Below are 55,286 nucleotides of genomic sequence, written 5' to 3' on the forward strand. Positions count from 1 at the left end.
GCACGGGAGAGGTTGACTGGGTCATTGGGAACGGCGATGGTCGCACCATTTTTAATATCGGTCAATGATTTGTATTCCGTGGAGTAAATGCCCATCGGTGCCGTTGGAACAATAATAAGGTCAGAGAGCTCTAAGTCATGTTCCTTTGCGAAATTATCCATATACACTTTATGCTGAAAGAGGTTGGCATCGATCGAACCATTACCAAGTGATTTATTCGGCTGGATATAATCACTGAATTCGACGATGTCCACTTTGTAGCCAAGGTCTTCAAGTCCGGGTTGTATGGCTTCTATGACCATGTCGGCATAAGGGCCAGTCGTTGCCCCGATTTTTAATTCTTTCTTGTCCTCCGTTTTAGTTGTCGCATCGTCATTTCCGCAAGCTGACAACCCAAGGGCTAATGCACATATAGATAATAATGAAGTGATTTTTTTCATGAAAAATTCCTCCTTGTTTAATGTAGTGTCATCGTTAACATTCATGAATCTTATCGTTTGTTTACATAGTGAGAGGCCTTATCACCTATCATTTGGATGATTTGGACAAGACAGATCAGAACGACCACCGTTGTGATCATGATCGTGTTGTCATAACGGTAATAGCCGAAACGAATCGCGAGGTCACCGATTCCTCCTCCGCCGATTGTTCCTGCCATAGCCGAGAAGCCGATGAGTGATATCGTCGTTAATGTCACGCCTTGGATGATTCCAGGCCTTGCTTCAGGAAGAAGCACATCCTTGATGATCATCCATGGGGAAGCGCCCACTGCAATGGCGGCTTCGATCACTCCCTTATCTATTTCCCTCAATGTAGATTCTACGATCCTAGCGAAAAAAGGAATGGCGGAGACTGATAGGGAAACGGAAGCCGCTAGCGGTCCAATCGTTGACCCGGTAAGGAATTCGGTTAAAGGAAGCAAAGCGACTAAAAGAATGATAAACGGAATCGAGCGGACTAGATTAACCACGAAACCGAGGGATCGATTCAACGTGATATTTTCAAAGAACAAATTCCTGGTCGTCGTAAACAGCAATACTCCTAGAGGCAGTCCAATCAGGAGGGCAACCGCAAGGGAAATTCCGACCATATAAATCGTTTCCAGAAAGGCTTTATTAAGGTCAGGCAAAATATTGATGATGGAATCAAGCAGTGACATGCTTTAACACCTCCACAGATTGGGTCCGGCTTCTTATGTATTCAAGGGCTACTTGCACTTCTTCAGGCTCACCAATCAATTCGATGATCAAGATTCCTAGAGGGACATCCTGGATATATTCAATTTTCCCGTGCAGGATATTCCCTCTGACAGAATAGTTTTGTAGAGTATCCGAGAGAATCGATTCACCAGCAGTTTGCCCTTCAAATTGTATTTTGATAATCGTTCCTTTGTTTTCCCTTATAAGGTGGGGAGGAAGTTCAAAATCCAACACGCTGCTGATGAACTGCTTAGTCAGTTCTTGTTTGGGTTGGGAAAATATTTCATAAACAGGGCCATCTTCAATAATTCGTCCATCTTGCATGACGGAGACACGATGGCACAGTTCCTTGACCACTTCCATTTCATGGGTGATCAACACGATGGTGATGCCCAGTTCTTTATTGATCTTTTTCAACAACTGTAAGATCGACTTCGTAGTGGTTGGATCAAGGGCTGATGTCGCTTCATCACATAATAGGACGGTAGGGTCATTCGCTAAGGCCCGTGCAATGCCTACCCGCTGTTTTTGTCCGCCACTGAGTTGAGCCGGATAAACATCTTTTTTATCCCGAAGGCCAACGATATCCAAAAGTTCCAGAACGCGGTTAGTAATGACCTCCTTTGGTTGATGGGCGGCTTTCAAGGCGAAGGAGATATTGTCAAAAACCGTTTTGGAACTGACTAGGGAAAAATGCTGAAATATCATGCCGATTTTCTGGCGTTGTTTGCGAAGCTCCTGGATTGATAAGGTTGTTAAGTCGACGCCATCGATGATGATGCTACCATTGGTCGGACGCTCAAGAAGATTCAGACAGCGAATCAATGAACTCTTTCCCGCGCCGCTATACCCGACAATCCCATAAACCTCTCCCGTTTGAATGGTTAAAGATACATTATCCACTCCGATAACTCGGGTATTCTTCGAGATATATTCCTTTCGAACTGAACGAATTTCAATCATGATGCTATCCTCCTTATACATAAAAAAGCTACCTCTATCATTCAGAAAGAGGCAGCGAAATTATATCCCGTCTTATCTTTCAGAATGGTATTTCATTCTGCAGGAAGGGGCACCATTCCCGATGTGGGGCGGTTGCCGGACGTCATAGGGCCTGGTCCCTCAGTCACTCTTGATAAGTTAATTACTATTTTAGTATTTTATTATTTTTTTAATATAATCTATATTATTTGTTAAATACAGTAATGTCAATTATTTTTTGAATTTTATCAAGATTATGAATCAAACGATCTACTTGCCCAGATTATAGTGGCCATTTGCTAAGTTACACGGAACGTCCCGGATCTTACATGGCCTGTCTGCGTAAGAATATGGACTTTGATCACTCCCATCATTAGAAAAAATATTATACTTGTAAAAAGTATGGAGAGATAATACATTTATTGTAAGTAAATTAGAAAATAAAGGATGATGAGTTTTTCCAAAAAAATGATTGGGGTGGAAAGTCATGCTGGAAATGAAAACGATAAACGATGTGGTTTGCGTAAAAGGGACACCGGAAGGAAACAAATCAGGCATGAGCGTGAATGTGTTCTTAACCGATGGCATGTTAGTTGATACGGGGGCAAAAATCTTGTTGAAGGAACTTACTCCATTCTTTGAAACCGCTGATTACGATATGGTTGCGCTGACGCATTATCATGAGGACCATACGGGTGGGGCCGCATGGATACAGGAACATAGGAACGTTCCCATCTATATTCATCCGATGTCCCTCGATATTTGTGCAAAGGATGCAGAATATCCCGATTACCGTAGAGTTTTTTGGGGAGATAGGGATGCCTTCAAGGCAGAACCATTAGGAGGGGTCGTCCATTCACGCACTCAAACATGGGAGCCAATCTTTACGCCAGGGCATTCGAGGGACCATATGGTTTACCTGAACCATAGTAATGGCATGCTGTTTTCGGGTGACCTGTTTGTAACGCCGAAAACGAAGCTCGTTTTAAGGGAAGAATCTATCCCGGTCATCATGGAATCCATCAAGAAACTGCTTCAGTATGATTTTAAAGAGGTCTTTTGCTGCCATGCCGGATATGTCCCGAACGGAAAGGAAATGTTTGAAAGAAAGCTCAGTTACTTGGAAAATCTGCGCGGTGAAATTCTGCGTTTGCATGATCAAGGATTGGAAGTCCATGAAATTCAGCAAAACGTGTTGCCTAATCGGTATCCGCTTATCGAGATATCCGGTCATGAATGGGATTCGGAGCATATCATTACATCGATACTGAAAGAGAGTAGGGTGTATTCAGAGGACAGAGGATAGATAGGGCCCAAGAACAAGGCAGGAGCCTCATTGTAATCCTAGTGAAAATTTGATACAGTTAAACTGAAAAATAGTATTTCGTCTAGAAATGGGTGCAGATAAGAAAGTGTAGCTTATCTGCTTAAAAGGGAAGTCGGTTAGAATCCGACGCTGTCCCGCAACTGTAAATGAGAGCGATTCGAAGGAATGCCACTGTCTTTTTTGCAAGAAAAGATGGGAAGGTTCGAAAAGCGATGATCATGAGCCAGGAGACCTGCCCGTTTTTAGCACAACGCCAGAAACCTACGAGGATAGGGGGTGTTAAGTGCGAAAAATTAGCAAGAACATGCTTTCTTATTTTTGTAGAAAAATGGGGAATCATGGTCATTTTTGTTATGTTTCGTTTGCACTCTAACAACTTCTGAATGGGAAGTTGTTTTTTGTTTTTTACAAGTCCATATTGGACAATATTCAAAAAGAATCCTGTTAATTAGACAGGACAGCTATCATAGGGGGCCATATCATTGTTTGGTACAGTTGAGCATTTTACGGACTATTTAAAAGCGCAAATCATGCGTAACTTTTGTGTGGAAGAAATGATATCTTTAGATGATTGCCGAGCAAGCTTGATTGAGGAAATCCAGGTTCATGGCAAAAACGTAGAAGATAGGAAAGAATACGAAGCAAATCTTGAAAGAGCCTTTAGCCAAGTGAATATAGAAATATTCGGCTATCAAGAAATCAAATAAAGAGCCGCCCATAAGGGAAGCCCTTGTTTTCAATCTTTATTGATGTTCGGTTCCGTTTCATCATGAAAGTCATGGGCTTCCTCAATGTTCAAGGTGTCCGCGGCTTCATAGACGTTTCCGCCAGCAAGTCCTTCATTGATGATACGATCGATATCGAGGTATACAGAATCCTTACCGTCATACTCGGTATCCTTCAGAAATGTAATCTTTTCTTTATCCAAATGAAATCCCTCCTTGGCTTTTTAATAGTGTTAGCCAAAGAGGGATTCTTTATTCTGTTTATTCGTACACGTGATACACCATTAAATCATGGATCATGCCCTTAAGTTTTTCTTCCTCTGATTCTTCAGGCGGATTGGTTAACCACTCGATGGACCCATCTTTATGATAGAGGGCTTGGACGGCCAATTTATTGAAGTAAAAGGAAATCTTCCAGCCAGGTAAATTCTTGTGCAACGGCTTCCATTGAAAATGCGTAATCATATGTATAACCTCCATATCGCTGTTTCTCATTTCATTATAATGGAAAAAGCAGGATGGAGGTTATTTTCTTATGTGATTCGGAAAAGTTAATTCAATGAACAGGTTTTTTAAATGTAGTAGGCGGCTCGCTTCAATTTCCTCTTCATCAAATTGCATGGGTTTTGAATTGACTTCATAAATGAATAGAGCACCGGATGTATCTTCCCCGATATCAATGGAGAATTCCCCAAGAAAGCCAAACTTCCTGGAGAGGATGATTCCACATCTTTGCGCAATGTTCGCCAACTTCCTGTTTAACGGCCTCGTTTGTAGCTGCTGATAGGGAAAAAGCTTTCCCCCCCTTGGCGTATGGGTTGTGATTTCCTGGGTTTGCGACATCCTCACGCCCTTGCCGGTCACTTTATAAAACCCATTTTCATAATGAACAAGAATACGGTAATCGTATCGGTGTCCATTCAGTTTCTTTGGAATGACCGCTCGTTGGGCCAGATACCCCCTCTTTTTGAGCGACGCCTTATTGGCTTCCCAAAACGCGGAGAAATCAGGGTACAATTCCTGATGTTTCAGGCTATTGAATTGGAGGGTGCCATCAGGTTTTTCTAGCAGGGTGTAGATGCCCTTACCTTGGCTTCCTTTGCATGGTTTCAAATAAATATGTTTGTGGAAATGTAAGAAGTCCGCTAGTTGGGTAGGGTCGGATAGGTCTATGGTCGATGGAAGATGGCGGGCTAGAGATCCATCTTCCGTCAATGCTTCGTACATCAAGTACTTATCCAAAAAATGAGGGTTGAATAAAGTGATGCGATGTTCTTTAAAAAAGGAAAGGAGTTCTTGAAAACTTTCCGATGCTTCGAATCCCCTTTTGGGAATGCGATTATAAACGATATCGGGCAGTGGTAATTTTACCTCATTCCATGTGTTCGTTTGTGAAGAAAAGATGAAGCCTTTCATGTAGTTGGAAAGCAAGGATTCAACCGTGAATACATAGGCCAATATCCCATGATTCGATAAATATTGAGATAAATTCTGAAAAAGTGTCAAATTCCCCCCTATACCTGATTCCTTCTTTGGATCTAGAGAGGTCAAGATACCAACGACTAGCACCCGGTTTCCCGGAAATAAAGTAATCGGAAAAAGTGCCTGATCCTGGGTGTCCTGCTTAAAAGGGATTTCCTCATTCGCGGCTCCCGCATATAGCTGCATATCTTCCTCGTTATGGCTCCATCTCTCAGAGGGAACATCATAAAAAATGTTCATTTCTGTGTACCAATCGTTTGTGAAATCGTCTGTTCGGTAAGATAAATGGCATAATCAAGGCTGAGCTTCCTGGTTAAAAGTTCAAATTCCTTTAACTTTGGATGGGAAAAGATAGAACGGCCTGGTTTAGAATTAGCTTCGAACATCCATACTTGCCCTTTTTTATCCAATCCGAAATCGAAGCCGATTTCTCCTATGATGCCATCTAGGTGCTCCTCGATGCTTTCACTTAATATAAGAGCGGCTTCTGATAGCTTTTCCTCGATCCGTTTAGCTTCTTCGTCATCTCCGTATAGTTCGGCAACCGTCTTGATGACCCCGCCGCTTTTAATATGGGTCGTCACACTGCCAGCCCCGGAAACTTTTGCGGCGATGGCCGTCACTTGCCAAACCCCATTGCTGTCCTTGTTCGTATGGACCCTGAAATCCACTGGCCGCTTTGAAGAGCGGATTAACGGGATGCCTTGTTGAACGATCAGGTTCTCAAGCGGTCGATTATGAAATACATGTTTGAGGATGGATTCGAGTGTGGAGAACTTTTGTAATTTGTTTTCCTGTTCCTCATTTTTATACCGGCAATAGTAGACATTTTCATGCTTATCATACAGAATTTGATGAATGCCGAGGCCAAGGCTACCATGAATGGGTTTGATATAGACTTGGCGATAATGCGACAGGAGCGTCTCGACGACGGATAGAGATTGAAAAGGGTAGGTCTCCGGTAAAAATGGCAAAGCCCGATCATCCGCATTCAACCGTTCGTAAACATCCCATTTATTGAAGAAACCAGGATTGTACCAAGGAATCTTATATTCCTTTTGGAACTTTTGCTTCACTTCCTTTGGCCCCTCACGGTTTTCCGTCATTCGGTTGGGAAGCCGGTCATATACGACGTTGGGAAAAGGGAATTCGTTGATCTGCCAGTTTTCCTTCTCATATACATATCCTTTAATCGTTTCTTGATCCCAATTGATGACATTCTCACCGAAAACAAAGGGGATACAACCGGTTGTTTGACTGAGAGAAAGTAATTTCGAAAAAAAGCCGGAACGTTCCCCAAGCGGTTTATTGGAAATGCCTGTGAAGCCTGATGAGAAAATTCCAATGAGCGGGCCGATATGAAGGCTCTTCCCGTATATAAATAAATGAAGGGGAGTATCGATCTCGTTGAACATCAAAGAATCTGCAAGACTATTCGAGAGTACGATTGATTGCTTGATGGCTGGATTTGGCTTGACGGCTGCAGGGCAGGAATGCTGCCCAAAATAAATTAATTCGATATCCCCCAATTCCCCAAGGTCAGACGGATAAAAAAGGACGTGGCCGGGGATGTTGGCAATCTCTGCAGGGTATGTCTTTCGCATGGGTCATTCACCTGCTTTCAGAAGATGTTCGGATAAATATTGGCAATATTTGAACGGGGCTTGATAAATTTCTTTCATGGACTCTGGTTGGAGTGTTTGGATGATCTTTCTTCCGGGCTTGGAGTTAATGTCCAAGATCCAAATTTTCCCCGCCTTATCGATGCCTAAATCGATTCCAAGTTCGAATAGCCTTTGAAAAGCGCCTTCCGTCTCCACAGGGAGAGTCCGGAGGATATGCTGGATGGTTTGTTCGACGGTTACCGGGATGGAATCAGGATTCTTTTTCATGAAGGCTTCAAGCGATAAGGCTTCTCCGCCAGTCGTCAGATTGGAAGTGATATGATCTTGTTTCCCAAGACGAATGCCCCGCCCCCGTTCCAGCCACTGGTTTTTTTCGTTTTTCTGAAGCAAAATCCGTAAGTCGAATGGTTCGTTCTTCTGGTTGCTCAATTCTAAATAAGGTTGACATAGGTAACTATAGCGAGTTAATAAGTGCTGTAGCCATTTATTCAGTTGCGATTTTGATTCGAATTGGCGGTCATATTTCGTTCCTTTTTTGGTCATGGAGACGGTTGTGCCTTCCTTAGTTTTCGTCAGAAGGTAAATGCCAAGACCGCCTGATCCAAACTCGGGCTTAATGATGATTTTTTCCAGGCGTTCCATGTGGTCGATTATTTGCTCAGGTGTCGTGACCCGCTCCGTCTCTGGGAAAAAGGCTTGAAGCAGGGGATTGGTTTTCAATGTTTGGTAAACATCCCATTTGCCAGGGAGGCCAAGCCCAAGAAAATTCGAGTTTTCTTTTAACCAATTTATTTTCTCACGTATATCATTATGCTCACGGGAAATGCCATGAAAACAACGGTCATATACAAAATCAGGAAGGTCAAGTGAAGCAGGAAGCCAAACTTCTTTTTCCCCATCAAAGCGCTCGCCCTTGATTTTCTTCGAATCAACGTCCATATTTTCCGGTACGAACTTACAAACATTCATGCCAAGGGTTTTAGCCGTCTTGGCTAGCTCGGTGAAATAATGATTTTCTTGTGTATCTTTCGTGGACATTAGCCCTATTAACACGTGCCAGCAACTCCTTTTATGGATGGTCTTCACTCATTTATCGCATACATAAACTCAATAATCGACTTTACAGATGGCCGGAATGTTTCATAGGTACCTTGGAATTTTTTTGAGGGCTTCGAATTCACTTCTATGATCCAAGGATGCTTGTTACTATCAAGGGCTAAATCGATACCCAGCTCCCCAAATAATTCCGGATGGTTGTCATCAAGCGCAACTGCCGTCTTCTTAGCTAAACGGATGAGGCTTTGATATAAACGTTTGGCTTCTTGGTGATCCACGATCTCTTTTAAAAAGTCGAAACCGTTCTTCATGACACCACCTTGTGCGAGGTTGGAAACGATATTTCCCGAATCCCCGATTCGTGCAACCATGGAGGTGACCTTCCATTGATTCTGTCCGTTTTTATGAAGCAGGATGCGGAAATCCACTAATTTCTGATTGATCTCGAATAAGGAAATCCCCTTTTGAAGGATGTAAGCTTGATTCCGGCAAAACTTTTTCAAGGCCGAGAATAATTTCTCCTTCGTTTCGATAGTATGGATATTGTTTTCTGTTCCGGCATGCTCGATTACCCATCTGCCCGATGATTCGGTCAGCTTGCAGATATTCCGCCCCTGACTGCCTGTCGAGGGCTTTAGATAGCTTACTGGATACTTATCTAAAAATGTCATGAAGGGTTCCTGTTCATTAAACATCACCGTCTCGGGTAAATGTGGAAGCAGGCTATAATCTGAGAGCAGGAGCTCATGCACATCATGTTTGGAAAGGAACCGCCCGTTGAACATGGGAATGGCAAGGGATTTCAATTCCGATGAAAAGTTTTCGAATAGTGGTGTTCCTTCCACCTTCCGGGAGTGGATCCGATTGTAAAACACATCAGGAACGGGGAGCTCAAGGGTCTCCCACCCATTCGCCCCTGGCCAATATCCTGTAAGGATCCCGTCCGCAAGTGGCTGTGGTTTTGCCAAAAAGAAAGGAAAGCCTTTTTGATTACAATAGGCTATCATCTCCTGATAAAATGGTTCCATTTCACCGAATGTGCCGCTCTGCAAGGGCCCCTGGTTAATGAGGACGGCAAGGAAAGGCGCTATTTGCAACGTTCTCTCCTCTGCATGAAAGGAAACGGAGACCGGCCCCGAGAAGGGAGGCAGAGATAAGAATTGGTTCGTATCATGTGAGATCTTTATGGTGGATTCCGGTGAGGCGAATGTTTGGACAAGTACCGGGACAGAACGCCGTCCGGCAATGAGCGTAAGAGGTTCTCCATATTGAAGGTCCCATTCCTGAAATAGTTTTTCTTCGACAAACAACAGTGCCTTCTTTCTTGTAGCAGCTGAATTTACCGTAATAAAAACTTTTTGGTATTTCAAGGTCATAATAATTCCCCGTTTGCACTAAGTTTGATATCCTTTTATAATTAAATGATGGGCAAAAGTGGATATCACATTCTATGTTTTTCAAAGTAGAACGTGTCATATAGCCCCTATTTCAAGCAATAAAAGGAGAAAAACATCATGGATGAGTTGTGGGTAAAAATACTGTTTATGGTCGTTGTCGGTGCAGTCATAGGAGGGTTCACCAATTTATTGGCAATCCGCATGCTGTTCAGACCCTATAAGCCCATATTTATTTTTGGAAAGCAGGTGCCGTTGACACCGGGTTTAATTCCGAAGCGGCAGGATGAGTTAGCCAAGCAGTTAGGGAAATTGGTCGTCGAACATTTAATCACACCCGAGAGCATTCAAAGTAAGGTTATCAATGATGCCTCTATAAAGAATATGAAGATTTTCGTACAGTCAGAAGTGAAGAAGGCGTTGTCCACGGAAAAAAGTATGGCACAACTGTTGGACCAATTGGGGATGAAGAATTCTTCCCTGACAATGGAACAGCGTTTACAGACATTCGTCCTTGGTAAATACGAAACATGGGCAGCGGAAAACCGAGGAAAGAGTCTACAAGACATCATTCCTTTGAATATCCAGCAAAAAGCGGTGAAATCAATCCCGGACATTTCGAAATATATCGTAACGAAGGGGAAAGAATACTTCAACAGTGCCGATGGCAAGGGACGACTCGAAGAAATGCTTGATGATTTTTTCAAAGAGCGAGGAAAAATGATTAACTTGATTCAAATGTTTATCGGAAATGAAAAGTTAATCGATAAGATTCAGCCTGAGATCATTAAATTCTTTGATCAATCCTGGACGGTCGACTTATTATCGGTCATGATGGAAAAAGAGTTGAGAAACCTTGAAAAATGGGATATGGAGAAAGTGGAAGGATTAATTGGAAAAGACACGATCCGCACGCTGATTACAGAAAAAACGGGAGAATGGATTCCGGTCGCTTCCATCATGGAAAAACCGGTTCGTGAACTGACGGCTAGTTTTGCGGATACCATCGTCAACAAAGGCGTTCCGATTTTTGTTGAAAAAGCCGCGGACTATTTAATTGTCCATTTCCAGCCACTCTTCCAACGACTGCATTTGGATGATATCGTGGAGGAACAGGTATCTTCCTTTTCCGTTTCACGCTTGGAGCAAATGGTCGTCTCCATCACTAAGAAGGAATTATCGATGATCACATATCTAGGTGCCCTGCTTGGTGGGATCATCGGTCTATTCCAAGGATTTGTGACCGTTTTATTAGGATGACGTGTAATTAGTAAAGGGATTTGTTATAGTGGGAAAGGTGTAGGAATACAATGATTACCGGGAGGGGAAAATTTTATGAGTAACGTGTATGATGCAGCATATGAAATGGAAAAAGCGATTCGATCAAGCAATGAATATGCAGACTTGCAACGGTTATATGATTTAGTCAATTCAGACCCAGCTACGAAAGGGATGTTCGAAAACTTCCGTAACTTGCAGATGACATTGCAACAAAAGCAAATGATGGGGCAGGAAATTGATCCCGAAGAAGTGGCACAAGCTCAAAAAACTGTGCAACTTGTTCAACAGAACCCAACGATTTCTCAATTGATGGAAGCGGAACAACGGATGAGCATGGTCATTGCCGACCTTAACAAAATCATCATGAAGCCACTAGAAGATTTATACGGCCCAGCTGAACAGCAATAATACCAAAAAAAACTCCTTTGCCTTATGGCGAAGGAGTTTTTTTGAAAAAGAAAGACAAACTGATCCTGTTCTACTCTACAAATTTTAGTCATAAATTTGAAAGAGGATATTACAGATGGGGGAGATTTACATGGTATATCGTCTATTAGCGGTTAACATTGATGGAACATTGCTTCAGTCCAATGGCCGTTTAAATAAATCGACCAAAGAGGCCATTGAGTATGTTCACGATAAGGGTGTCCATGTTGCACTTGTAACGTCAAGAAACTACCATTCTGCAAAAAAAGTGGCCAAAGCCCTAAAAATAAATCCAATGATCGTTGCCCAACACGGAGCTTTTGTCGGTGCATCCATCGAGAAACCCATCATGGTAAAAAGAATGTCAGAAGAATTGACCGTGGAACTCGTGCAAATGCTGGAGAAGACCAATTCCCAAATAATGCTCCATCATGAAAAGTACTCCCTTGGCAATCGAGTTAATCTCCCGGAAAACTTACTCGGTAAAACGGTCATGTATACGAATGACCAAAACATTTATGCCCAAAACTATGTGGATGACATAAGCGAAGAGCTTATGGATCATCCTATGTCCCCGACAAAAGTTGATATCATATTTACTGAGCAGAAAGATCAAGTGGAAATGCACAAACTGATAAAAGACATGTTTCCGGAAGTTGAAGTGACTACAAATCCTGGGCACAGGCTGACAATCGTTCCGAGAGGTGTTTCAAAATGGAGTGGCGTTTTGTATTTAGCGGATCATTTAGGCGTGAAGCGGACCGAAATCGTATCGATTGGGGACGGACTGGATGATATAGAGATGATCGCGGGATCAGGTTTGGGTGTTGCCATGGGAAATGCGGACCCTGAAGTCAAAAAAGCTGCCAAATGGGTCACCCGCTCGAACGATGATGACGGGATTGCCTATATGTTGAAAGAGTTCTTCCGCAAGCAGCACCCGATTGGATTCTTACAGAAGATGAATATGCTCAAGTGAAAGATGCTGCTCCCTTCCATCATGGAGGGTTCTTTTTTTGTTGATCAGGTTTATCTTTCCAATAAATAATTTCGTTCATTATCCATAAACTAAGTAAATCCCTAAGGAAAGGAAGAATGTAATGGACGTTATTAATGCAAAAGAAGTACAAGTTGGCGATGAGGTGTTTGTCATTTATAATAATCCGCACGTTCCCTCAGTTTCAAACGTAAGGGCTGCAGAAATTGTGCAGCATCCGAAAGATCCTAATGCAGTCGCTTTATTCCTGAACGATACCTTTCATACGATTGAAGATGATGATGCATTATTTTCATCAGAAGCGGCTGCGGAACAAGCCTATAGTAATTTCATTAATGATCAATTGACATGAGAAAAGTAAGAAGCCCCCGCTTAGGATTGCGGGGGCTTCTGTTTATGTCATTTTGCAGCGTGAATCACACGTAGCATCGCATGAATTTGGCCCATATGGTAAGTTTCATGGAAGAGGGCAAGGTTCACCATTTCCCCATATGTTTCGAACCCTTTGAATGGTTCTTCGAGTTTTTCGGCCAAACGCTCTTCAGGAATGGCAAGAAGACGATCAAGCTGTTCTTTAAATTGCTCAATTAATACTTCAACAGAAGGGACTTCATCCGTCCAATCAGCAGGACTGGTTCCTTGAGCAAAGAATTCAGCGTAATTGGCGGGCAAGTTACCTGCTGCCGGATGGTCAAGCAAGAACTTTTCCGTTACAAATAATGTATGGCCAAGATGCCAGTGAATATTATTATTAAATCCTTCGGGTTGAATATCTGTCAGTTCAGGGGTAATCCGGTCGATGACCCTCTCGAAGAACTTACCTCTAATTAGGGAAAAACGTTTTTGTAATGGGTTCATGTTAGTAGCTCCTTCTAGTTGTCGCAATAAAAACGTCCACCGCCAACGACAATGGTACGCTTGTCAGCTTGTAATGAGATTTCAGTCTTTCTAATGATAATCTATTTATGAATTAAATCAAGTGATGCATAAGCGTGCTTTTCTTATTTCTGATAAAAGGTGGGGCGCCGCGTTTTGTTATCGTGCATCAATATAAATGAAAATATCCCTATCAAGGCTCGGACGAAGCCTTGATAGGGATAGGTTGAATAGCTATGAATGAATGATTAAGTAAGTACAACTTGTTTTTTGTTTTCTTGTTTCTCACCTAAATCGTTAAAATCATAAGCATATTCTATATAAATTTGATGCCAAATCATAAATACAATGATGGTCCATAACTTCCTGCTATTATCCTTTTTGCCAGCGACATGTTCCTGCATTAAGTCAAAAATCGCTTTTTTATTTAAAAGGTAATCTGTGGGGCTAGTACGAATCAAATTGTTGGCCCAATCATACATTTCATCCTTTAACCAATGGCGGATAGGCACAGGGAAGCCTAATTTCTTCCGATTTAATACATGGTCAGGTACGATTCCCTCGGCTGCTTTACGAAGTATATATTTAGTCGTATTGTTTTTGATCTTTTGCTCTGAATGAATCTTTGTCGCGACATTAAACACTTCTTTATCCAAGAAAGGAACGCGTAGTTCAAGAGAGTGAGCCATCGTCATTTTGTCGGCCTTCAACAGAATGTCTCCTTGCAGCCAAGTAAGAATATCTAAATGCTGCATTTTCGTAACGGCATCATATGATCTGGATTGATTGTAAATGGGATCAGTCACGGTCGTATAGCCCAAGTTTGGTTTATATTCCGAAAGCAATGATTTCTTTTCACGTTCTTCAAATATTTTTGCATTACCGATGTACCTCTCTTGCAAAGGGGTGACACCACGTTCAATGAAGTTTTTCCCCTTCACTCCATCCGGTAAAATCCTACTCATCACTTTTAACAGGTTTTTGATCGGATTCGGGATATGGTTGAACATTTTCAATGATTGAGGTTCCCTATAGATATTATAACCACCGAAAAGCTCGTCCGCCCCTTCACCGGATAATACCACTTTTACATGTTTTCTGGCTTCACGGGCCACGAAATATAAAGGGACGGCCGCTGGGTCTGCCAGTGGGTCATCCATGTGCCAAATGATTTTAGGGAGTTCAGCAAGATATTCCTCAGGCGAAATGATATAGCTGATATTCTCTAGATTAAGGGCGTGGGCTGTTTCTTTCGCCACGTCGACTTCACTGAATCCATCCCGTTCAAAACCGACAGAGAACGTTTTTAGTTTGGGGTTGACCTCCTTGGCAAGGGAAACGATGATCGAAGAATCAATGCCTCCGGATAGGAACGATCCCACCGGTACATCACTTCGCATATGCACATTCACCGAATCTATTAAAACATCACGAATTTCCTTGGAAAGTTGTGTTTCGGATAGGCCCATCGGTTTGAAAGTCGGTGCCCAATATCGGCTGATATTCATCTTGCCACCTGGCTTTTTCGTGAAGCAATGGCCTGGCGCTAGTTTTTTAATTTGGCTTGTCATCGTATCGGGTTCAGGTACATATTGAAAGCTAAGATAGTGCTGTAAGGAGTCGGAATCTATCTTTCCTTCCATCGCTAGAAGAATACTCTTCTTTTCTGAAGCAAAATAAGTTAGTTCCTCTTGTTCTGAGTAAAAGAAGGGCTTGATGCCAAACTGATCTCTGGCCCCGAATATCGATTGCTCCACTTTATCCCAGATGACAAAAGCAAACATGCCTCTTAATTTGCTCACCATACGTTCCTTTTGGTCACTGAACAGGGCAATGATGACTTCTGTGTCCGATTCGGTAGTAAATTCATAACCTTTTTGGATTAGTTCTTCGCGTAATTCTATATAGTTATAGATTTCACCATTGAAGATGATCCAATACCGATCATTTTCATAAGAAAGGGGCTGGTGTCCACTTTCGATTCCTATGATACTGAGTCGTCTGAAACCAAAATTGACATACGCATCATTATAATAACCTTCATCATCCGGACCTCTATGTGTAATAAGCGTATTCATTTTATTTATTTGATCTTTCATGTCTATATTCATTTGATTGGGTTTTTGATGCATACAACCAACAAATCCACACATTTTGGGGGTCACCTACCTACTTAATAGTATTAATCTCTGATTCTCGTTTTTTTAGGAATGATCCATGACTGACAGTAGTTCATCTACATTACATTCGAGGGAAGAGGAGATTGAAGAAAATTGAAAATCCATACATTTTTATCCTGATATTAAATATTATTACAAACAATCTCATCATTATAATGGAAGAAATTACATTTTTCAACCGTTTCACCATTTTTTATACATCACGTGCTGGATAAATTTCGTTTTGGTGTATACTTTTGGCTCTTTATGTCTGGAGTATGAAGGAAACGTAACGAGGAGTAAGTCTCCCTCATGACGCGTGCTTGTGGTTTCTATAATAGAAAGGGTTAAAATAGAACGGCTTCTTATCGTGAAGATCGACATGGGCTTGGGGAAAATAATTGTGAATGGGATGGTCGGAGGGAGTCGATCCATCGATTTGCTTTGATGACCATAACATAAAAAAGCCAGGCGCCCGGATTTTCTGGAAAATCGGTGTGCCTGGCTTTTGAGTTATCAGTTAGAAGCTTGAACGAGAAGCTTCATCGCATGAATTTGTCCGATATGATTCGTTTCGTGTAAGACGACAAAGCTAATGAAGTCCTCCACTGTTTCCATCCCCTTGAATGGATTTTCCACTTTATCAGCATATTTTTCTTCTGGAATCGCAAGAAGGCGATCGAGTTGCTCCTCTAACTGTAGCTTCAGTGTATCAGTGGATGGGACATCCTCTGGCCAGTCAGCTGGCTTTGAACCATATCCGAATAGTTGTCCATAGTTGTCAGGTAGGTTACTGCCATTTGGAGAGTCCAATAAGAATTTTTCCGCTGCACTCAATACATGACCAAGGTGCCAATGGATCGTATTGTTGAATCCTGAAGGCTGGACATCCATAAACTCTGGCGATAATCCCTTGATTTCACTTAGTAAACTGCTCCGGGTGACTTTTAACTGGTTTTTTATGTAATTCAATTTATATTCCTCCACATCTTGTTAGAAAATTTCTTCTAAATAAAAGTATAACAAGGTTATGGATATTCACCAAGTTTGAGTGAAAGGGTTTTTACGTTTTTCATTTTTCTTCTTGAAATTGTCAGAAAATTATTTATAATGAGAATATGTTATAAAATCTTACATTTCTGTGTTATATATGTGGGTTGACTCGTTTGTAAATCAGTTCTTTTAGAATGATAGAAGGAGAGAAGTCATGCGTTTAACGGCAAGGGAACAGGAGAAATTAATGGTCGTGGTTGCAGCGGATTTAGCTAGAAGAAGAAAAGAGAGAGGAGTGAAATTGAATTATCCGGAGTCCATTGCCTTGATCACGTATGAAATCATGGAAGGGGCACGGGATGGACGCTCTGTTGCGGAGCTTATGCAATTTGGCCGGATGATTCTATCCAGTGAGGATGTAATGGAGGGGATCCCGGAGATGATCCACGATATTCAAGTGGAAGCGACGTTTCCGGATGGAACAAAGCTTGTGACGGTCCATAATCCAATTCAGTAAGGAGGCTGGGGCATGATACCAGGTGAATATATCTTGAAAAGAGATTCGATTGTGTGCAATGAAGGGAAGCTTGCGACAGGCATTTCTGTCATCAATCGGGGAGATCGACCGATTCAGATTGGCTCCCATTTTCATTTTTATGAAGTGAACAACGGGTTGGAATTTACTCGTGAAGAAGCCTATGGGAAACGGTTGAACATTCCTGCGGGAACGGCGGTCCGCTTTGAACCAGGCGATGAAAAGGAAGTGGAGCTGATTCCTTTTGGCGGCAAAAGGGAAGTGTACGGATTAAGCAATCGAACGAACGGACCGCTTGATGTGGAGGGTGAAGGATGAGTCATGAAATGTCACGGAGGCAATATGCCGACATGTTCGGTCCGACGACCGGGGATTTAGTCAGACTGGCAGATACAGAGCTTTTCATAGAAATAGAAAAAGATTTCACTAGATATGGAGATGAAGTGAAGTTCGGCGGGGGAAAGGTCATACGTGATGGGATGGGACAGCATCCAACAGCTGAAAGGGAAGGGGTCATGGACCTTGTCTTCACGAATGCAATCATCGTCGATTATACGGGCATCTATAAAGCGGATATCGGGGTGAAGGATGGGCAGATTGCGGCAATCGGTAAAGCAGGAAATCCCCTATTGATGGATGGGGTGACCATGACGATTGGTGCGGCGACTGAAATCATCGCTGCCGAAGGAAAGATCGTGACCGCGGGAGGCATTGACGCACATATTCATTTCATTGCACCCCAGCAAATAGAGACGGCATTATCGAGTGGGATCACGACGATGATTGGCGGAGGAACAGGACCGGCAACCGGAACGAATGCCACGACGTGTACACCCGGAGCCTGGAATATCCATAAAATGCTTGAGGCGGCTGAACATTTCCCCATGAATTTCGGTTTTTTGGGAAAAGGCAATGCCTCGGCAAAAGAACCACTCATCGAGCAGGTCAAGGCAGGGGCCATCGGGCTGAAATTGCATGAAGATTGGGGGACCACGGCAGCGGCCATCGATACAAGCTTGTCCGTAGCGGATGAATATGATGTCCAGGTAGCCATCCATTCCGATACCCTTAATGAAGGCGGCTTTGTCGAGGATACGATTGAAGCCATCAAGGGCCGTGTGATTCATACCTATCATACCGAGGGAGCGGGTGGCGGACATGCACCGGACATTATTAAGGCCGCGAGTTATCCGAATATTTTGCCTTCTTCCACGAACCCGACGCGCCCGTATACCATCAATACGCTGGAAGAGCATTTAGACATGTTGATGGTATGCCATCATTTGGATCCCTCCGTACCGGAGGATATCGCCTTTGCCGATTCCCGGATAAGGAAGGAAACGATAGCTGCTGAAGACATTCTCCATGATTTAGGCGTCTTCAGTATGATCAGCTCGGATTCCCAGGCAATGGGCAGGGTGGGAGAAGTCATCCTGCGGACATGGCAGACGGCGGATAAAATGAAAAAACAACGGGGAAAGATGTTGGAAGAGAAAGGGGATGGCGATAATTTCCGTGTGAAGCGATATGTCGCCAAGTATACGATTAATCCTGCCATCACTCATGGAATCTCCGATGTTGTCGGATCATTGGAAGAAGGGAAATTTGCAGATTTGGTCGTGTGGGACCCGGCCTTTTTTGGAGTGAAACCGGATATGATCGTAAAAGGGGGAATGATTGCCCACAGCATCATGGGAGACCCCAATGCCTCCATTCCGACCCCACAACCGGTTTTGTATCGTCCGATGTTTGCGAGTTTTGGGCAAGCCGTTTCGGGTACATCAATCACCTTTCTATCTAAAGCTGCTTATGAAGCGGGAATCCACAAGGAAATCGGGTTGAAGAAAATTGTGAAAACCGTCTCGAATATCCGGAATCTTACAAAGAAAGACATGAAGTTAAACGGGGAAACACCCGTCATCGAAGTGGATCCACAAACATATGAAGTGACGGTCGACGGTGATTTAATTACGTGTGAGCCGGCAGAAAACCTGCCAATGGCACAGCGATACTTTTTATTCTGAGGTGAATAGCATGATTGTCGAAAAGGTGATAGGAAACGTTGAGTCCATTCAAAATAAACCGAAACATATGGAACGGGTTTTTCTAGAAAGCGATGCTTTAAGAAAAAGAATTCAACGTGTGAAAACGGATCATGGCAATGAGATTGGAATAAGGCTCAAGGAAAACAAAGATTTAATGGATGGCGATATTTTGTATATGGATGAAAAGAATATGATCGTGGTTCAGACGATCGATGATGATATCTTAACCATCACGCCTACATCCGTCGGGCAGATGGGCAATATCGCACATCAATTGGGAAATCGCCATTTGCCGGCACAGTTTGAAGGGGATGAAATGCTGGTTCAATATGATTATCTGGTTGAAGAGCTGCTTGCAGAGCAAGGCATTCCCTTTCGCCGTGAGAAAAGAAAGGTAAAACAGGCATTCCGTCACATCGGCCATTCCCATGATTGAACGGTTGTTTCCGCTCATCCAGCTTTGTGATTCGAATTTTCCGTCCGGTTCGTTTTCCCACTCCTTCGGGATGGAGACCTATATACAGGAAGAAAAGATTCATGATGCACACTCTTTCAAAGAATTTTTAAAGGTCTATATCTTGAAGTCCTTATCTTATACCGATGGCCTGGGGTGCCGTATCGCATATGCACTCATTCTGGATCAAGATGAGGAAGGGATTTGGGATTTGGATGAAAAGCTATTTGCGAGCTGTTCTGCCAAAGAATCAAGGGAAGCTTCAAGAAGGATTGGGCAGCAGATGGCAAAGCTTTGTATGACACTGTACCCATCCGATATGTTGTCAATCTATCTAATCAAAATCAAAGAAAAGAAATGTTACGGTCATCCGGCAATCGTCTTTGCACTTGTCTGTACGGAGCTTGGCATTTCCGTAGACATGGCCATCACAGCTTGCCTGTATGCGGCCGTTTCTTCCCTTATTCAAAATGCAGTCAGAGGAATCCCGTTAGGACAGACCGCTGGACAATCACTGTTGTTATGGACACATGGCATCATACAAACAGCGGTGGTAGTAATCAAGGAAATGACAGAGGATGAGCTTGGGAGGACGTTACCGGGTTTGGAAATCTCCCAAATGAGGCATGAGCAATTGCATGTAAGGCTATTTATGAGTTGAATAGAAAAGAGGTGACAGGTTTGCTCTTAGAAGGGACAAACCGATTATGATGAAGCAGGTTGTGAAAATTGGTGTAGGTGGCCCGGTTGGTGCCGGGAAAACGATGCTCGTCGAAAAGTTGACGAGGGCAATGGCAAATGATTTCAGCATGGCCGTCGTCACGAATGATATTTATACGAAGGAAGATGCTCTTTTTCTCATGAAAAACGGTGTGTTGCCTGAAAATCGGATCATCGGGGTGGAAACGGGAGGCTGTCCGCATACGGCGATTCGGGAAGATGCTTCGATGAACTTCGCGGCGATTGATGAATTGGAGGACCTTCATCCTGATCTTGATTTAATTTTCGTTGAAAGCGGCGGTGATAATTTAGCAGCCACATTTAGTCCGGAGCTCGTGGATTTTTCGATTTATATCATAGATGTGGCCCAAGGGGAGAAAATCCCGCGAAAAGGCGGACAAGGGATGATCAAATCGGATTTGTTCATCATTAATAAAACGGATTTGGCCCCTTACGTTGGAGCTAGTCTTGAAGTGATGGAACGCGATACATTGGCAACACGCGGAAATAAGCCCTTCTTTTTTACGAATTTAAAAGATGAAAAAGGATTAGAGGATGTGGTGAACTGGATTAAATCCGAGGCCTTTTTCATAGGGTTAGAGCAATGAATTGGACCGGTAGCATCCGCTTGACGTCAGTACTGAAAAAGGGGCGGACGATTGTGAAGGACAGTTATCATGAGGGAGCTTTCAAACTGTCCCGTCCTGTTTTTCTGGATGAAACTTCACCCACCTACTTTCTCATTCATGTCGGGGGTGGTTATGTCGGAGGTGATTGCTACCAACAGTTTTTCTGTTTAGAAGAAGGAGCACATTTGACGTTGACGACCCAGTCTGCGACAAAGGTATATAAAACTACGGGAGAACCGGCAAGGCAGGAGACTGAAATGGTATTAAGAAAGGGAAGCTTCCTCACCTATGTTCAGGACCCGTTGATTGCATATGAAGGTGCACGGTATATACAAGATACGACCATACATATGGATAAAGGGTCAGGGCTACTGCTCACGGATATCTTCACCCCGGGATGGTCCAAGAGCGGCAAGGATTTTACATACGATTGGATTCGTTCGAAAATGAATGTGTTTTATGATCGGAAAAGGCTGATTATGGATCATGTATTATTGCAACCATCCGATCAGATGGAATCCATTTTGTTATTGGAAGGATACAGCCATTTTGGTTCATTATTGTTCATACATGATGGGCTAAGTGAGGACATGATAACGCAATTAGAAGAATCGCTATCTGATTTCGGGCAAAAGGCAAGAATCGGTTTTTCGAGATTGCCTATACGAGGACTGATGGTAAGGGTATTGGCGAATCAAACTCAGTTAATCGAGAAAATATTCGCCGTTTCCGAGAATCTTTTACGGAGCCTTGCATTGCAGAAAGATGTTGTGTTTTATCGTAAATACTAACTTATTAATAGACGGGATTGAGTGGTATGGAAATGAGTTTATTGCTAGTTTTAGGAATCGGATTTTTATTAGGCATCAAGCATGCTCTTGAACCGGATCACGTGATCGCTGTTTCGACCATTGCCAGCCGAAGCAAGAAAATCTGGAAGTCGTCGCTCGCCGGGGTGTTTTGGGGAATTGGTCATACACTGACACTCCTGGTTTTCGGTGTCGTCCTGATCCTGTTGAAAGATGAGATACCGGAAGCTTGGGCAATGTCACTCGAGTTTCTTGTGGGAATCATGTTGGTGTATCTAGGAATGACCACGATTTTTTCCTGGAAGAATGCTCATGAACATGACCATTTTGAAAGAAATACCTACCTGAAATCGATGTTCATTGGGGTCGTCCATGGACTTGCCGGAAGTGCCGCGATGGTCCTTCTTACGATGAGCACGATAGATTTTGCCTGGCAGGGAGCTTTATATATCATTATTTTTGGGGTGGGGACCTGTTTAGGCATGCTCTTGTTTACGACCATATTGAGCATTCCGTTTGTGACTAGCGCTTCCTCAAAAAAAACGAATCGCTCTCTTCTTCGGTTGACGGGTGTCGTCAGTACGGTTTTCGGAATTTATTATATGTATAACCTTGGTGTGAATGAACAGCTATTTACGATTTGGTTTGGTTGATTTACTCAAATATTCGAGTCGGAAACTTTCAGGCAATCAGCTTGGGGGTTTTTTCCTCTTTCAGCTTAAACGATCCTATTATTTTCCATAAGTTAACGAGTATAATGACTATATGGGAAAGTAGTTTGCATAGGGGGTGGAGGTAATGAAGTGGAGATTAATGTTATTTGCACTATGCCTAGTATCATTAACGTTTGCTTCGGGTTGTTCTGATAGGGAAGAACGTATTTCAATCCAAAAACGAATAGGAAAAGATACATATAGATTTGAAGCCTATAAAGAAAACATAAATATGAAAAAGACTGTAAAAACAAAAGAAATTTTGGAAAATGTGACGTGGAAGGAAAATCCCATGGAGAAAGATGACCGGAAAGCAGACTTCATCTTCTACTTTAATGATCGCAACTTTGGGGATGAAATCCCTGTTTACTTTGTGTGGTTGGGTTCCGGTGAACATGCGCTGGAAGTTACGAAAGATGATCAAAACAAGTATGTGCAATTAAACGAAGAAGACTCTGCTGTCATCTTGGACTTACTACAATAACCGATTCTTATAAGAAATGGGGGAGAAAAACATGAAAAGTAAACATCCGGTTTTACATTTTCCCAAGACGGGCGTTGAGAAAATGATGGATATCGTTTCACTTCTCTTCATCGTAATCAACCTGGTTTATTTAATCAGTGTATGGAACACATTACCCGCCGAAGTCCCGATTCACTTTAATGGAAAAGGAGAAGTGGATGGATGGGGAGGAAGAGCGTTGATTTGGCTCCTTCCTACCATCAGCCTTTTTTTATGGGTTGGCTTGACGTTGTTGGAGAGGGTCCCGCACCTTTTTAATTACCCAATCGAAATAACCGAAAAAAATGCTGCATTTCAATATAGAAATGCTCGAATGATGAGTTTGTTTTTGAAGGTGGAGATCATCCTCTTTTTCCTGTATACGAGTTGGGAATCGGTTCATGTGGCGATGGGGAAGGAAGAAGGCCTCGGAACATTAGCTCTGTCCATTTTCCTGATCTTGCTTTTAGGTTCCGTCGCTTTCTTTGTAACCCAATCGGTCCGTAATGCAAAATAAACCGGGTCTGCCTTGATGAAGACCCGGTTTAAACACCCTGTTTTTAACGGAGTTCAGTGACCTTACTTTTTGAACGTAAAAGTGGCATCGTACAGCAGCGGAAAGAGCCACCGGATTTGATGATTTCACTTATATCGACTTCAATTACTTCATATCCCCGTTCTCGAAGCTGATTGTTGACCTTTTTATTGCAAGGAAGACTGAACAATTTCTTATTTCCGATGGAAAGAACATTCGTGCCCATTGTGAATTGTTCATCTCCGTTCACTTCGATCAGATCGTAACGTGAACCTAAAAAGTCTAGTTCCTTCTTGGTAAGGGCATCAGGGAAAACGAGAGCCTCGGTCGGTGAAAGAATATTGAATATGCAGTCCAAGTGGAGATACTTTTCAACGAAAGGAACCGGTATGACCTCGTATTCGGGTAATAGGCCTTGTAGTTCATTAATGGCCTTCTCATTGGTTCTATCGCTAATTCCTATATATACCGTTTTTCCATCAAGAATAACATCACCACCCTCAATATTCCCTTTACTTACATTGAAATAACGGATTTCATTTAATTCAAGCCACAGTTTCAATAATAGTTCTTCTCCTGAACGTATCGCATTTGCCATTTCGGCAACATAAACAGTATTACCTATGGTAAAGCCGATATCCCTTGTGAAGACCTGTTCTGGATATGTAGATTGGGGTGGTAGTTTTATGACGTCCACTCCTTCATTCCTAAGTGCCGTCACAAAATTTGCATGCTGTTTCATCGCTAGTATCCTATCTATGTTTTCCTCTTTAAATTCTTTTTGAGTTTCATTGATGACTTCGCGTATTTCCATATACCTTGGTTCACAGACGATTACCTGAGAAAGGATAGAGTATTCACTTGTACAGGAAGCATCGAGTTCCTCATTAAGATTGTTTGCCATGGATTAACTCCTCTACATATCATTTATCTATACTTTACCTCTATTTTCTATAAAAAAAACAAAATAGAAGTCGATTTATAAAATAAAATGTAAAATCCTGATCAATTGAAAAAGGATTATTTTTGATGTGGTCGAATATATAAATGGAAGCGTTTTCTATATAAGGGGGAGATTATTATGATGGACACTCCATTGATTATGACGCAAATCATTGAGAGAGCTGAAAAGTATTTTCCGAAAAAAGAAGTGGTTTCCCGTACGGACGGCGGGGTCCATACATTTACGTATGCAGAAACTGCCCAGCGGACAAGAAGGCTCACAAGCGTTTTCGAAAAAATGGGCATCAAGACCGGTGACAAAATTGGAACACTGGCATGGAATCATCACCGACACCTGGAAGCTTACTTTGCCATCCCTTGTCATGGAGCAGTCCTCCATACAATCAATATGCGTCTATCTCCTCAGCATATTTCTTATATCGTCAATAGTGCGGAAGATCGCCTTTTACTTATAGATCCAGATGTGATTCCATTACTGGAAATGATCAAGGATGAGCTGACTACGGTTGAAGGATACATCATCATGACCGATGAAGAGGCGCTTCCCGAGACTACTTTATCACCCGTCTATCATTATGAAACATTATTGGCTGAAGGAAATCCAGCACAGCCATTCATTAAGGATTTGGATGAAAATGCTCCAGCAGGTTTGTGTTACACATCGGCCACAACAGGGAACCCAAAAGGAGTCCTTTATTCACATAGAGGGATTTTATTGCACGCGATTGCATTGGGCCTGGCTGATTCGACGGCAATAAGCGAGCGGGATGTAGCGCTTCCGGTCGTGCCGATGTTTCATGTAAATGCGTGGGGCATGCCATTTGCAAGTGTTTGGTTCGGAACGAAGATGGTCTTGCCGGGACCGAACTTCACACCGAAAATTTTGGCGGAGCTCATTGAAACCCAGAAGGTCACAATTGCGGCCGGCGTTCCGACAATCTGGCTTGGGCTGTTGAAGGAGCTTGAGACGGGAAATCATGACACAAGTAGTATGCGCACCATTTTATGCGGTGGGTCGGCTGCCCCGAAAAGCATGATCAGGACATTCGAGCAAAAATACAATATCCCATTCCTTCATGCCTATGGAATGACTGAAACAAGCCCGCTTGTATTCGTTGCGAAACCGAAGAGCTACCAGGATGACCTGCCTGAGGAAGAACTTTATGACCTGAAGGCCAAACAGGGACTTGTCGCGCCCATGATTGAAATTAAAGTCGTAGGCCAAGATGGTGAAGTGAAGCCCGATGGAAAAGAGATGGGTGAGTTACTTATAAGAGGACCTTGGATTGCCGATGAGTATTTTAAGGATGAACGATCAGAGGAAACCTTTAAAGATGGCTGGCTCTATACCGGTGATGTCGTCACAATCGATGACGAAGGGTTTGTCAAAATTGTCGATCGGACGAAGGACTTAATCAAAAGTGGAGGCGAATGGATTTCCTCGGTTGATATAGAAAACACCTTAATGGCCCATGAAGGGGTTTTCGAAGCAGCTGTCGTTGCCATGCCGCACGAAAAATGGCAGGAACGGCCAGTCGCCTGTGTCGTTTTAAAAGACGGGTACAAAGACCAAGTGACGCAGGAAGACATCCTTGAATTTTTAAAACCACAGTTTGCGAAATGGTGGCTACCGGATGAAATCATTTTTATGGATGAAATCCCAAAAACGGGTGTAGGAAAGTTCTTGAAAAGGGCGCTTCGTGAACAGCTTAAGGATACATACCTGCAAAGTTGAACGCTAAGAGAACCATGGATAGGAAAAAAATGAAGGAATGAAAAAGAGGAGGAAAATTAGTGAATATTGAATCGACTTCATCTACAGGTACTGTTTTAGTTACATGCACGGAGAGAACGGCGACGGTCACTTTGAATCGCCCGGAGTCCATGAATGCAATAAATCCAGCCATGCTAAACGACTTTATTTATGCCCTTAAGGAAGTGGGCGAGAATGAAGATATTGACGTCGTCATTTTAAAAGGGAATGGAAAGGCATTCTCTTCAGGTGGAGATATCAAGATGATGCTTGGATCCGATGAGGAAAATGGTTTTGATAGCCTCATGGATGGAATAAGTGAATTGGTTACAACCTTATATTTCATGCCTAAATTGACCATCAGTGAGATCCACGGTGCAGTGGCAGGTCTTGGCTTAAGCATTGCCCTTGCAACGGATTACCTCATTGCGGACTCACAAAGCAAGGTGGCCATGAACTTTATTGGTATCGGACTGATCCCAGATGGCGGAGGACACTTCTTCCTTGAACGCCGTCTTGGTGAAGTGGGGGCGAAGGAATTGATTTGGGAAGGAAAAGTCCTTACCGCCCATGAGGCAAAAGAAAAAGGCCTCATTCATGAAGTGGTGGAAGGGTCCTTGGAACAGGCGGTCGAGAAAAAAGTGCAGATCTGGCTGAAAAGTCCGGTACAGGCGATGATTAAAACGAAAAAGATCCTCAGTGAAAAAAATCGTCCCTTGTTAATAAAAATGCTTGAAATTGAAAAAGCGGCCCAAATGAAAATGCGTCAAACAGAAGATCATAAAGAGGGAATCCGTGCTTTTGTCGAGAAAAGGAAACCCGTTTTTATCGGGAAATGAAATCAGAGAGACCGTCAGGATGACGGTCTCTCTATTTTTATCCCATTCTTAGATTATCCAAAATATAAAAAAGCGCTTCCATTCTTCAACCGTTTAACGGTGAAAGAGTAATAGTGCCCCTGCAGGTGATGTGCAGCGGTGCGTTTGATCTTGATAATTTTTTTCATTTAGAATTTTTTGACCGATTTCTTTTGCCTGTTGATCAGTTTCAGCGGTGAATGCTTCGTCTAAAAGCTTTTCCCCTGTCGGTTCAAAAACGGTTAATTTATATACTTTACTCATGTTAAAACTCCCCTTTTCTCATCAATGACCGTTCAATCATTTTTCTGTATAGCATATAACCTGTTAATGAAAATTTTATCATTTTATGTCATTTTTGACTATTATTATATAAGGACGTGGAATCTTTCCCGAGAAGGCAAGTAAATGTACCAATTTATGTGAATATCTTGGGTAACTAAATTAATCCTATAGAATATGAAGTATTTCCTTTACTAAACAAAAATTTATAAATGATATAATAATGAAGAAGTAAGTAAATGATGAATGTGAATGAGTTGAAAGGGGATTTTTAAGAAATGACTGTAAGAATCGTAAATAATGTTACTGAATTGATTGGGGATACACCAGTCGTAAAACTTAATCGTTTAACCGCGGAAGGCGATGCGGATGTATATGTCAAACTGGAATATTTCAATCCAAGCCGAAGTGTAAAAGACCGGGCAGCCTTTAATTTGATCCGTCAGGCTGAGCTGGACGGGCTAATCCAACCTGGGGCAACGATCATCGAGCCGACTTCAGGGAATACGGGGATTGGTCTTGCCATGAATGCTGCTGCCAAAGGCTACCGCGCGATCATGGTCATGCCGGATAATATGTCAAAAGAGAGAATCAATATACTGAAAGCCTATGGAGCGGAAGTGGTCCTTACTCCAGCGGCAGACCGGATGCCAGGTGCGATTCGAAAAGCGGAGGAGCTAGCCGCAGAGATTCCTAATAGCTTTATCCCACAGCAATTTGAAAACAAGGCTAATCCAGATATTCACCGGGTTACGACTGCAGTCGAGATATTGGACCAAATGGATCGGAATCTCGATGTGTTTATCGCAACTGCCGGTACAGGTGGAACAATTACAGGAACAGGTGAAGCTTTGAAAGAAGCGTTGCCTGAGCTAAAGGTTGTTGTCGTTGAGCCTCAAGGCTCACCTGTTCTTTCAGGAGGGAAGCCAGGTCCTCATAAGCTTGTCGGAACAAGCCCAGGTTTTGTTCCAAGCATTTTAAATACGGATGTCTTCGATGAAATCCTTCAAGCAACGGATGAAAATGCCATATCGACAATGAAGGACATGGCTGCGAAGGAAGGTATTTTAATTGGGCCTTCCGGTGGGGCCGCTGTCTGGGGTGCCCTTCAGGAAGCACGCCGCCTTGGAAAAGGAAAACGCGTACTGTGTATTGCACCGGATAATGGCGAGCGATATTTAAGCATGGATATCTTCAAATAAAAACAAAGACCGAATGCAGGGCATCTAAAAAGTGCCTGCGATTCGGTCTTTTTAATTATAAAATGGTCTATACTGTTTTCACCTAAACTAACTGGATTCATTCCTGTCATTAATATGGGAAAGTATGTTCTGGATATGATAAAATAAAAGTAAATAAATGTTAGGGGACGAGGTGGTTATGGTGAGTGCCGTTACGTTCATTCATGCGGCAGATCTTCATTTGGACAGCCCTTTTTCAGGATTGAGGGATTTGCCGGCATCCATATTAAAAGACATCAGGGAAAGTCCATTTAAGTCTTTTCAAAGAATTGTGAAGAATGCGATCTGTCGTCATGTCGACTTCATGGTGATATCAGGTGATTTGTTTGATGGGGAAAATCGGAATCTTCGGACACAGGTCCGTTTTCGGAGTGAAATGGAAAGACTTCAGCAACATGGGATTCCGGTTTTCATCGTTCATGGGAACCATGATCACCTTAGTGGCTCTTGGATTAAAGTGGACTTTCCTGAAAATGTGCATATTTTTTCAGACGAAATGGAAGTCAAGCGGTTTGAAAAGATGGACGGAACAACAGTCCATTTATATGGCTTCAGTTATCCACGGCGGCATGTAACGGAACGAATGATAGAATCGTATGTAAAATCAGAAGCTGCCGATTATCATATCGGCCTTCTTCACGGGAATTTAGAAGGAAATTCGGATCATGGAAACTATGCTCCCTTTTCATTGAATGAGCTTACTGAAAAGGACTTTGATTATTGGGCATTAGGTCATATACATAAGCGCCAGGTCGTTTCAGAATATCCACTTGTCATCTATCCGGGAAATATACAAGGGAGGAATCGGAAGGAGTTGGGTGTAAAGGGCTGTGTGTTGGTCGAAATGGACGGAGAAGAAAAAAGGCACTCCTTTATCGAAACATCCGAACTGATATGGGAAAGTGTACTCTTTAAAGTCTCGGCAACCGCTGGCTTTGATGATCTTTATAAGCAGTGCAAGGAGATGAACGGGCAAATACGTTCGGATGATAAGGGTTATCTCATAGACATCCAGCTGGATGTCGAGGATCCTTTTGTCTTCTCACGTGAATTACTAGAAGATTTAACCCGGCTTTTACAGGAAGAGGAAGAGCAGGAGCAATCATTCGTGTGGGTACATAAGATCACCCTTCAGCCATCTTCCTTACGTAAAGCGGGAAAAAGGCTGACACCTTTTACAAATGAAATAGCCAAATTGACTGCTGATTTTGCCGATATAGAAAAGGTCCTAGCGCCACTTTACAAACAGGCTAAATCAAGGAGATTTCTCGATGCCTTGAGTCAGGAAGAGGAGCAAGAGCTCATGAATGAGGCTGAAAGATGGCTGTTGCAGGTATTTGAATCATAATGGTCAATTGAAGGAGGAACCCGATTTGAAAATTAAAGACCTCCATGTTTATGGCTATGGGAAACTGGAAAACCAGAGGTTCTTAGAAATGGGGCAGCTGCAGGTCTTCTTTGGGGAGAATGAGTCAGGTAAATCCACAATCATGTCATTCATACACAGTCTTTTATTTGGTTTTCCGACAAAGGTTCAAAATGTTCGGCGATATGAGCCTAAACTTCATGCCAAGTATGGCGGGAGACTCACGCTTATTACAAAAAAAGATGGTGAAGTCATCATTGAACGGGTGAAGGGGAAGGCAACGGGAGATGTGAAAATCACATTCCAGGATGGGAGAACCGGAGGCGAAGAAGAGCTTAATGAAATTCTTCATGGCATGGATAAAAACTATTATCAGTCCATCTTTTCTTTTGACCTTCAGGGGTTACAAGGCTTGTCTGCCCTTAGTGAAGGGGACATGAGTAAATATTTACTTTCGGCAGGCCTGATAGGGAATGATCGGTTGCTGGAGGCGGAAACGAAGCTACAGAAGGAGATGGATCTCCGGTTCAAACCTTCCGGGCAGAAACCACTATTAAACGTGAAAATAAAAGAGCTTAAAGAATTGGAGAAACAAGTCAAAGCTGCCGAAGTGGAACAACAGTCTTATACTGTTTTGTGCCAAGATGAAATCGAGCTGAAAAGCCAACTGTCCAGCTGTCTGGAACAAATCCAAGAGATGGAGAGAAAACTTGTTGAATCGAGTTCTTTTTTACGAATTAAGCCATTATTCGAGGAACGCCGGGAAATTGAAGCAAGATTGAATGACATTGGGGACATGAAACTTCCTTCGGATGGTTTGAGGCGGTTAGAGCAGCTGCAAGCCGTTGAAGTTCCATTAAATGCTCAACTGGCGGCCTTGAATGAGAAGGTGCGTAAAATCGAAAGGGACCTTATGCAAAATGAAAGTGGTTCGTTCCTTAGGAAGAATAAAGAAAAGGTCGAATTTGCCATCGAACAAGGGGCGATGCTGGATAAGCTAGAGCTGGAAATAAGGAAAGTAGAACATGAAATTCAGGCTGAAGCAAAAAAAATCGAAAGGATTAAGCAGGATTTATTTTGGGATGCTGCTGATCAACATATCAGTAAGCTTGATACCAGTACGTTCATGAAAGAAAAAATAAAGAGAGCGGAAAGGGAAAAGCATCATTTGCACCAAAATGAAAATCTGCTTGATGAAAAATACAGTCGGCAAAAAGTGGGTCTGGACACGACGGAAGCACGGATGAAGGAATTAAAGGCAAAGCTTATGCCTTCGGAAAAAAGAAACGAGTTGGAAGCCATCGTCAACAAACGACAGGATTCCAACTTTGACGAAGTGAAAAGGCAATTTCTTGATGAGCAAATTTCAGAGCTGGAGGGCCAACTAGACTCCCGGAAGAAGCGACAGGATCATCATAAGCGCTTCCACTTACTAACTGGCGGATTGATTATCCTCATATGTGTGATTGCGATAGGAAGCTTCGTCAAAGGCCAGAGCCTAGGCGGATTTATTTTACTGAGTGCAGCCATTGTATTGGCTGTTTCTCGGTTCCTTTCCAAAGGTGACGATAGTCTGGTTGGACAGTCTGCGCAACTTGAGCAAGCGAAAAGGAAACGTGCAGCGTTGGATCGGGTCAATAAATCTCAAAGGGACATGAGTGCAGAGGCTATGAAGCAGCTCATCAACCAAGATGATGACTTTCAAAAACAGCTGGACCATGAAATGTTTAAATATAAAGAACGGGAGGATTCCTTCGAATCCACCATCCAGGAATATGCCGCATGGGAGGAGAGAAAGGTACAGCTACTAGAAACCGTGAATGCCATCATGACTTCTTGGGGCTTCCCGCATCCAGGTTCGGACGTCAATCTAGAGTCTGCCTTTGACGAGTTGGTGAAGTGGAAGGCAGCAGTTGAAAGAAAGAATGAATATATCGAGACCCATCGCTTATTAAAAGCCGATTTCCATAGTATATCGGATGCGTTATTTGATTATGCCTTACAGATTGGCAAAGAGCCATCCACATGGAAGGATGCCATCCTAACGTTGAAAAAGGAAGTTCACCTCATGGCGGATCAAACAGCCAAGTTTGTGCAATGTCAGCAGGTACTCAGAGATTTAATGAGTGAAAAAGAAAGCCTGATGCTGGAAAAAGACTATCTAGAAAAGGAGAAGGCTAAGCTACTTACGAAAGCTAAGGTGGATAGTGAAGAAGCATATCGTGAAAAAGCCATTTTGGCCGATGAAAGAATCATGCTGCAAAAGCAATGGAAGTTACTCAACATTCAATTGGAGCAAGCGGATATACAACCGGAGCGAATCCAAAGATTTTCCGAACAAGGAATCAACGTGTATTCGGTTGAAAACTTGGAACAAAGACGGAAGGATCTAGTAAAGGAAAAAACAGTTTTACTGGAGAACCAAGCTGATACTCGATATAAGATCAAACAGTTGGAGGCAAATGGCGTTTATGAGGAGTTGCTGCATCGTTTCCATGAAGCAAAAGCCGCTTTTAACGAGGAAGCAAAGGAATGGGCAAAATTGGCATTGGCTAAAGGCTTATTAAATAAAACCCTGGACCGATATAAAAGGGAACGGCTTCCAAAGGTCATCGCGGAAGCGGAGCAACATTTAGTTTTTTTAACGAATGGTCGCTACCAAAGAATCATCCTGGAGCCAAAAGGTGAAGGGTTACGTGTAGAGCGGAGCGATGGCTTGAACTTCGAGGCCGAGGAAGTCAGCCGGGGAACGGCTGAGCAGATTTATGTGTCCTTAAGGCTAGCACTTGCCGATCATACTTTTGCGGAAGATCCTTTTCCCCTTATCATCGATGACAGTTTTGTTAATTTTGATGGGAAGAGGACAAAACGGATGCTTGAGCTGTTGAATAAGGTATCCCAAAGGCGTCAAGTTTTATTTTTTACGTGTCATGATCATAATTTGCACCATTTCGAGGGAAATGACGTGATTCATCTGTCCAAGCAAGCTTTGACTCCAAAATGATCATATTTTATCCTCCCCGACATAAAATGAAAAAAACCTATAATAAAGAGAGTGAACGAATTTGGACATGCATGATTTTTTGAATCGATATGATGCTTCGCTACAGTTACTCATCGAGGATGAATTTCCTGACAGACGGTGTGTTGGCGGGAAGTATTCGGTTTCGAAACATACCATCACGTTATATAAAAAAGATATCGAAATCCAATTGCAACGTTTACTTGGTTCCCTCGAAAGGCTTGAGGAATATGTATGGATCATCTTTGCCCATGAGATGGGCCATGCATTGGACCCGGACCTTTCCATGTTGAGCATGGAATTAGTTGGTCCGAGTAAACGGGAAACGCTCTATCAAATAGAACTCAATGCATGGAACATTGCAGGTGAATTGATTCCATTCATCGATCAAGGCTTATTTAGTAGAGTTAGGGATGAGTCGCTGAGCTATTGTACAAAAGACGTACTTGTTGGTTGAAAACCCTCCGGAATTGGAGGGTTTTTTGTTTTCACATCGACTCATGACTTCGAATGGAGATAGTTGAAGGGTCTTCGGGATTCCTATGGACGCGTATGTCGGTTTCCAGTATATAAGCTGAAGGATCTGAGCGTAAATGAAGGCATCGTTCTTTTTTTAAATTGACATTGAGAATCATTTTCATTAAACTAGGATTAATAGACTAAAAGGGGAGTAGTATAATGAGTCCATCTCTTAAAACCCAGTCTTTATCATGTGGTAATGCTGAAAAATCAATTATAAATGGAATGAATATAGAAATGCCTCAACCTCATAAGGTGTCACCTTCAATCGAAGAAGAGCTGCAAACGTATCGGATTTCCTTTAAAGAGGAGATAAACAATCCAAGAAACGTGGAGGATATCGAAGAATTGATTGGTTATGCAATAATCCGCTCTGGAGCAGATACTCCTAGGGTTGCCGCTTCCATGTGGTTCAGGCGTTATGCATTTTTTATTACGGCACAATTGTACATGATCAGTAAGCATCGGCTTGTTTGGAATGGTTCGCTTTCTGATTTGGCCATTCTGGATGATCCTGCAGATGTGCAATGGTTTCCAAAATTCTGGCTGAAAGAAAATAGTTGGAGCGATGTTCCGGAGAAGGAAAGCCAACAAGCATTACATACTGTATTAAATAAATTTGGCGCTGATGTCATTGTCCCACTTTCCAAATCTACTAAAGTATCAAGACTTATACTTTGGGAAAATATATGGGGGTATACGGTCTGGATGTATTCAGAGTTGTTGAAGCAATGTGATATCAAAGAAAGAGTGGAAGCCGATATCGAAAATCTGCTGGATGATGAAATCTGGCTGGGGATGGAAAAGCGGTCACCATTCAAACGCTTCATCGGGGAAAAGACGGTACCTGAATCCATGAATTCTTATAAGCGTGTGACATGCTGTTTATATTATCAAATCGAAGGTCAAATGAAATGCCCTTATTGTCCCAATAGTAACTGTTGAATGATTTGTCTAGGAACCAGGCTGTAAGTAAAGCCTGGTTTTCTTATGTGCACTTTAATAGAAACTAAACGCACTAACCAAATTGGTATGTTATAATGTTGATATTTAATTGAACGGAGGCAGTCGCATGAACAATGGGATCATTCATTATGGAATTGGTGAAGTAGTAGATATATATATGTACATCAAAACGAGTACAAAGGCGGTTGCGAGTAATGGCAAGCCATTTTTGACGCTGATTTTGTCTGATAAAACGGGTGAAATAGAGGCTAAACTCTGGGATGTATCAGAGGCTGATGAAAAAACGTACAGTGCCGAGGCTACGGTGAAGGTACAAGGAGAGGTTCAGAATTATCGCGGTCGGAGTCAATTGAAGATTCGTCATCTTAGACTGACTACGGATGCTGATGGCGTCACAAAAGGCGATTTGATTCAAACGGCACCTCTAAGTCAGGAAGAAATGATGGAGACCATCACCCAATTCATCTTTGAAATGAGAAATCCGAATATCCAAAGAGTGACTAGGCATCTGGTCAAGAAGTATCAGGAAGAACTCTTAACATTCCCTGCTGCCACTAAGAACCATCATGAGTACATGTCGGGCCTAGCTTACCATGTCGTGTCCATGCTGGGGCTTGCAAAGGCCATTTCAGGCTTATATCCATCCCTTGATAAGGACCTTCTATATGCCGGGGTCATTTTACATGATTTAGGTAAAGTCCATGAGTTATCGGGTCCTGTGTCAACTGTTTATACGGTTGAAGGGAACCTGCTGGGCCACATCACGATCATGGTGAATGAAGTGGGCAAAGCTGCGGAAGAACTTGGAATCGATACCGAAGAAATAATGATTTTGAAACATTTAGTTTTGAGTCATCATGGAAAAGCGGAATGGGGAAGTCCGAAACCGCCTATGGTGAGGGAAGCGGAAGTCCTTCATTATATAGATAACATGGATGCCAAAATCAATATGATGGATCGGGCCCTTGAAAAAGTGAAACCAGGGGAATTCACCGAAAGAGTCTTTGCACTGGATAATCGTTCATTCTATAAACCAACCTTTAAATAATGAATATGCTTCTTTCCTAACCGGGAAAGAAGCATATTTTTTTATCTCCTGCATATGCTCTAGTAAAACAATGGGGGATCTTGAAAGGAGAATGGACATGCCAATATGGATCTGGTTCGTGTTTATTGGAATCATTGTCAGTGCCGTTATGTCAATATGGACAGCGAGGAAAGAACGCATGATAGACGAAGCGTGGATTGAAAAGGAAGGGCAGAAATATATAGACCGTATGATAGAGGAAAGAGAGAAACGAAAAGAGGCCTAAGATAATAGTAAAAAGCGACAGGGGGTGGTCCCTGTCGCTTTTTAGTGTGACTATTATTTTTCTGTAGCAGTTTCGGATGTGATGGAATCTTTCAATTCTTTATCCTTGACCTTCACGTCTGCTTTTTTAATTTCGGAATCTAAAATATTTTGAACTTTAGTTTGGTCAATTTTAGCCACTTTTAGTTTATATTCAAGATCCTTTTTCATATCTTTATACGATTCTTTTTCTTTCTTATCCTGCAATTGGATGATATGGTAGCCAAATTCAGATTTTACTGGCTTGGAGATTTCGTCTTTTTTCAGCTTAGCTGCAGCTGTTTCGAATTCCGGAACCATTTCACCTGTACTGAACCAACCAAGATCTCCACCCTTTGCAGCGGTTCCTGTATCAGTGGAATATTCTTTCGCAAGTGCGGCAAAGTCTCCACCCTTGTCCAATTTAGCTTTGACTTCTTCAGCCGTTTTCTTGTCTTTCACAAGAATATGTCTGGCTTTAAGGTCTGGTTTGTAGTTTTCGTAAGCTTCTTTCACTTCCGCTTCCTTCACGTTAATGTCCGCGATGGCCGCTTTTTCTTGAAGCATGCCGATTCTAAGTGCACGCTTAAGATCTGCTTCACTATTATATCCAGATGAAGCTAAAGCCGAGTCGAAGTTTTCGCCCATTTGATCTTTAAGCTCTTTTACTTTAGCTTTAACTTCTTTATCCGTTACCGTGTATTTATCTGAAAGAACCTTTTCGTATACCATTTCCTGAAGGACTTGGTCACCGTATCTGTCTTTCATCACATTGTAAAACTCTTCTTTTGATATATCTCCAGCTTTTGATTCCACTACTGCTTCTTTGTCGCTGTTGCATGCTGTAAGTCCGATCAGTCCAGCAGCTACGGCAACCGATAATGCCCACTTCTTCATTTAGTAACAACTCCTAATTTTTAAGTTTCTTTTTTTTGTAATTATTCGATTATCCACAAAACTAACTATAACATATTTTGGCTGTTTTACAAAAAATAATATATTGATGTACCTTTAAGAATTTCAAAAAAACTGGGTGTATGCCCACCCATATCCTGAATCCCTACATATGATAAATCGAAGACAACAATGGAGGTAGTTTTATGGGTAATCGATATGGCAGTGGGTTTGCTTTATTGGTTGTTTTATTCGTCTTATTAATGATTGCTGCGGTCGCATATTGTTAGCCGAACACAACATTAATATGATAAGTGCCCACTCCTTTTGGAATGGAGATGAATAGGATAGGGTAGCCGCTCATGAAATTTACACATGGTGAATAAACCTGATGAAATGTATTTTTTTTACGGGTTATAAGAGTGTGCATGAAAGTAATCTTAATCTGGAATGGGAAGGAGGAAGATCAATGTCTGGAGGAGTTGGTGGGGGCTTTGCCCTAATAGTCGTTCTTTTCATCCTATTAGTAATCATTGGCGCATCCTGGTTATAAGAAAAGACAAAAAAGACGAAGCCGTGTGCTTCGCCTTTTTCTTTATGTGGATAGAAGCGTTGGAATACCACATTAATGCAGGTATGTAATGATTATTATCAGTATATACGCAAGGGCTTCCCTTTACACATATAAAACTTCAATATAGGAGGATAATAACAAAATAGTGATCAACACATTAATGGTCCTGAATACTTTAGGTTGCTTTTCTTCAGAGATTTCCTTTTGAATACATAAAGAGTTTGTCATTCTATTAATATTATAAAGAATCACAATAGCAAAAATAATAAACCAGAACGAGATCAAAAAATCCCTCCTTGCATAACATCATGTATAAATACGATACCAAATATTAATGAAAAAAGATACCTAAAAATCTTGGTAGCGTCGGAAGGAGGCAATATTCATTTTTGGACTAGGATATCGTATCCTTCTCCGTGCTCCTCAATGAAGGATCGCCCGGGTGATCCTATCAGGTTCTTGACATAAATGAAATCCGACACGCACAAACCTGTATGCAAAGATAGTAAAATGGTGAAATAATGGGTGTAGTGTGGGAAAGCCACGGCGCAACCGATAAAAATAAAGGACATGATGAAAAAGGGTAGAACCAAGGTGATAAGATAGAGATTTTTCCGAATCGGATGATGCACGTATACTTTGCATGTAAGTACGAGATGCCACCTGAGGGACCATGATGTTTTTACCTTTTTACATATTAATCTCATAGGTAAGTAGTGTAATAATTTGTGAACAGGATATAATAAGAGCAATAAGCTAAAAAATCCCATCGTTTGATCGTCATACAAAATGACATGGGGTGAAAATACGCTTAATAATGTATATATTAAAACAAATGACATCATTATAGTGAAAACTGTAAATAGGAGTAGACGGCAACTCCCATACTGTTTTGAAAGGTCAATTGTTTTCCATGAATTCATGTTGAAATCAGCCTCCATAGACCCTTAAATTTACTTACATACATTACGATGAATGAATGGAAAAAGCAATAGGTTTTATGGATTTTGTTTTTAGATAAAAAAGGATGGAGTTTCCAGGCTCAGGATTGGTGGGGCATTTCGTGGAGTAACGAAAATTAACTGAAAAAATAATAATGGATTTTGTATGCATATGCTAAATAATGATTGATTGGGGACTATAGAATGAGAAGTGTAAATGAGGAAATCGAAATACTCCGTTTTCACCAGCGACTGCTACTAAAGTTAATTCATAATCCACAGGCAAAATTGGATTATCTTTTCGTGGAAAAAAATTTCACGAAGAGGGAAGCCGAAGAATTACATGCCTTATGTGATGTATTGAGCAAACGCTTTGAAATAGAAAAAGCGGAAGGGTACATGAATTTTCGACCGCTTTTTAGTCAACTGGAGAAAAATTTGAATCCCAAAACAACTATAAAAGAATGCATTGAGGCTTGCCTCTCACAAGGTATATATGTATCGTTCATGAAGGAAATGGCTAAAATGTGAGATTAAACGGCCTCAGTTTCTTTCTCTATCTTTTTTTTTGTAATTTTGCCCTCCACGTCAGTAAAGTCCCGATCGATGTTAGCAAAGGATTTTTCGAATATTTCCATGAAATCTTCCCCATAGATATTACGGATGACAGCCATCATCTCAATCATTTCGGGGAACTTACCGTAAAGTTCACGAAGGGGCATCGCTCCGGAGAAAGCGGAGTTATTACTTGGTTCATAAGTCTCCATTAAATCAAGTATGACTTTTTCTCCCTCATCGGTGATTTCGATATACGTGTTTCTTTTATCATTCTCTTTTTTTGAGAACGTCAAGAATCCACGTTCTTCCAATTTCTTGGAAAAGTTAAAGGCAGTAGAAACATGCATGACCCCAAACTTGGCCACATCGGAAATGGAAGAGCCATTAAGATGATAGGCAATCCATAGAATGTGGTGCTCATTAATGTTTAAATCATGAGGCTTAATCCATTGTTGCCAGTCTTTTTCAATTGATTTCCATAAAGCTTTACTTAATTGAGCGATTCGCTGACTGAATATCATTGCTTCTTTCATAGAATAATTTTTATTCTGCATCTTATGGGCTCACCTACTTATCAGATTCTGTATATATTATTATGACAATAAAATAAAAATTAATAAAGAGAATATTAGCAAAATTTTTAGAAAATTTAATAATCGCCAATGAATTCTCCATTTTTCCCTAAAATACGATGTATTTTTATGGTAAAAATGGAGATTCGACAATATGCTTCCTTTTGCCTTCAGTTTTTAGAAGAGGGTATGGTTGTTTCCAATTCTCTTAAAGATTCCTCTATTTCTTGAACATTCCTCAATAACTCCGTTTTATTCGGTTCGATGTCCTGCTTCCAGTTCTCTATGACGACTTGTACATCCGAAATGAAAGTTTTCACCGTTTCTTTGCTAATTTGAGTCGCTTCCATCGTGTCCTCTTTAATATTCAGCAATTTAACCTTCAACTCTTCAATCGTTGTTTTAATTTCATCGGAATTTGTTTTAATGCGACTCCGTAGGTCTTTCCCTGAAGTTGGTGTAGAAAGTAATGTGGCTGCACCCGCTACAACTGTTCCGGTAATAAAGCCGATCAATAATGATTTTGCCTTCATTTAGAATCACCTCATTTTATAATTATTCATTTCGCTTAACATGGCCTAAATCCCTGCTAGGAAAAACATCAATTGGAAATTATGTTATATAGGGATATAAATGCTATTGATAACAAAATACCATAATTTTCTTCCTTATGGAAGAGGATCTACCATTTTATCTTTATATCACAAAAATATTTTTTTAAACTTCTTTCTTTCAATAATGATAGGGAAACCAAGCGTGAAGACTCTGGAAGTTTACATATAAAGGGAAGTTCAGCATATAGATAATAAAAAAACATGCTGTCGGCTCTGTTGATGGCATTGGTGGGTTTACAATGAAAATGATATTTTTATTAGGTCTACTATGCCTGTGCGGGATGGGGTATTTTTTAGCAAGAGCAAAACATCCAGGGAGTTATCCCCCTAAGAGGGTGCTTCAGTCCAATGCAGTCATGCTGGGGGTCCCAGGTGCCTTTCTGCTTTTGGTCTGGTTATTATGGGTGCTTGTTCATTAAGCGCCCGAGTGGTTTTAGGATGAGTTGGCGAGATCTAGTGGGTGTTGGTTCGAATCCATATAGGAGTGTAAAAAAAAGCACCGGGCATCCGGTGCTTTTTAAAGTATGTTAATCCTGCTGATTAAGCATGAACGGGTATCTTTGTTTTTTTTACAATGCCATTCACAATTGGATAAATAACGATGATTGCCACTGTGTTAAGCAGTACGGCAGGAAGTACGACAGCTCCGAATAGTGCAACGAAAGGTCCTGGCAAGGAAACGATGTAATAAGCCGAACCAAGGAAGACAGCACCAGATATGATGGTTCCTAAGGCAGTCAGGATACTCACGCTGATAACGGAAGTTGAAAACTTCCTAATCCCGATGAATAAAAGGTAAAACAAAAAGGCTGTGACCAACTTATCGATGATATTGGGGATTTGTCCTCCAGGGAATGTCGTTGTCATGGCAGAAATGGCTCCAGCAGCCAGGGCGACGATGAATACATTCTTTTTCTCGGGAAACAGTACAATCGCCAAAAACATCATCAGCAACATCATGTCAGGCTTCATTCCTAAGAAGAATCCAGGAATGATAAAATGGAGGGCTGCTCCAATCCCAATTAATAGGGACATCGACACAAGGGTTTTCGTTTTCATTTACTCATCTCTCCTATTCTCATCTCAACTAAATTTCTTCAACAATGCACTATTGCTTGTTGCAAGAAGTTTTAAATATTATATCATAGGACCTAGCCTTTTAGAAGTCAAAATTACCTACATATCAAAGGGCTTGAGTTTCTTTTGCGCTGTAAGATTCTTGGAACTTTTTCATGAACGCAGCAAGTTCCAGACAATGGGAAAGTGGAACGGCATTATAAATGGATGCCCTGCAACCTCCGATGGAGCGATGTCCGTTAAGGCCTACGAATCCAGCTTCTTTTACTTCCTTAAGGAACTGCTTTTCAGCTTCTTCTGTTGGAAGTGTGAACGTTACATTCATATGTGAACGGCTATCAGAAAGGGCGTGTCCTTTATAGAAGCCATTGCTGTTATCAATGGTATCGTAGATGGCTTTAGCCTTTTCTTCATTGATTTGTGCGAGTTTTTCTACACCGCCTTGTTCTTTTGCCCAATCCAATACAAGGGATAATAAGTATATGGCCAATGTTGGTGGTGTGTTGTATAAAGAGTTATTTTTTGAATGAATAGAATAATTAAGCATGGAAGGAATCTTGTCATTATCAGTTATTAAGTCTTTACGGATAATCACGACCGTGATTCCTGATGGTCCCAAGTTTTTTTGTGCTCCCGCATAAATGATGCCGAACTTACTAACATCAATTTTTCTGCTAAGGATATCGCTCGACATATCTGCCACGAGTGGGACGCTCCCTGTTTCAGGAAATCCCTTCCACTGCGTGCCGTAAATGGTATTGTTGCTTGTAATGTGCAAATAGGCAGCATCTTCATTCATTTCGATATCAGTAACTTTGGGAATGAACGTATATGTATCATCTTTAGAAGAGGCAACGACCGCTGTTTCCCCAACTTTCTTCGCTTCCTTTAAAGCCTTTTCCGACCAAGAACCAGTCAGGACGTAATCTGCACGCTTCCCATCTTTCAATATGTTCATGGGAATCATGGAAAATTGGAGGCTGGCTCCACCTTGTAAAAGCAAGATTTCGTAATTGTCCGGAATTTCCATGATTTCTTTCAGCGTGTTGATTGCATGATTGTGAATTTTTTCGAATTCTGCGCTTCTATGACTTAATTCCATGACAGACATGCCAGAATCCTCGATATTCAACCATTCATTTTGAGCTCTTTGTAAAACTTCCAATGGAAGGGCGGCAGGCCCCGCGTTAAAATTACGTGCACGTTTCAATGTGTGTTCCTCCTATACAGTAATGTGTGAAAGTATGTAAGACTATATATATCCTAACAGAAAACGAATTTAAATAGGAGGAAAATTTAGAATTTTTAGTGTGGGAAATCGTTATGTAAAAACATGTAAAAAACAGGCCCCTGAAGGAATCAGGGACCTGTTTGGTCTTGATTTTTCCTAATATGAACATAAAAGGGAAATGTTATTTGATGTGTTGCGAAATGGAATCGGCAATTCCTTTTAAAGCTTCAGGAGTATACTCGCTTGTATGGGTTTTCCAAACGGCACCGAATCCATCATGCTCACCATGGCGTGGAATCAAGTGCATATGGAAATGGAAGACGGATTGTCCGGCGGCCTCTCCGTTGTTGTTTAGGATATTCAATCCTACAGGCTCGAATTCCTGTTTCATGGCACGGGCAATTTCCGGTACGACTTCAAACAGATTCTTGGCGATCTCAGGTGTTAACTCATAAATGTTTTCCTTATGTACTTTCGGAATCACCAGTGTATGTCCTTTTGTTACTTGGCTGATATCAAGAAAGGCAAGTACATGTTCATTTTCATATACTTTCGTACTTGGAATCTCTCCATTGATGATTTTGCAGAAAATGCAATCGCTCATATAAAACACTCCATTCACTATTTTGGTTAATCGTACCATAGCATGATTCCCCAGGAAAAGAAAAAACATAAAAACAGGATGCAACGAAAACGTTGCACCCTGCCGGTTTGAAAAAGGGGAAGTGGGCTTCGATTATATATTCGCATTAGCATCTAAATTCTCTGCGACAAACACCTCATCTACAATAGAGTAAAATTTTGGTCATCTGATTAGAGATTCTGCATTCAAACCAACCATCTCCTATATCTTTAAAGTTTTTTCAACTTCCAAAGTATATTCGATAATGAATGAATGGTTTTTCAGCTTTTACGTGCAAGAGAACCATCTCCTTGCTCGAAACGATTTTAATAATGAAGCTTCTGGTATCGTTCAGTTATACGTCTTTGACTGACACCTCATTTACAATTTGAATGTAAATAAATTGTAATGAAACTTCTGGGTATTTCAGTGTTATACGTCTTTAACTGACACCTCATTTACAATATGATGTGAATCACTTGCAATGACTAGCCCCTTCTTCCTTAATTATGATGGCCCAGAAGTAAGAAAAGTATAATTGGTTATTTTAGGAAATTTTAATTTAGGTGCACTCGACTATATAAAAACAGGAGAATTTGGTAAAATGGTAAAAAGAACGTTTATATAGAAAGGATCGTTTATATGTCCTTATTGGAAATTAAGCAACTAGTTGGGGGATACACGAAAATACCCGTACTGAAAGGAATAAGTTTCGATATTCAGCCTAATGAGCTTGTTGGGTTAATCGGACTCAACGGTGCTGGGAAAAGTACGACGATAAAACACATTATTGGACTCATGGAGCCTAAAGGTGGAAGTGTCTCGATTCATGGAAAAACACTCGCCCAAGATCCTGATACATATCGGAAGCAATTCACATATATTCCGGAAACACCTATTTTATATGATGAACTGACGCTTGAGGAACATTTGAAGCTAACGGCCATGGCTCATGGTCTGGAAGAATCCGAGTATAAAGAGAGAATGACCGGTCTCTTGAAGGAATTCCGCATGGAGAAAAGGCTTAAATGGTTTCCGGCCCATTTTTCTAAGGGCATGAAACAGAAAGTCATGATTATGTGCGCCTTTTTAATACAACCATCATTATATATCATCGATGAGCCATTTGTTGGACTGGATCCACTAGGCATTCAATCTTTGCTTGATTTGATGAGGAAAATGAAGGAGAGTGGGGCAGGTATATTAATGTCGACGCATATCCTGGCTACTGCGGAACGTTATTGCGATTCTTTCATCATCCTGCACAACGGAGAAATACGGGCAAAAGGTAACTTGGAGCAGCTTCGCGAACAATTCTCCATGCCTGGAGCCACGCTAGATGATTTATACATCCAGTTAACGAAGGAAGAGAACGGTCATGAATAGTCAAGGTCTCTGGAAGGAACGGTATATTCTCTACATCCAGGAAATGCAAAAATACCTTCGTTACATTTTTAACGGCCATCTCGTTTTCGTGATGGTGTTGGTTTTAGGCGGTTTGGCTTATTATTACAGTGACTGGGTGAAAACACTGGATGGTGATTTTCCGGCTGAACTGATCATGGCCTTTGTGTTGGGCATCCTTGTAACTAGAAGTCCCATCAATACATTCTTAAAAGAACCGGATACCGTGTTTTTACTGCCGCTTGAAACGAAGATGAAAAGCTACTTCAAAAATTCTCTGATGGTCAGTTGGGTCATGCAAGGATTTTTGCTATTAATCATGTTAATCGTATTCGTACCATTGTATGCAAAAGTTACGGGTGCAAGCGGTAAGCAGCTAGGGTTCATACTCGTTGTGTTACTCGTATTGAAGTATCTGAATTTGTCCATGCGCTGGCATGTGCTGAAGTACCAGGATGTATCAGTGAGCCACTGGGATTCGATTCTCCGCCTGGTACTTAATGGCGTCATACTTTACTTTGTATGTTCAAAAGCCCATATCCTATATGTACTGGTCACCTTCGTATTGCTGATTGGCTTATATCTGTATTACCGCAGTGCCACTAAAAGCCTTGTTTTGAAGTGGGAACGTTTGGTGGAACTCGAAAACAAGCGGATGACATCTTTTTACAGAATCGCGAATATGTTCACGGATGTTCCTCACTTGAAAGGGAAGGTAGCACGCAGGAAATGGATGGACTGGCTTTTAGCCTTCATCCCTTACGGTGAAAAATCCACCTATAATTACCTGTATGCCCGCACATTGCTTAGATCGAATGATTATGTAGGTCTATGCTTACGGTTAACGGTAATAGGCGGCATCATACTTATGGTGTTTACTAACATCTGGGCGCATTTAATCGTCACTTTCTTATTCCTATTCATGACAGCCCTTCAGCTTTTACCAGTTTGGAAGGTGCATGAATGGAAAGTCTGGGTATCCTTATATCCATTGCCCGCAAAAATGAGGGAAGCCGCAGTCATTAAACTTATATCCTATTTCCTTTTATTTGAGGCTGTACTGTTTTCCCTCATCCTTTTAATAAAAGGAGAATGGGTTTCCACTTTAGCCGTATTGGTTCTAGGGATCATCTTCATTCTGGGATTCAAAAAGTACGCCACCAAAAAAATCAAGAACTTTTAAACGCGAAGCTGATTTTTCTTTTGAAAAGTCAGCTTCATTTTTTTTGTGAAATGAAAGCTAAAACTTATATGGATGGTATATACATGAAATATGGAGGTGGGAAATATGGATGCATACGAGCAAAAGGCGCTATCTGAACTCGCCTCATGGATAAAGAAAGTCAATAAGAAGTCAGGCAAGTTTGAGAGGGTTTCCAAACAGGTTCAACTCAAAGTGAACAGTTATATTCCGTCAAGGGTTCATAAAGTGATTTCCGAGAGCATTAGAAGCATGGTGGGGGCTGTGTTGTCAGGATCTAAGTATATATCCAAAGAAAAAAACGTCATGCTGTTATCTTTGCAACAAAAGGAAGAGTGGGTAAAAGAAAAGGTCACGAGCCATCGAAGAACGGCGGTCATTGAAGGGGTGGGGACGGGTGCTGCAGGCCTATTGGTTGGGATGGTCGATTTCCCCCTGCTGTTAAGCATAAAAATGAAGCTGTTATTCGAGATTTCCCGCCTATATGGATTCGACCCAAACGAATATGAAGAACGCTTGTTCATCCTTCATGTCTTCCAAATGGCTTTTTCAAGCGAGAAAAAGAAAATGGAGACTTTAAGGGTCATTCAGGAATGGAATAGGGGAAATCACCCGGAAATCAATTGGCAGGATTTTCAGCAAGAATATCGCGATTATATTGATGTGGTCAAAATGTTCCAGCTTGTTCCGGGGTTTGGCGCGGCCGTCGGTGCCTATGCAAACCACCATTTACTTGAACAGCTTGGGGAGACGGCGATCAATTGTTATCGGATTCGTCTTTTATCCAGTAAAGAATGATTAGAGTACCCGTCGGTTTCTATTTAAAACTTCGTTTCACTTTTATGAACAGACATGAATATAGTTATTTTTCATACTATATATTGAGGTGAAAACATGCCAAGAGTAACTTACCGAAGTTCGGATGTAGATTTAATGGCAAGGATGATGAGGGCAGAGGCCGAAGGTGAAGGGCTCCAGGGGATGTTATATGTCGGGAATGTCATTGTGAATCGTGCTGTAGCAGATTGTTTGGACTTTAAAAATGTTAGAACAATCCCTGAAGTCGTCTATCAGGTTCAAGGAGGGAATTATTCTTTCGAAGCGGTTCAAAAAGGAAATGTATTTTATCAAAGATCGAGAGAGGCTGAAAGAAGATTAGCAAAAAGGAATTTGGAAAGTTGGAGAGAACACCCAGCGAAATATGCTCTTTGGTACTTTAATCCATATGCTGCGTGCCCTCCAACATGGTATGACCAGCCTTTCACCGGCCAATTTAAAAATCACTGTTTTTATGAACCAAAACCTGGAACATGTGAAAGTGTTTATATGGGATAGTTTTTGGATGTTCCGTCCATGTTACAGTTTTTTAAAGAACACCCTTGTAGGTGCTTCATTTCGTGCAAAAGGGAACCCCTGGAATTAATGGGGTTCCCTTTTGCTGTTCCCGGTAAGTCAATGCCTATCCTTTATTCATAATGGTGTCTTGTTCTTGGTGGGGTTGTTTTTTCTTATGATAAGTGATTGCCGCGTTACCTAATGTTTTGGCAGCTATAAGCATGGCCCGTTCATCAAAGTCGAATAGGGGATGATGGTGTGGATAAGTAGGGTCTTTTCGTGGTTGGGCACCAGTAAAGAAGAATGTTCCTTTAACATTCTGTAAATAATAAGAAAAGTCTTCACCTGTCATATTTGGCTCAACTTCCTCTAGGAATTGGACTTCTTTGATTGAGCTGGTGCAATCGATAAGGAACCTGGTCTCCTCTTCATGGGTGACGACCGCTGGATAGCCTTGATGGAATTGGTAGTCATAGGTGCAATCGGCAGAAAGGCAAATCCCTTTAACGACCCTTTCTATTTCTTCACGAATGAAAGAACGGACACCTTCTTTGAAAGTTCGGACTGTCCCAACTATCTTTGCTTTGTCTGCAATGACGTTAAAGGCATTATCCGCGACGAAGGAACCGATGGTGATGACGGCTGAATCCAATGGGTTAATGCGACGACTGACGATTTGCTGTAAAGCGACCACGAGCTGGGAGGCAGTCACGATGGCATCCCGTGTATTATGAGGTTGTGCACCATGTCCTCCTTGACCTTGTACCAGGATTTCAAAACGGTCGGCTGCCGCCATTAGCGGACCATATGCGTATTGAATGGTTCCTGTCGGGGCCGTTGCCCATAAATGAGTGCCAAAAATCACGTCCACCCCATTTAAACAGCCTGCTTCGATCATTGGTTTAGCCCCGCCTGGAGCATATTCCTCTGCATGCTGATGGATAAACACATATTCACCTTCCAATTCATCCCTCAGTGCATAAAGGGTCTTGGCAAGAACCAGAAGAGTCGCGGTATGGCCATCATGTCCACAGGCATGCATGACGCCAGGAACGGTGGACTTATAAGGAACTTCCTTTTCATCCTGAATGGGAAGTCCGTCAAAATCGGCTCGCAATGCAACGGTCTTACCGGGTTTACTACCATAGATTTTTGCCACTACTCCGTTTCCCCCGACGTTGGTTCGAACATCTATCCCTAGTTTCCGATAAAACTCGGCGATAAAGGCAGCTGTTTTGGTTTCATGAAAGGAGAGCTCAGGATATTGGTGAAGGTATCGTCGGATCGATACCATCTCCCCGTAGGACTCCTCGAGAAGAACATCTAATTGTTCAATCATCACAAAACTCCTAATCATTGGATTATTTGTAAATAGTATATCATAATTGGAGGGAGTAAAAGGGGAATCGGTCATACATAAAGGAGCATTTATCATGATTAAATATTCGAAGCTTGCTGCCATACTAATATGCTTGTTCATTTTCATTATGATCATGAACGAAGTAGAAAAAGGAGTCATATTACCCTTTGACAGTACTATTTCGAGAATCTTTACAGGGGTGGAAACTACATATTGGTTTCCTTTTTTAAAAACAATCACATATCTCGGTTCATCCATTTTTATAGGTTGTGGCAGTCTTGTTCTCGTTCTATATTTATGGTTTGGAAAGAAGGATTACACGGCGATGGCAGTCGTCTCGATAGGAGTGGCTGGAGGCGACCTCTTAAAGAGATTGATAAAGAAATGGATCCAAAGAGATCGTCCTGAATATAGCTTGGTGGAAGCTCCGGGTTTCAGTTTTCCAAGCGGGCATTCCATGGTAGGGATGATCTTTTATTGTATGGTTGCTTATTTCACCATTAAAGCAATAAAGTCCAAATCACTGAAATGGGTAGCCGGCATTGGATTTCTTTTACTAATCCTTCTCATCGGAATGAGCAGGATTGCCCTTAGAGTCCATTTTCCTACCGATGTCTTGGCTGGCTTTGCCCTCGGTGTGGCGTATAGCGTAGGTTGTCTATCCATATATCATGGGTTGAAGAGGAAAGAGGTTAGGGGAAATGATGGGCCTTGAAAGCAGGGTCAAGGATGATTCGTCCGTTTTTTGCCAGTTTTAAAAAAGAAAAGGCCGATATCCAAAAATGGGTGGCCTTTTCATGTATGGTTGATGCCTATTCATCGGAATCCTTCACTAAAGTGTATTGGGTCAGATAGGCTTCGCCTGAGAACATTTTCTGGCTTGAATTGGTTACCGGGGAATTGGATCCATTATTATGGAAGGCTTGCTTGAAGGAGCTTGAGTTCTTCCAACTTAAAAAATTCGTTTGTTTTTCCCAAATGGTCAAGATGACGTATGTTTCGGAATGGATCGGCCTTAGGATACGAAGGGCGACAAGGCCAGGTTCCTTTTCAATGAAACCAGAAATATTTTTAAAGCGATGCTCGAATACAGGACGGCCCTCTTCGCTGACAGGGATATTGTTCATGACGACATACCCGCTTTCAGGAAGTTCGCCCGTGCCACCCACGACTTCGTATTTACGTGGCGAGGCAAAAATGGTTTTACTTGTTGTCTCATGTAAGAGAACGGTAGTTTCCGCATTTTGCATGAGCAATATTTTTTCAGCTGGATGCTTATCTTTTTTTATTTTCATGAAATTGAATGTGCCTGATGTGATGTATATATTCATATTTTCCCCTCCGGTAGTTAATAGTATTCTCTATACCCATTTTACCCAACAGGTAATGTTTTTACCATGTTCCTTCAACTGGTTTTGTCACTTCGTTTGCTCAGGTTTTTATCGAAAAAGGTCGAATTTCTGACAAATACTTAGGTTGGCTATACTTCTATATTAGAAAAAGCTATAGTTTAAGGAGATTCAATTTGAAATTCAACTACCATCTGATATTCTATGTAAGTGATACATAAAAAAAGGAACGTTGAGTGTGTGAAAGGTGGATATTAATGAGTATGGATATTAAGAATGATACATTTTTAAAAGCTGCTAGAGGAGAGAAAACGGATCATGTGCCAGTTTGGTATATGCGTCAGGCAGGTCGTTCACAGCCGGAATACCGTAAATTGAAGGAAAAGTATTCTCTTTTTGAAATTACACATCAGCCGGAATTATGCGCTTTTGTAACAAGATTGCCTGTTGAACAATATGATGTGGACGCAGCGATTTTATATAAAGATATTATGACACCGCTACCAGCATTGGGCGTGGATGTTGAAATCAAGTCAGGAATTGGTCCAGTCATTTCCAATCCGATACGATCATTGAAAGATGTTGAAAAATTAGGGGAATTGACTCCGGAAGAAGATATTCCTTATGTATTGGATACGATTAAATTATTGACGAACGAACAATTGACTGTCCCATTGATAGGGTTTTCTGGTGCACCGTTTACGATCGCTTCCTATATGATTGAGGGCGGCCCATCGAAAAACTATAATAAGACGAAAGCATTCATGTATTCCGAGCCAAAAGCATGGTTTGCGTTAATGGACAAGTTAGCGGAAATGATCATTGTCTATGTGAAGGCACAGATTAAAGCTGGCGTTAAAGCCGTGCAAATCTTCGACTCATGGGTAGGTGCTTTAAATGTCGAGGATTATAGGGTGTTCATCAAACCTATCATGAATCGTATATTCACTTCGTTACGTGAGGAAAATGTACCGCTAATCATGTTCGGTGTCGGGGCAAGCCACTTGGCATTGGAATGGAATGACCTTCCTATCGATGTAGTAGGACTGGATTGGAGATTACCTATTTCACAAGCAAGGGAAATGGGTATTCAAAAAACGGTTCAGGGGAACCTGGATCCTGCCATTTTATTATCATCATGGGATATCATAGAGGAACGGGCTAAACAAATCCTTGATCAAGGCATGCAACAGGATGGCTATATCTTCAATTTGGGACATGGAGTATTTCCTGATGTGAACCCGGAAACATTGAAGAAGTTGACCGCTTTTATACATGAATATTCATCAAGCATGAAAAAAGGCTGAGCGAATCATTTGAACGTAATGGCTAAAAGATGCAAAATAGATTAATCGAAATTTTCTAAAGAGGTGTAATTTCATGACAACGAAAAAAATGGGCCTTTTAGTCATGGCTTATGGAACTCCGTACACAGAAGAAGATATTGAAAGATACTATACGCATATCCGTCACGGAAGAAGACCGAGTGATGAATTAATGGATGACCTTAAAGGGAGATATAAAGCAATTGGAGGTTTGTCCCCCCTTGCAAAGATTACAGCAGGACAAGCTGAAGCGCTTGAAAAACAATTGAACTCCATCCAGGACGACATTGAATTCAAGGCTTATTTGGGCCTTAAGCATATCGAGCCATTCGTCGAGGACGCGGTTAAACAAATGCATGATGACGGCATCACGGAGGCTGTCAGTATCGTATTGGCACCCCATTTTTCAACTTTCAGTGTGAAGTCCTACAATGGACGGGCACAGGATGAAGCGGCCAAATATGGCATGAGCATTCAATCCGTTGAAAGCTGGTACGATGAGCCGAAATTCATCCAGTATTGGGTCGATCAATTAAAAGGCGTAATCGGGAAAATGACTTCAGAAGAACGTGATAATTATGCGTTGATCGTTTCGGCACACAGTCTTCCGGAAAAGATTCTACAATTGGGGGACCCATATCCGAAGCAGCTTGAAGAAACGGCAAAATTGATTGCCGAGGGTGCAGGTGTCTCCAATTATGCGGTAGGTTGGCAAAGTGCTGGACAGACGCCAGAACCTTGGCTTGGCCCTGACGTTCAAGATCTTACAAGAGACCTTTATCATGAAAAAGGATTTAAGGCTTTCATTTACATTCCTGTAGGATTTGTAGCGGAGCATCTTGAAGTCCTATACGATAATGATTATGAGTGTAAAGTGGTTACTGAGGAAATCGGGGCTGGATATTACCGTCCGGATATGCCAAATGTAAAACCGGCATTTATCGATGCCTTGGCTACCATTGTTTTAAATAAGCTGGATGAGAAATAATTTTTAAAAAGAGGGCGATGAATGGTGGATCAGCCTATAAAAACGATTGCCATAATCGGCGGAGGGATAACCGGACTTGCTTCAGCTTATTATCTTCAAAAAAGGTTGAGGCAGGAAGGTCTTCCTCATGAAGTGCTTTTAATAGAAGCTGACCCTCGCTTGGGCGGGAAAATAAAGACCACCGTAAAGGATGGCTTTATCATCGAAAGAGGACCAGAATCATTTCCAGCCCAGAATTCACATGTAGTCCGCCTAGCGAGAGAAGTAGGTATGGAGGAACAGCTTGTAAGCATGAAGGATGGCAGTCTTTCCGTGTTAGTACGGGAAACGCTCTATCCTTTACCAAAGGGTACTTTAATAGGAATTCCGATGAAACTTGCTCCCTTTTTAAGGACCCAATCCATCAGTCTTTTCGGAAAGTTGAGAGCTGTGGCTGATTTAATCCTGCCTCGTTCTAAAGAAAAGAAGGATCAGTCGTTTGGCGGTTTCATCAGAAGGCGACTGGGTGATGAGGTATTTGAGAACCTAACAGAACCGGTGTTATCGAACATTGTTGCGGGGGATCTGGACGGAATCAGTCTAATTTCCACGTTTCCTGATTTCTACGAAACCCAGCAAAAACATCGTAGTCTCATCATGGGCTTGAAGAAAAATACCGCTTCCAAGGAACATTCCACGACAAGAAGTGACCAGCAAACGTTTAAGGCAGGGATGGAGTCGTTCATTCAGGCAATAGAAGGAAAACTGGCCCCTGAAACTTTCCTTAAGGGCGTAAGGGTAAGGGAAATTGACAAAGTGAACGATGAATACGTCATTCAATTGAATAATAATTCTACGGTTCATGCCGCCTCAGTCATTGTGGCAACGCCCCATCAGGCTAGCTATAACATGTTTGCGAATTACCCCTACTTTGATATGCTAAGGGAAATGTCAGCCATCAGTGTGGCTACAATCTCTTTGGCATTCGATGAAGACGCATTTAATGTGGAATTAGTGGGTAGCGGTTTTGTGGTGTCCCGAAACAGTGATTATACAGTTACTTGCTGTTCATACACTCATAAGAAGTGGCCACATATGACACCGGCCGGAAAAATTCTACTTCGCTGTTACATCGGACGCTCCGGTGACGAAACGGTGGTAGACTTATCAGATGAAGAAATCATAAGGATTGTATTGGATGATCTGAACAAAACGATGTCGATAACCAAGGAACCTGACTTTGCATTGATCAGTCGATGGAAAAAGACCATGCCGCAGTATACGGTCGGTCATAAAGAAAAGGTTGAACAGTTAAAGAAAAGCATCAGAACTGAACTACCCGGTGTCTTTCTTGCCGGCAGTTCTTATGATGGTTTCAGTTTGCCAGACTGCATCGGTCAATCCGAGAAAGTGGTGAAGGAGGTCTTTGACTTCATTCAACAAGTCGATGCCACTCCCATAAAAACAGTGTCTGTCCATTGATGGGTAGTCACTGTTTTATTGATAAACGGGAAGGCCAGTGAATCATATATTGGTAAATCGATTGAATTACAAGAGATGTTTTGGTAAGATATAATAGAACTTATTGACCGTTTCTTTATTTTGGTCAGATTTGGGGTGAGGAATGTCTGTTGATCGTAAAAAATTGATTTTAGAAGCTGCTACTAAATCCTTTTCTCTCTTTGGATACAAGGCAACGACGATGGATCAAGTAGCTAAAATTGCCAATGTAGGTAAAGGTACGATCTATACCTTTTATAAGAATAAAGAAGAGCTGTTCAAAGAAATTGTCCAACGGATGATAGAGGAAATGAAGTATGAAGCTGAACAATCCTTCGATCAAGAATTACCCTTCTTCGAGAATCTGCATAGAGCTGTGTATCGTATTCTGGAATTCAGGCAGGAACATCAATTATCCTTGAAACTTCTTCAGGAAGAAAGGGAAATTGGGACGCCGGCTGTTCAGGATATGGTGAATGAAATGGAAGAAGCTATAGTGTCGTATATTAAAGAAAAACTAATAGCGGCGATTAAAAAGGGTTACATTCAGGACTGTGACCCGGAGATAACCGCTTTCCTCATGTTAAAAATGTATCTTGCCCTCATTTTTGATTGGGAACGGTATCATGAACCATTAGGGAAAGAAGAAATTGCCGAGTTATTCAAAGTATATTTATTCAAAGGGTTATCAGTTACTTGATAATTCTTTTTTTTGTCTTTTGACCTTCATACCTGTGTTCATCTGTTGTAAAAGAACAGATAAAAAGACGATTCCAAAAAAGGAATCGTCTTTTTATCTGGGGATAGGTCAGTTGGTGTAACCCTATATGGATCATCCTACTGGATGGTAAAACACTTAAACTCTCATTCTCCAGTAAGGCAATGGTCACATTGGTTTCCGTAACATTCGTGCTGTTCTTCAATTTTCTTTCCACAATCCACACACTGCTTTGGAGGTAAGTTTCTAAAGAACTCTACGCTACTTTGAATCATGAACATCATCTCCTGAATTTTTTTATTAATCTGATTTCTATAGATTTATTGTATTATAACAGCATGATAATGTCAATGAATGTTTTATAACATATGTGAAAAAGATGAAATGAGGGGGAGAATAGTTTATATTTATGGGGAAGTCATGAGAGAATAAAGGAGTGCCAAAGATGAAAATCACCGTAATTGGCTGCTGGGGCGGCTACCCAGCTAAAAATGAGGCAAGTTCCGGCTATTTGCTTGAATATGAAGATTTTCGCATTCTGCTCGATTGTGGAAGCGGTGTTTTATCGCAGCTACAAAATCACATGAAACCCGAAGAACTTGATGCGGTCGTGCTATCACATTATCACCCAGACCATGTAGCGGATATTGGCGTCTTGCAGCATGCGGCACTAATACAGCAAATCTTGGGCAGTGAAAAAAGGACCATTCCTATATATGGCCATGATTTGGATACTACGGAATTCGAAAAGTTAACATATAAGGATATTACAAATGGAGTGGCCTATTCCACTGATGAACCTTTAACGATTGGACCGTGCACTTTTACTTTTATGAAGACGAAACATCCTGTGCCATGCTTTGCCATGAGAATCGAAGCTGAAGATCATGCCCTTGTTTATACGGGGGATAGTGCCTATATGGATGAATTGGCTGAATTTGCGAAGGACGCCAATGTTTTATTGTGTGAAAGTAATTTTTACAGCAACATGGACGGCACAAAGGCTGGTCATATGACGGCAAGGGAAGCGGGAATGCTCGCCGATAAGGCCGACGCCCAACTTTTGTTGTTGACCCACCTCCCACATTATGGAGACCTCAACCAACTCAAAAAAGAGGCTTCCGAGGTTTTTAAACGGGAAATTGCAATAGCCAAAAGCAATCTTGAATTTCAATTATAAAAATATTTGAACGAACAAATGGATGAAGAACGCCGACAAGGGGGAGCTACGTTGCTTTTTATTGATAATAAAGGTATGACAGATCCACAGATTAATTTAGCT

Annotated in this window: 65 protein-coding genes and 2 riboswitches (2 of these 67 cut by a window edge); of the genes, 40 read left to right on the forward strand and 25 right to left on the reverse strand. The window is 41.7% G+C overall.

The features are described from left to right. The 3 genes in view from ACIQXQ_RS04145 to ACIQXQ_RS04155 are tightly spaced (at most 50 nt apart) and all read right to left on the reverse strand, a layout consistent with a single transcriptional unit that may run on beyond the window. On the reverse strand, positions 1-440 hold the 5' portion of the coding sequence (locus ACIQXQ_RS04145) for a MetQ/NlpA family ABC transporter substrate-binding protein (RefSeq protein WP_402955637.1). 382 nt of this gene lie to the left of the window's left edge; the window shows 440 of its 822 coding nt (coding positions 1-440); the start codon lies at positions 438-440; the stop codon falls past the left edge of the window. A gap of 50 nt (positions 441-490) precedes the next feature. Beyond that, positions 491-1,159, reverse strand: coding sequence for a methionine ABC transporter permease (locus ACIQXQ_RS04150; protein ID WP_402955640.1), 669 nt, complete (start codon positions 1,157-1,159; stop codon positions 491-493). After that, complete coding sequence (locus ACIQXQ_RS04155; protein WP_402955643.1) at positions 1,146-2,162, reverse strand: methionine ABC transporter ATP-binding protein; 1,017 nt, start codon at positions 2,160-2,162, stop codon at positions 1,146-1,148. The genes ACIQXQ_RS04150 and ACIQXQ_RS04155 overlap by 14 nt, the downstream gene beginning before the upstream one ends. Before the next feature lie 69 nt (positions 2,163-2,231). Then, positions 2,232-2,341, reverse strand: a riboswitch (SAM riboswitch). Between the two features lie 326 nt (positions 2,342-2,667). Between ACIQXQ_RS04155 and ACIQXQ_RS04160 the strand changes: the two genes are divergently transcribed. Together ACIQXQ_RS04160 and ACIQXQ_RS04165 are read left to right on the forward strand one after the other, a co-directional pair. Further along, the gene (locus ACIQXQ_RS04160; RefSeq protein WP_402955646.1) at positions 2,668-3,486 is read left to right on the forward strand and encodes an MBL fold metallo-hydrolase; all 819 of its coding nucleotides are present in this window, start codon (positions 2,668-2,670) and stop codon (positions 3,484-3,486) included. A gap of 73 nt (positions 3,487-3,559) precedes the next feature. Beyond that, positions 3,560-3,761: riboswitch (cobalamin riboswitch) on the forward strand. A 228-nt stretch (positions 3,762-3,989) separates the two neighbouring features. Then, entirely contained in the window at positions 3,990-4,214 is a 225-nt protein-coding gene (locus ACIQXQ_RS04165; RefSeq protein WP_402955649.1) for a hypothetical protein, read from the forward strand. Positions 4,215-4,243: 29 nt separating this feature from the next. On the opposite strand, the gene ACIQXQ_RS04170 is transcribed toward ACIQXQ_RS04165, so the two are convergent. The 6 genes from ACIQXQ_RS04170 to ACIQXQ_RS04195 are packed head-to-tail and all read right to left on the reverse strand — an operon-like array spanning position 4,244 to position 9,771. Next, positions 4,244-4,435, reverse strand: coding sequence for a hypothetical protein (locus ACIQXQ_RS04170; RefSeq protein ID WP_402867674.1), 192 nt, complete (start codon positions 4,433-4,435; stop codon positions 4,244-4,246). Positions 4,436-4,493: 58 nt separating this feature from the next. Then, complete coding sequence (locus ACIQXQ_RS04175; protein WP_402955652.1) at positions 4,494-4,697, reverse strand: YheE family protein; 204 nt, start codon at positions 4,695-4,697, stop codon at positions 4,494-4,496. 60 nt (positions 4,698-4,757) lie between these two features. Then, positions 4,758-5,900 carry a YheC/YheD family endospore coat-associated protein gene (locus ACIQXQ_RS04180; RefSeq protein WP_402955655.1) on the reverse strand — a complete coding sequence of 381 codons (1,143 nt, stop codon included), beginning with the start codon at positions 5,898-5,900 and terminating at the stop codon, positions 4,758-4,760. A gap of 50 nt (positions 5,901-5,950) precedes the next feature. Beyond that, positions 5,951-7,318 (reverse strand): YheC/YheD family endospore coat-associated protein, encoded by a 1,368-nt coding sequence (locus ACIQXQ_RS04185; protein ID WP_402867677.1) that lies wholly within the window; start codon positions 7,316-7,318, stop codon positions 5,951-5,953. A 3-nt stretch (positions 7,319-7,321) separates the two neighbouring features. Then, positions 7,322-8,392 carry a YheC/YheD family endospore coat-associated protein gene (locus ACIQXQ_RS04190; protein ID WP_402955658.1) on the reverse strand — a complete coding sequence of 357 codons (1,071 nt, stop codon included), beginning with the start codon at positions 8,390-8,392 and terminating at the stop codon, positions 7,322-7,324. A gap of 29 nt (positions 8,393-8,421) precedes the next feature. Then, positions 8,422-9,771 (reverse strand): YheC/YheD family endospore coat-associated protein, encoded by a 1,350-nt coding sequence (locus ACIQXQ_RS04195; protein ID WP_402955661.1) that lies wholly within the window; start codon positions 9,769-9,771, stop codon positions 8,422-8,424. Positions 9,772-9,909: 138 nt separating this feature from the next. On the opposite strand from ACIQXQ_RS04195, the gene ACIQXQ_RS04200 reads away from it, so the two are divergent. The 4 genes from ACIQXQ_RS04200 (at position 9,910) to ACIQXQ_RS04215 (ending at position 12,845) form a co-directional block, all read left to right on the forward strand. Continuing rightward, positions 9,910-11,049: a DUF445 domain-containing protein gene (locus ACIQXQ_RS04200; RefSeq protein ID WP_402955664.1), complete on the forward strand. Its 1,140-nt coding sequence runs from the start codon at positions 9,910-9,912 to the stop codon at positions 11,047-11,049. A gap of 75 nt (positions 11,050-11,124) precedes the next feature. Beyond that, entirely contained in the window at positions 11,125-11,478 is a 354-nt protein-coding gene (locus tag ACIQXQ_RS04205) for a YlbF/YmcA family competence regulator (RefSeq protein ID WP_402867681.1), read from the forward strand. A 130-nt stretch (positions 11,479-11,608) separates the two neighbouring features. After that, positions 11,609-12,475 carry a Cof-type HAD-IIB family hydrolase gene (locus ACIQXQ_RS04210; RefSeq protein ID WP_402955667.1) on the forward strand — a complete coding sequence of 289 codons (867 nt, stop codon included), beginning with the start codon at positions 11,609-11,611 and terminating at the stop codon, positions 12,473-12,475. 121 nt (positions 12,476-12,596) lie between these two features. Next, positions 12,597-12,845 carry a transcriptional regulator SplA domain-containing protein gene (locus tag ACIQXQ_RS04215; protein ID WP_402867683.1) on the forward strand — a complete coding sequence of 83 codons (249 nt, stop codon included), beginning with the start codon at positions 12,597-12,599 and terminating at the stop codon, positions 12,843-12,845. Positions 12,846-12,892: 47 nt separating this feature from the next. On the opposite strand, the gene ACIQXQ_RS04220 is transcribed toward ACIQXQ_RS04215, so the two are convergent. The 3 genes from ACIQXQ_RS04220 to ACIQXQ_RS04230 form a co-directional block, all read right to left on the reverse strand. Continuing rightward, the gene (locus ACIQXQ_RS04220) at positions 12,893-13,351 is read right to left on the reverse strand and encodes a DinB family protein (RefSeq protein ID WP_402955670.1); all 459 of its coding nucleotides are present in this window, start codon (positions 13,349-13,351) and stop codon (positions 12,893-12,895) included. A gap of 266 nt (positions 13,352-13,617) precedes the next feature. Next, positions 13,618-15,522 (reverse strand): asparagine synthase (glutamine-hydrolyzing), encoded by a 1,905-nt coding sequence (gene asnB / locus ACIQXQ_RS04225; RefSeq protein ID WP_402955673.1) that lies wholly within the window; start codon positions 15,520-15,522, stop codon positions 13,618-13,620. Between the two features lie 522 nt (positions 15,523-16,044). Then, a complete protein-coding gene (locus tag ACIQXQ_RS04230; RefSeq protein ID WP_402867686.1) occupies positions 16,045-16,500 on the reverse strand; it encodes a DinB family protein in 456 nt (151 codons plus the stop codon). Positions 16,501-16,735: 235 nt separating this feature from the next. On the opposite strand from ACIQXQ_RS04230, the gene ACIQXQ_RS04235 reads away from it, so the two are divergent. From ACIQXQ_RS04235 to ACIQXQ_RS04280, 10 genes are all read left to right on the forward strand, one after another. After that, positions 16,736-17,038 (forward strand): urease subunit gamma, encoded by a 303-nt coding sequence (locus ACIQXQ_RS04235; protein ID WP_402867687.1) that lies wholly within the window; start codon positions 16,736-16,738, stop codon positions 17,036-17,038. 12 nt (positions 17,039-17,050) lie between these two features. Next, the gene (locus ACIQXQ_RS04240) at positions 17,051-17,374 is read left to right on the forward strand and encodes an urease subunit beta (RefSeq protein ID WP_402867688.1); all 324 of its coding nucleotides are present in this window, start codon (positions 17,051-17,053) and stop codon (positions 17,372-17,374) included. Continuing rightward, positions 17,371-19,080, forward strand: a complete 1,710-nt coding sequence (gene ureC, locus ACIQXQ_RS04245; RefSeq protein WP_402955699.1) for an urease subunit alpha — start codon at positions 17,371-17,373, stop codon at positions 19,078-19,080. The genes ACIQXQ_RS04240 and ureC overlap by 4 nt, the downstream gene beginning before the upstream one ends. Positions 19,081-19,090: 10 nt before the next feature. Continuing rightward, positions 19,091-19,537, forward strand: coding sequence for an urease accessory protein UreE (gene ureE / locus ACIQXQ_RS04250; RefSeq protein ID WP_402955702.1), 447 nt, complete (start codon positions 19,091-19,093; stop codon positions 19,535-19,537). Next, positions 19,530-20,216, forward strand: coding sequence for an urease accessory protein UreF (locus ACIQXQ_RS04255; protein ID WP_402955705.1), 687 nt, complete (start codon positions 19,530-19,532; stop codon positions 20,214-20,216). Before ureE ends, ACIQXQ_RS04255 begins: the two co-directional genes overlap by 8 nt. Before the next feature lie 49 nt (positions 20,217-20,265). Next, positions 20,266-20,883, forward strand: a complete 618-nt coding sequence (gene ureG, locus ACIQXQ_RS04260) for an urease accessory protein UreG (protein WP_402867692.1) — start codon at positions 20,266-20,268, stop codon at positions 20,881-20,883. Then, a complete protein-coding gene (locus tag ACIQXQ_RS04265) occupies positions 20,880-21,695 on the forward strand; it encodes an urease accessory protein UreD (RefSeq protein ID WP_402955711.1) in 816 nt (271 codons plus the stop codon). Before ureG ends, ACIQXQ_RS04265 begins: the two co-directional genes overlap by 4 nt. A 26-nt stretch (positions 21,696-21,721) precedes the next feature. After that, the gene (locus tag ACIQXQ_RS04270; RefSeq protein ID WP_402955714.1) at positions 21,722-22,366 is read left to right on the forward strand and encodes a HoxN/HupN/NixA family nickel/cobalt transporter; all 645 of its coding nucleotides are present in this window, start codon (positions 21,722-21,724) and stop codon (positions 22,364-22,366) included. Between the two features lie 145 nt (positions 22,367-22,511). Beyond that, positions 22,512-22,910 carry a hypothetical protein gene (locus tag ACIQXQ_RS04275; RefSeq protein WP_402955717.1) on the forward strand — a complete coding sequence of 133 codons (399 nt, stop codon included), beginning with the start codon at positions 22,512-22,514 and terminating at the stop codon, positions 22,908-22,910. Between the two features lie 31 nt (positions 22,911-22,941). Then, complete coding sequence (locus ACIQXQ_RS04280) at positions 22,942-23,445, forward strand: DUF1648 domain-containing protein (RefSeq protein WP_402867696.1); 504 nt, start codon at positions 22,942-22,944, stop codon at positions 23,443-23,445. Positions 23,446-23,488: 43 nt separating this feature from the next. Here the strand turns inward: ACIQXQ_RS04280 and ACIQXQ_RS04285 are convergent, their stop codons facing one another. Continuing rightward, on the reverse strand, positions 23,489-24,367 hold the full coding sequence (locus tag ACIQXQ_RS04285) for a dimethylarginine dimethylaminohydrolase family protein (protein WP_402955720.1): 879 nt from the start codon (positions 24,365-24,367) through the stop codon (positions 23,489-23,491). A 177-nt stretch (positions 24,368-24,544) separates the two neighbouring features. Between ACIQXQ_RS04285 and ACIQXQ_RS04290 the strand changes: the two genes are divergently transcribed. Continuing rightward, positions 24,545-26,161: a long-chain fatty acid--CoA ligase gene (locus ACIQXQ_RS04290; protein WP_402955723.1), complete on the forward strand. Its 1,617-nt coding sequence runs from the start codon at positions 24,545-24,547 to the stop codon at positions 26,159-26,161. A gap of 65 nt (positions 26,162-26,226) precedes the next feature. Then, on the forward strand, positions 26,227-27,018 hold the full coding sequence (locus tag ACIQXQ_RS04295; protein WP_402868522.1) for an enoyl-CoA hydratase: 792 nt from the start codon (positions 26,227-26,229) through the stop codon (positions 27,016-27,018). Between the two features lie 93 nt (positions 27,019-27,111). Here ACIQXQ_RS04295 and ACIQXQ_RS04300 read toward each other — a convergent pair whose 3' ends face one another. Further along, a complete protein-coding gene (locus ACIQXQ_RS04300) occupies positions 27,112-27,300 on the reverse strand; it encodes a YhzD family protein (protein WP_402867699.1) in 189 nt (62 codons plus the stop codon). Between the two features lie 296 nt (positions 27,301-27,596). On the opposite strand from ACIQXQ_RS04300, the gene cysK reads away from it, so the two are divergent. From cysK to ACIQXQ_RS04335, 7 genes are all read left to right on the forward strand, one after another. Next, positions 27,597-28,520: a cysteine synthase A gene (cysK, locus tag ACIQXQ_RS04305; protein WP_402955726.1), complete on the forward strand. Its 924-nt coding sequence runs from the start codon at positions 27,597-27,599 to the stop codon at positions 28,518-28,520. 178 nt (positions 28,521-28,698) lie between these two features. Then, a complete protein-coding gene (locus tag ACIQXQ_RS04310; protein WP_402956032.1) occupies positions 28,699-29,907 on the forward strand; it encodes a metallophosphoesterase family protein in 1,209 nt (402 codons plus the stop codon). 25 nt (positions 29,908-29,932) lie between these two features. Then, entirely contained in the window at positions 29,933-32,929 is a 2,997-nt protein-coding gene (locus tag ACIQXQ_RS04315) for an ATP-binding protein (RefSeq protein ID WP_402955729.1), read from the forward strand. 67 nt (positions 32,930-32,996) lie between these two features. Then, positions 32,997-33,404, forward strand: coding sequence for a hypothetical protein (locus ACIQXQ_RS04320; RefSeq protein WP_402956034.1), 408 nt, complete (start codon positions 32,997-32,999; stop codon positions 33,402-33,404). A 221-nt stretch (positions 33,405-33,625) separates the two neighbouring features. Continuing rightward, positions 33,626-34,411, forward strand: a complete 786-nt coding sequence (locus ACIQXQ_RS04325; protein ID WP_402955732.1) for a (2Fe-2S)-binding protein — start codon at positions 33,626-33,628, stop codon at positions 34,409-34,411. A gap of 127 nt (positions 34,412-34,538) precedes the next feature. Beyond that, positions 34,539-35,480 carry a 3'-5' exoribonuclease YhaM gene (gene yhaM, locus ACIQXQ_RS04330; protein WP_402867705.1) on the forward strand — a complete coding sequence of 314 codons (942 nt, stop codon included), beginning with the start codon at positions 34,539-34,541 and terminating at the stop codon, positions 35,478-35,480. Positions 35,481-35,577: 97 nt separating this feature from the next. Then, positions 35,578-35,745, forward strand: coding sequence for a sporulation YhaL family protein (locus ACIQXQ_RS04335; protein ID WP_402867706.1), 168 nt, complete (start codon positions 35,578-35,580; stop codon positions 35,743-35,745). Positions 35,746-35,798: 53 nt separating this feature from the next. Here the strand turns inward: ACIQXQ_RS04335 and ACIQXQ_RS04340 are convergent, their stop codons facing one another. After that, positions 35,799-36,659 carry a peptidylprolyl isomerase gene (locus tag ACIQXQ_RS04340; RefSeq protein WP_402867707.1) on the reverse strand — a complete coding sequence of 287 codons (861 nt, stop codon included), beginning with the start codon at positions 36,657-36,659 and terminating at the stop codon, positions 35,799-35,801. Positions 36,660-36,862: 203 nt separating this feature from the next. Between ACIQXQ_RS04340 and ACIQXQ_RS04345 the strand changes: the two genes are divergently transcribed. After that, entirely contained in the window at positions 36,863-36,946 is an 84-nt protein-coding gene (locus ACIQXQ_RS04345) for a YjcZ family sporulation protein (RefSeq protein WP_402868524.1), read from the forward strand. A gap of 179 nt (positions 36,947-37,125) precedes the next feature. Continuing rightward, complete coding sequence (locus tag ACIQXQ_RS04350; RefSeq protein ID WP_402868526.1) at positions 37,126-37,209, forward strand: YjcZ family sporulation protein; 84 nt, start codon at positions 37,126-37,128, stop codon at positions 37,207-37,209. Between the two features lie 123 nt (positions 37,210-37,332). Here ACIQXQ_RS04350 and ACIQXQ_RS04355 read toward each other — a convergent pair whose 3' ends face one another. Both ACIQXQ_RS04355 and ACIQXQ_RS04360 read right to left on the reverse strand, forming a co-directional pair. Then, entirely contained in the window at positions 37,333-37,515 is a 183-nt protein-coding gene (locus ACIQXQ_RS04355; protein WP_402867708.1) for a hypothetical protein, read from the reverse strand. Between the two features lie 98 nt (positions 37,516-37,613). Continuing rightward, the gene (locus tag ACIQXQ_RS04360) at positions 37,614-38,171 is read right to left on the reverse strand and encodes a DUF3267 domain-containing protein (RefSeq protein WP_402867709.1); all 558 of its coding nucleotides are present in this window, start codon (positions 38,169-38,171) and stop codon (positions 37,614-37,616) included. 204 nt (positions 38,172-38,375) lie between these two features. On the opposite strand from ACIQXQ_RS04360, the gene ACIQXQ_RS04365 reads away from it, so the two are divergent. Further along, a complete protein-coding gene (locus tag ACIQXQ_RS04365; RefSeq protein WP_402867710.1) occupies positions 38,376-38,702 on the forward strand; it encodes a DUF1878 family protein in 327 nt (108 codons plus the stop codon). 2 nt (positions 38,703-38,704) lie between these two features. Here ACIQXQ_RS04365 and ACIQXQ_RS04370 read toward each other — a convergent pair whose 3' ends face one another. Next, a complete protein-coding gene (locus ACIQXQ_RS04370) occupies positions 38,705-39,283 on the reverse strand; it encodes an HTH-type transcriptional regulator Hpr (RefSeq protein WP_402867711.1) in 579 nt (192 codons plus the stop codon). Positions 39,284-39,471: 188 nt separating this feature from the next. Continuing rightward, positions 39,472-39,834, reverse strand: coding sequence for a YtxH domain-containing protein (locus ACIQXQ_RS04375; protein WP_402867712.1), 363 nt, complete (start codon positions 39,832-39,834; stop codon positions 39,472-39,474). Between the two features lie 320 nt (positions 39,835-40,154). Here ACIQXQ_RS04375 and yhzF point away from each other — a divergent pair, with 320 nt between their 5' ends. Beyond that, positions 40,155-40,334, forward strand: coding sequence for a membrane protein YhzF (gene yhzF, locus ACIQXQ_RS04380; protein ID WP_402955735.1), 180 nt, complete (start codon positions 40,155-40,157; stop codon positions 40,332-40,334). Between the two features lie 121 nt (positions 40,335-40,455). Here yhzF and ACIQXQ_RS04385 read toward each other — a convergent pair whose 3' ends face one another. From ACIQXQ_RS04385 to ACIQXQ_RS04395, 3 genes are all read right to left on the reverse strand, one after another. Next, positions 40,456-40,974 carry a tryptophan transporter gene (locus ACIQXQ_RS04385; RefSeq protein WP_402867713.1) on the reverse strand — a complete coding sequence of 173 codons (519 nt, stop codon included), beginning with the start codon at positions 40,972-40,974 and terminating at the stop codon, positions 40,456-40,458. A gap of 124 nt (positions 40,975-41,098) precedes the next feature. After that, positions 41,099-42,202, reverse strand: coding sequence for a 3-phosphoserine/phosphohydroxythreonine transaminase (gene serC / locus ACIQXQ_RS04390; RefSeq protein WP_402955760.1), 1,104 nt, complete (start codon positions 42,200-42,202; stop codon positions 41,099-41,101). A 202-nt stretch (positions 42,203-42,404) separates the two neighbouring features. After that, complete coding sequence (locus ACIQXQ_RS04395) at positions 42,405-42,827, reverse strand: HIT family protein (protein WP_402955763.1); 423 nt, start codon at positions 42,825-42,827, stop codon at positions 42,405-42,407. Positions 42,828-43,487: 660 nt separating this feature from the next. On the opposite strand from ACIQXQ_RS04395, the gene ACIQXQ_RS04400 reads away from it, so the two are divergent. From ACIQXQ_RS04400 to ACIQXQ_RS04415, 4 genes are all read left to right on the forward strand, one after another. Beyond that, entirely contained in the window at positions 43,488-44,231 is a 744-nt protein-coding gene (locus tag ACIQXQ_RS04400; RefSeq protein ID WP_402867716.1) for an ABC transporter ATP-binding protein, read from the forward strand. Further along, positions 44,224-45,432 carry an ABC transporter permease gene (locus ACIQXQ_RS04405; RefSeq protein ID WP_402955766.1) on the forward strand — a complete coding sequence of 403 codons (1,209 nt, stop codon included), beginning with the start codon at positions 44,224-44,226 and terminating at the stop codon, positions 45,430-45,432. The genes ACIQXQ_RS04400 and ACIQXQ_RS04405 overlap by 8 nt, the downstream gene beginning before the upstream one ends. Positions 45,433-45,537: 105 nt before the next feature. Then, entirely contained in the window at positions 45,538-46,248 is a 711-nt protein-coding gene (locus ACIQXQ_RS04410) for an EcsC family protein (protein WP_402955769.1), read from the forward strand. A 96-nt stretch (positions 46,249-46,344) separates the two neighbouring features. After that, positions 46,345-46,785 (forward strand): cell wall hydrolase, encoded by a 441-nt coding sequence (locus ACIQXQ_RS04415; protein ID WP_402867719.1) that lies wholly within the window; start codon positions 46,345-46,347, stop codon positions 46,783-46,785. A 124-nt stretch (positions 46,786-46,909) separates the two neighbouring features. On the opposite strand, the gene ACIQXQ_RS04420 is transcribed toward ACIQXQ_RS04415, so the two are convergent. Next, entirely contained in the window at positions 46,910-48,124 is a 1,215-nt protein-coding gene (locus ACIQXQ_RS04420; RefSeq protein ID WP_402955772.1) for a M20 family metallopeptidase, read from the reverse strand. A 94-nt stretch (positions 48,125-48,218) separates the two neighbouring features. On the opposite strand from ACIQXQ_RS04420, the gene ACIQXQ_RS04425 reads away from it, so the two are divergent. Then, entirely contained in the window at positions 48,219-48,860 is a 642-nt protein-coding gene (locus tag ACIQXQ_RS04425; RefSeq protein WP_402955775.1) for a phosphatase PAP2 family protein, read from the forward strand. 97 nt (positions 48,861-48,957) lie between these two features. Here ACIQXQ_RS04425 and ACIQXQ_RS04430 read toward each other — a convergent pair whose 3' ends face one another. Then, positions 48,958-49,476, reverse strand: coding sequence for an antibiotic biosynthesis monooxygenase family protein (locus ACIQXQ_RS04430; protein WP_402955778.1), 519 nt, complete (start codon positions 49,474-49,476; stop codon positions 48,958-48,960). A gap of 281 nt (positions 49,477-49,757) precedes the next feature. Here ACIQXQ_RS04430 and hemE point away from each other — a divergent pair, with 281 nt between their 5' ends. From hemE to ACIQXQ_RS04450, 4 genes are all read left to right on the forward strand, one after another. Continuing rightward, the gene (gene hemE / locus ACIQXQ_RS04435) at positions 49,758-50,801 is read left to right on the forward strand and encodes a uroporphyrinogen decarboxylase (protein WP_402956036.1); all 1,044 of its coding nucleotides are present in this window, start codon (positions 49,758-49,760) and stop codon (positions 50,799-50,801) included. A gap of 73 nt (positions 50,802-50,874) precedes the next feature. Continuing rightward, positions 50,875-51,807: a ferrochelatase gene (gene hemH / locus ACIQXQ_RS04440; RefSeq protein WP_402955781.1), complete on the forward strand. Its 933-nt coding sequence runs from the start codon at positions 50,875-50,877 to the stop codon at positions 51,805-51,807. Positions 51,808-51,828: 21 nt separating this feature from the next. Next, the gene (gene hemY, locus ACIQXQ_RS04445) at positions 51,829-53,268 is read left to right on the forward strand and encodes a protoporphyrinogen oxidase (protein ID WP_402955784.1); all 1,440 of its coding nucleotides are present in this window, start codon (positions 51,829-51,831) and stop codon (positions 53,266-53,268) included. Positions 53,269-53,410: 142 nt separating this feature from the next. Next, the gene (locus ACIQXQ_RS04450; RefSeq protein ID WP_402955787.1) at positions 53,411-53,986 is read left to right on the forward strand and encodes a TetR/AcrR family transcriptional regulator; all 576 of its coding nucleotides are present in this window, start codon (positions 53,411-53,413) and stop codon (positions 53,984-53,986) included. 164 nt (positions 53,987-54,150) lie between these two features. Here the strand turns inward: ACIQXQ_RS04450 and yhfH are convergent, their stop codons facing one another. Beyond that, a complete protein-coding gene (gene yhfH / locus ACIQXQ_RS04455) occupies positions 54,151-54,279 on the reverse strand; it encodes a protein YhfH (protein ID WP_402867726.1) in 129 nt (42 codons plus the stop codon). Between the two features lie 170 nt (positions 54,280-54,449). Here yhfH and ACIQXQ_RS04460 point away from each other — a divergent pair, with 170 nt between their 5' ends. After that, positions 54,450-55,184 (forward strand): MBL fold metallo-hydrolase, encoded by a 735-nt coding sequence (locus tag ACIQXQ_RS04460; RefSeq protein ID WP_402867727.1) that lies wholly within the window; start codon positions 54,450-54,452, stop codon positions 55,182-55,184. Positions 55,185-55,235: 51 nt separating this feature from the next. After that, on the forward strand, positions 55,236-55,286 hold the 5' portion of the coding sequence (gene lplA, locus ACIQXQ_RS04465; RefSeq protein WP_402955790.1) for a lipoate--protein ligase. 939 nt of this gene lie beyond the right edge of the window; 51 of the gene's 990 nt are visible here — the first part of the coding sequence; the start codon lies at positions 55,236-55,238; its stop codon lies beyond the right edge, outside the window.

The sequence above is a fragment of the Peribacillus sp. NPDC097198 genome, from assembly GCF_044762055.1.
In the GTDB taxonomy this organism is placed as follows: Bacteria; Bacillota; Bacilli; order Bacillales; family DSM-1321; genus Peribacillus.

What these genes read in the sequence shown, in the direction of transcription:
- ACIQXQ_RS04150 (WP_402955640.1), bottom strand. Translation starts at nt 1,159, where the DNA reads ATGTCACTGCTTGATTCCATCATCAATATTTTGCCTGACCTTAATAAA.
- ACIQXQ_RS04155 (WP_402955643.1), bottom strand. Translation starts at nt 2,162, where the DNA reads ATGATTGAAATTCGTTCAGTTCGAAAGGAATATATCTCGAAGAATACC.
- ACIQXQ_RS04160 (WP_402955646.1), top strand. Translation starts at nt 2,668, where the DNA reads ATGCTGGAAATGAAAACGATAAACGATGTGGTTTGCGTAAAAGGGACA.
- ACIQXQ_RS04175 (WP_402955652.1), bottom strand. Translation starts at nt 4,697, where the DNA reads ATGATTACGCATTTTCAATGGAAGCCGTTGCACAAGAATTTACCTGGC.
- ACIQXQ_RS04180 (WP_402955655.1), bottom strand. Translation starts at nt 5,900, where the DNA reads ATGCAGCTATATGCGGGAGCCGCGAATGAGGAAATCCCTTTTAAGCAG.
- ACIQXQ_RS04185 (WP_402867677.1), bottom strand. Translation starts at nt 7,318, where the DNA reads ATGCGAAAGACATACCCTGCAGAGATTGCCAACATCCCCGGCCACGTC.
- ACIQXQ_RS04195 (WP_402955661.1), bottom strand. Translation starts at nt 9,771, where the DNA reads ATGACCTTGAAATACCAAAAAGTTTTTATTACGGTAAATTCAGCTGCT.
- ACIQXQ_RS04200 (WP_402955664.1), top strand. Translation starts at nt 9,910, where the DNA reads ATGGATGAGTTGTGGGTAAAAATACTGTTTATGGTCGTTGTCGGTGCA.
- ACIQXQ_RS04205 (WP_402867681.1), top strand. Translation starts at nt 11,125, where the DNA reads ATGAGTAACGTGTATGATGCAGCATATGAAATGGAAAAAGCGATTCGA.
- ACIQXQ_RS04210 (WP_402955667.1), top strand. Translation starts at nt 11,609, where the DNA reads ATGGTATATCGTCTATTAGCGGTTAACATTGATGGAACATTGCTTCAG.
- ACIQXQ_RS04215 (WP_402867683.1), top strand. Translation starts at nt 12,597, where the DNA reads ATGGACGTTATTAATGCAAAAGAAGTACAAGTTGGCGATGAGGTGTTT.
- ACIQXQ_RS04220 (WP_402955670.1), bottom strand. Translation starts at nt 13,351, where the DNA reads ATGAACCCATTACAAAAACGTTTTTCCCTAATTAGAGGTAAGTTCTTC.
- asnB (WP_402955673.1), bottom strand. Translation starts at nt 15,522, where the DNA reads ATGTGTGGATTTGTTGGTTGTATGCATCAAAAACCCAATCAAATGAAT.
- ACIQXQ_RS04235 (WP_402867687.1), top strand. Translation starts at nt 16,736, where the DNA reads ATGCGTTTAACGGCAAGGGAACAGGAGAAATTAATGGTCGTGGTTGCA.
- ACIQXQ_RS04240 (WP_402867688.1), top strand. Translation starts at nt 17,051, where the DNA reads ATGATACCAGGTGAATATATCTTGAAAAGAGATTCGATTGTGTGCAAT.
- ureC (WP_402955699.1), top strand. Translation starts at nt 17,371, where the DNA reads ATGAGTCATGAAATGTCACGGAGGCAATATGCCGACATGTTCGGTCCG.
- ureE (WP_402955702.1), top strand. Translation starts at nt 19,091, where the DNA reads ATGATTGTCGAAAAGGTGATAGGAAACGTTGAGTCCATTCAAAATAAA.
- ACIQXQ_RS04255 (WP_402955705.1), top strand. Translation starts at nt 19,530, where the DNA reads ATGATTGAACGGTTGTTTCCGCTCATCCAGCTTTGTGATTCGAATTTT.
- ureG (WP_402867692.1), top strand. Translation starts at nt 20,266, where the DNA reads ATGAAGCAGGTTGTGAAAATTGGTGTAGGTGGCCCGGTTGGTGCCGGG.
- ACIQXQ_RS04265 (WP_402955711.1), top strand. Translation starts at nt 20,880, where the DNA reads ATGAATTGGACCGGTAGCATCCGCTTGACGTCAGTACTGAAAAAGGGG.
- ACIQXQ_RS04270 (WP_402955714.1), top strand. Translation starts at nt 21,722, where the DNA reads ATGGAAATGAGTTTATTGCTAGTTTTAGGAATCGGATTTTTATTAGGC.
- ACIQXQ_RS04275 (WP_402955717.1), top strand. Translation starts at nt 22,512, where the DNA reads ATGAAGTGGAGATTAATGTTATTTGCACTATGCCTAGTATCATTAACG.
- ACIQXQ_RS04280 (WP_402867696.1), top strand. Translation starts at nt 22,942, where the DNA reads ATGAAAAGTAAACATCCGGTTTTACATTTTCCCAAGACGGGCGTTGAG.
- ACIQXQ_RS04285 (WP_402955720.1), bottom strand. Translation starts at nt 24,367, where the DNA reads ATGGCAAACAATCTTAATGAGGAACTCGATGCTTCCTGTACAAGTGAA.
- ACIQXQ_RS04290 (WP_402955723.1), top strand. Translation starts at nt 24,545, where the DNA reads ATGATGGACACTCCATTGATTATGACGCAAATCATTGAGAGAGCTGAA.
- ACIQXQ_RS04300 (WP_402867699.1), bottom strand. Translation starts at nt 27,300, where the DNA reads ATGAGTAAAGTATATAAATTAACCGTTTTTGAACCGACAGGGGAAAAG.
- cysK (WP_402955726.1), top strand. Translation starts at nt 27,597, where the DNA reads ATGACTGTAAGAATCGTAAATAATGTTACTGAATTGATTGGGGATACA.
- ACIQXQ_RS04310 (WP_402956032.1), top strand. Translation starts at nt 28,699, where the DNA reads ATGGTGAGTGCCGTTACGTTCATTCATGCGGCAGATCTTCATTTGGAC.
- ACIQXQ_RS04320 (WP_402956034.1), top strand. Translation starts at nt 32,997, where the DNA reads ATGCATGATTTTTTGAATCGATATGATGCTTCGCTACAGTTACTCATC.
- ACIQXQ_RS04325 (WP_402955732.1), top strand. Translation starts at nt 33,626, where the DNA reads ATGAGTCCATCTCTTAAAACCCAGTCTTTATCATGTGGTAATGCTGAA.
- yhaM (WP_402867705.1), top strand. Translation starts at nt 34,539, where the DNA reads ATGAACAATGGGATCATTCATTATGGAATTGGTGAAGTAGTAGATATA.
- ACIQXQ_RS04335 (WP_402867706.1), top strand. Translation starts at nt 35,578, where the DNA reads ATGCCAATATGGATCTGGTTCGTGTTTATTGGAATCATTGTCAGTGCC.
- ACIQXQ_RS04340 (WP_402867707.1), bottom strand. Translation starts at nt 36,659, where the DNA reads ATGAAGAAGTGGGCATTATCGGTTGCCGTAGCTGCTGGACTGATCGGA.
- ACIQXQ_RS04345 (WP_402868524.1), top strand. Translation starts at nt 36,863, where the DNA reads ATGGGTAATCGATATGGCAGTGGGTTTGCTTTATTGGTTGTTTTATTC.
- ACIQXQ_RS04350 (WP_402868526.1), top strand. Translation starts at nt 37,126, where the DNA reads ATGTCTGGAGGAGTTGGTGGGGGCTTTGCCCTAATAGTCGTTCTTTTC.
- ACIQXQ_RS04360 (WP_402867709.1), bottom strand. Translation starts at nt 38,171, where the DNA reads ATGGAGGCTGATTTCAACATGAATTCATGGAAAACAATTGACCTTTCA.
- ACIQXQ_RS04365 (WP_402867710.1), top strand. Translation starts at nt 38,376, where the DNA reads ATGAGAAGTGTAAATGAGGAAATCGAAATACTCCGTTTTCACCAGCGA.
- ACIQXQ_RS04370 (WP_402867711.1), bottom strand. Translation starts at nt 39,283, where the DNA reads ATGCAGAATAAAAATTATTCTATGAAAGAAGCAATGATATTCAGTCAG.
- ACIQXQ_RS04375 (WP_402867712.1), bottom strand. Translation starts at nt 39,834, where the DNA reads ATGAAGGCAAAATCATTATTGATCGGCTTTATTACCGGAACAGTTGTA.
- yhzF (WP_402955735.1), top strand. Translation starts at nt 40,155, where the DNA reads ATGAAAATGATATTTTTATTAGGTCTACTATGCCTGTGCGGGATGGGG.
- ACIQXQ_RS04385 (WP_402867713.1), bottom strand. Translation starts at nt 40,974, where the DNA reads ATGAAAACGAAAACCCTTGTGTCGATGTCCCTATTAATTGGGATTGGA.
- ACIQXQ_RS04395 (WP_402955763.1), bottom strand. Translation starts at nt 42,827, where the DNA reads ATGAGCGATTGCATTTTCTGCAAAATCATCAATGGAGAGATTCCAAGT.
- ACIQXQ_RS04400 (WP_402867716.1), top strand. Translation starts at nt 43,488, where the DNA reads ATGTCCTTATTGGAAATTAAGCAACTAGTTGGGGGATACACGAAAATA.
- ACIQXQ_RS04405 (WP_402955766.1), top strand. Translation starts at nt 44,224, where the DNA reads ATGAATAGTCAAGGTCTCTGGAAGGAACGGTATATTCTCTACATCCAG.
- ACIQXQ_RS04410 (WP_402955769.1), top strand. Translation starts at nt 45,538, where the DNA reads ATGGATGCATACGAGCAAAAGGCGCTATCTGAACTCGCCTCATGGATA.
- ACIQXQ_RS04415 (WP_402867719.1), top strand. Translation starts at nt 46,345, where the DNA reads ATGCCAAGAGTAACTTACCGAAGTTCGGATGTAGATTTAATGGCAAGG.
- ACIQXQ_RS04420 (WP_402955772.1), bottom strand. Translation starts at nt 48,124, where the DNA reads ATGATTGAACAATTAGATGTTCTTCTCGAGGAGTCCTACGGGGAGATG.
- ACIQXQ_RS04425 (WP_402955775.1), top strand. Translation starts at nt 48,219, where the DNA reads ATGATTAAATATTCGAAGCTTGCTGCCATACTAATATGCTTGTTCATT.
- ACIQXQ_RS04430 (WP_402955778.1), bottom strand. Translation starts at nt 49,476, where the DNA reads ATGAATATATACATCACATCAGGCACATTCAATTTCATGAAAATAAAA.
- hemE (WP_402956036.1), top strand. Translation starts at nt 49,758, where the DNA reads ATGGATATTAAGAATGATACATTTTTAAAAGCTGCTAGAGGAGAGAAA.
- hemH (WP_402955781.1), top strand. Translation starts at nt 50,875, where the DNA reads ATGACAACGAAAAAAATGGGCCTTTTAGTCATGGCTTATGGAACTCCG.
- hemY (WP_402955784.1), top strand. Translation starts at nt 51,829, where the DNA reads ATGGTGGATCAGCCTATAAAAACGATTGCCATAATCGGCGGAGGGATA.
- ACIQXQ_RS04450 (WP_402955787.1), top strand. Translation starts at nt 53,411, where the DNA reads ATGTCTGTTGATCGTAAAAAATTGATTTTAGAAGCTGCTACTAAATCC.
- yhfH (WP_402867726.1), bottom strand. Translation starts at nt 54,279, where the DNA reads ATGATTCAAAGTAGCGTAGAGTTCTTTAGAAACTTACCTCCAAAGCAG.
- ACIQXQ_RS04460 (WP_402867727.1), top strand. Translation starts at nt 54,450, where the DNA reads ATGAAAATCACCGTAATTGGCTGCTGGGGCGGCTACCCAGCTAAAAAT.